The organism is Ferranicluibacter rubi (assembly GCF_011603255.1).
GTDB lineage: Bacteria > Pseudomonadota > Alphaproteobacteria > Rhizobiales > Rhizobiaceae > Ferranicluibacter > Ferranicluibacter rubi.
Genome location: NZ_JAANCM010000007.1, coordinates 114272 through 171942 on the forward strand (window position 1 = coordinate 114272; position 57671 = coordinate 171942).

The window sequence follows — 57671 nt, forward strand, 5'->3', positions numbered from 1 at the left end:
GCGCGGCGACATGACGAGCACCTGCGTGCCGAGAAACAGCGCTTCCTCGATGGAATGGGTGATGAAAAAGATGCGTTTGCCCGTGCGCTTCCACACACCCACCAGCAGTTCCTGCATCTGCTCGCGCGTTAGGCTGTCGAGGGCGCCGAAGGGCTCGTCCATCAGCAGGATCTCCGGCTCTGTGGCGAGCGCCCGGGCGATGCCGACGCGCTGGCGCATGCCGCCCGACAGCTCGTAAGGATAGGCCGCAGCAAAATCGGCAAGGCCGACGAGGCGCAGCAGTTCCTCGACGCGGTCCCGCCGCACGGCACGCCCTATGCCCGCAAATTTCAGGCCGAGGCCGACATTCTCGATGACCGTCTTCCAGGGCAGCAGCGTATCCTTCTGGAAAACGACGCCGCGATCTGCACCGGGGCCCGAGACCGGCCGGCCATTGAGCGTGATCGTGCCCTCCGACAAAGGCAGGAAACCGGCAATGGCATTGAGAATGGTAGACTTGCCGCACCCCGAAGCGCCCAGCGCCACGACAAAGCCGCTGTCGGGAATGTCGAAGGATACCCGGTCCAGCGCCTGGACGGTTCGGCCATCGCGCGTGGCGAAGTAGACGCTGGCCTGATCGACTGAAAGCATAGGATAATCTCATGCATGCGACGCCAGCGCGGGGAGCGCCGGCGTCTGAGGTTTCAAAGACAGGATCAGTTGCTGGCGTTGGCCAGCGCCTCCGGCGTAACGAAGGCCGCATAGCTCGGCAGAACCTGCGAGACCTTGCCCTGGTCTTTCAGGAACTGGGCCGTGTCCTTGAGGATCTTCGCCGCACCCGAGGCCTCGCCGCCGCCGAGCCAGGCAGCCGATGCCTGCACGTCCGGCGTCAGGAGGTTGAGGTTTTTCAGCGCTGCCGCATGCTGCTCCGCCGTGCCGCCGAGGATTTTTGCAAGCGCCTTGGCGTTGTCGCTTTCGGGGCCCCAGGCTGCCTTGTCGGCGGCGAAGGAGGCGTAATATTTGTTGATCACGCCGGCATAGTCGCGCAGGAACTTCGGATTTTCGCTGGCAAAGTCCGAGGCCGCGACCCAGGCGGAGAAGGTCGGTGCGCCGCGTTCGGCCACCTCTTTCGAGGTGATCAGCACCTTGCCGTTCTTCTTCAGCTCGGTCAGCGCCGGATCCCAGACGAAGCCGCCGTCGATATCGCCGCGGGTATAGCTGGCGACGATTTCCGGCTGCGGGATGGCGAAGACCTGAACGTCCTTTTCCGAGAGGCCCAGCGACGCGATGAGGGCGAGCAGCTGATAATGATCCGTGGAGACGGGAGCGGCGGCGAGCTTCTTGCCCTTGAGGTCGTCGAGGCTTTCGATGCCCGAGCCACTGCGTACGACAAGCGCCTCGTCGATGCCGGAGATGGAGGAGAGATAGAAGGCCTTCACATCGAGGCCGCGCGAAGTCGCTGCCGCAAACGGGCTGGAGCCGACATAGCCGATCTGCACATCGCCCGAGGCAATGGCCGCGAAGATCTCGGCGCCGGAGTTGAACTTGCGGAAATCGATCTCGGTGCCGGTAGCCTTGGCGAATTCGCCATTGGCAATCGCAACCGAGGAGGGCAGCGCATCCGTCTGGTAGCCGACGACCACCTTCTTATCCGCCGCTGCTGCAACGGACGCGATTGAGAGACTTGCAAGACCGACGGCCGCGGCCGCGAAGAATGATTTCAATGTCATATGTGCCACCTTCACGCGGAAGACCTCCTCCGCGCCTCGAATTCGGCCTTCAGGATGCGCGAGCGGAGCACGTTTCGACAGCAATAATCTACCAATTTACTTGGGTAACGGGCAAGGACGTGCTCTGTTTGCCGGTACAAACGCAGCCACTGCCCGAAGTGCGCAATGTCGCCGCTTAAGGCGAGCATGTCGCTTCTCCGGGCGCATAGCCGGCCGGCGCGTGGTCTGCTGGTGCGTGTCCATGGAGGTGCCGCGGAGGAGCGGCAGGGCGTGAGGAAGGCTTATGCCACCGCCAGGGAGAGCCAGCTCGCGCGGATGCGATCGACGGTGCGCTTGATCCTAAACGGACGCCTGTTGCCACAGCCGGCAGCACAACACAGATGGAGGAGCCAAGACATGAGCAAGAACAGAGGCGTGGTCTACCTGAAGCCGGGCAAGGTCGAGGTGCGCGACATCGACGATCCGAAGCTCGAGGCGCCCGATGGCCGCCGCATCGAGCATGGGGTGATCCTCAAGGTCATCTCCACCAATATCTGCGGCTCCGACCAGCACATGGTGCGTGGCCGCACCTCCGCTCTTCCGGGCCTCGTGCTCGGCCACGAGATCACCGGCGAGGTGATCGAAAAGGGCGTCGACGTCGAGATGCTGGAAGTCGGCGACATCGTCTCCGTGCCCTTCAACGTCGCCTGCGGCCGCTGCCGCTGCTGCAAGTCGCAGGACACCGGCGTGTGCCTGACGGTCAACCCATCGCGCGCCGGCGGCGCCTATGGCTATGTCGACATGGGCGGCTGGATCGGCGGGCAGGCGCGCTACGTCACCATTCCCTATGCCGACTTCAACCTCTTAAAATTCCCCGACCGCGACCGGGCCATGTCGAAGATCCGCGACCTCACCATGCTCTCCGACATCCTGCCGACAGGCTTTCACGGCGCGGTGAAGGCGGGTGTCGGCGTCGGCTCCACCGTCTATGTCGCAGGTGCCGGCCCAGTGGGGCTAGCCGCCGCTGCCTCCGCCCGTATCCTGGGTGCGGCCGTCGTCATGATCGGTGATTTCAACAAAGAGCGCCTGGCGCATGCCGCAAAGGTCGGCTTCGAGCCGGTAGACCTCTCCAAAAGCGACCGGCTGGGCGATATGATCGCGCAGGTGATCGGCACGGACGAGGTTGACAGCGCCATCGATGCCGTAGGCTTCGAGGCTCGCGGCCATGCCGGCGGCGAGCAGCCGGCCATCGTGCTCAACCAGATGATGGAGATCACCCGCGCCGCCGGCTCGATCGGCATTCCCGGCCTCTACGTCACGGAAGACCCCGGCGCCGTAGACGATGCCGCCCGCCGCGGTAGTCTGTCGCTGCGCTTCGGCCTCGGCTGGGCCAAGGCGCAATCCTTCCACACCGGCCAGACGCCGGTGCTGAAGTACAACCGCCAACTCATGCAAGCGATCCTCCACGACCGCCTCCCCATCGCCGACATCGTTAACGCCAAGATCATTCCGCTGGATGATGCAGTGCAGGGGTATGAGAGCTTCGATCAGGGCGCGGCAATAAAGTACGTGTTGGACCCGCATGGCAAACTAGGTGCGGCGGCGTAGGGGCGCGGGTAGTTGCGAAGCTGTGACAGATCGTCTGTCGATATGGAATTCTTCTGCGGTGCTGTTGCGGCCAAACTGTTCACTTGGTAGGCCGGTCGATAGCTATCCAGCGCTGAAAAGCCATGCAAACATATGTTTGGAAAATCAGTTTACGGTCGGTCCAAGTTCATCTGCAATATCAAGACGTCGGCAATGGAGGGTTACCAGGATGCAAATGTTGGTGGTCACAGCAGTAGTGTGATACAGCGGCGTTGAAAGTATCATCTTCCGACGGGTTCGGTTGGTCGATGTGTAAAAGTCGGACTCGAAAAGGTTTCAACGATATCCGTATCCTGCCAGCCGTCTGGTGAGCATTCGGATGTGAGCGATGGTTATCTAGGCTTCTGCTGAAGCGATAGATGTCTCTAAGTCTTTCGCCAGTCTTCTGCATCGTCCCAGCCACGCGAAAGTCCGTTCAACGACCCAGCGGCGCGGGAGGATTTCAAAGCCTTTGGTTTTGTCGGAGCGCTTGATGATTTCGAGTGACCATTTGCCGATTTCCTGCAGCCGCTTTTTCAGCTTGTCGCCCGCATAGCCGCCGTCGGCAAAGACATGAAGGAGCCATGGCCAACGGTTGCGAATGGACTTTAGGAGATCGGGGCACCGTCACGGTCCTGGATATCGGCACTTTGCACCATGAGGCCGAGTGTATCGACAATGATGTGACGCTTGCGGCCCTTAATTTTCTTGCCCGCATCAAAGCCCCGGATACCACCGCTTTCGGTTGTTTTTACGCTTCGGCTATCGATGGCACCAGCCGTTGGCGAGGCCTCATTCCCCTCCAGTTCCCGCGCCTCCATGACGAGGTGATGGTTGATGCGTGACCAAACGCCCATGGCCCGCCATTCATAGAAATACCGCTGCACCGTGGAACAGGGCGGAAAATCCTTGGGCAGCATCCGCCACTGGCAACCTGTCAAGGCGATATAGAGAAGGGCGTTCACAATCTCCTGTAAATCGGTCTTGCGCGGACGACCCAAACGCCGTGGCGCGGGCATGAACGCCACAACAAAATTCCATTCGCGATCCGTAACGTCGCTTGCATATCGCAGCGTCCGACGGACATAATTCCGCCGGGTGGTTTCAGTCCACGCCATCGTGCCCTCCATCGAATCTTTGCAAATCCGACGGAAGCACAACTGGCTGAAAACACTCAATTCTTTTTGGGGGGCAGCCTCTCAGTAGCATCCGCGACTTGCAGCCCGTTAAAGCGTTATAAAGAAGGGCGTCCAAGACATCCCGCAGATCGGTCTTGCGCAGAGGTAAAGACGACGCCATGGCTTTGGCATGAAAGGAGCAACAGAGACCCATTCGCGATCTGTGACATCGCTTTCACACCGGCTTGTTCAACGGACATACTGCCGCTGGTTGGCTTCAGTACAGGCTCTCGTGCTCTGCATCTAATCTTCATAAATTCCAAGGAACCGCAACTAGATATATCGAATCCCCCTTTCGGAGCAGTATCTTATAAATAAGATCGTGCGTAATATATTTTTTGCACCGACTTTCCGGTAAAAATAGGGCTTAATTCGCTTTTATATTACATTGCGCGAGCGCCTCGGATGTTAACGGGTGTTAATGCTTCGTTACCGCTGTGTCGTTTGATGAGGGAAATCTCCGTCCCAGCGGATTAAAACTGCCTGAGCGCTGTTGCCCTAGAGGAGCTGCTAGGTTACTTGACAGTCGTTTGGTGGCCTAAAAATGAGACGTTGGTTTGGTCCCGAGATTTTTACAACGGCTGTGATGGCGAGTCCTTCGAGGGTTTTATGACTGATAAAGTGCAGAGTGGTGCCAAAGTTGCGTTAATCACAGGCGTAACAGGTCAGGATGGATCCTACTTGGCGGAGCTACTTCTTTCCAAAGGCTACGAGGTTCACGGCATCAAGCGCCGCGCCTCAATGTTCAACACTGCCCGTGTAGATCACATTTACGAAGACCCGCATCTTCAAAACGCGCGTTTTAAGTTGCATTACGGCGATTTGTCGGACACCTCAAATTTAACACGTATTATCCGGGATATTGAGCCAGACGAGGTCTACAACCTTGGTGCTCAGTCTCATGTTGCCGTCAGTTTCGAGGCGCCCGAATACACTGCTGACGTGGATGCTATCGGAACGCTACGACTGTTAGAGGCAATTCGGTTTTTAGGGCTAGAGAAAAAGGCGAGATTTTACCAAGCTTCAACATCAGAGCTTTATGGCCTAGTTCAAGAAACGCCGCAGCGCGAGACAACGCCATTTTATCCCCGCTCGCCCTATGCTGTTGCTAAACTTTACGCTTATTGGATCACTGTGAACTATCGCGAAGCTTACGGTATGTATGCCTGCAATGGAATATTGTTTAATCATGAGTCTCCACGTCGCGGCGAGACGTTTGTGACGCGGAAGATCACCAGAGGACTTTCCAACATCGCGATGGGGCTGGAAACATGCTTGTTTATGGGTAATATCGACAGTCTCCGTGATTGGGGTCACGCAAAAGACTACGTGCGAATGCAGTGGATGATGCTGCAGCAGGACGAGCCGGAAGACTTCGTTATTTCAACTGGATTGCAATACTCAGTTAGAGATTTTATTCACTGGACAGCAAACGAACTCGGTCTCATTTTAGAGTTTTCGGGAGAGGGAATTGAAGAAATTGCTACGGTCGCTTCAGTTCGAGGTGATCTAGCTCCAGCGCTCAAGGTTGGAGACGTAGTTATGAGAATTGATCAGCGATATTTCCGCCCAGCCGAGGTGGAAACACTTCTTGGTAGCTCCGATAAAGCCAAGAAGAAGCTCGGTTGGGTTCCGGAGATTACCGCAGAAGAAATGTGCGCCGAAATGGTAGCGAATGACCATAGAGCAGCGCGACGTCACGCTCTACTGAAAGAACATGGACTCGAACTACCGGTAAGCCTAGAGGGTTGAATATGCTGTATGATTTGAGGGGTAAGAGAGTTTACGTCGCTGGTCATCGTGGCATGGTAGGCTCAGCTATCGTTCGACGTCTAGCATTGGAGAGTTGCCAAGTTCTCACTGCGAGTCGAGCAGAATTAGATCTTACTCGCCAGGCTGATGTTGAAGCGTGGATGAAAAAAAGCCGCCCGGATGTTGTGGTTTTAGCCGCGGCAAAGGTTGGGGGTATTCTTGCCAACGACACCTATCCAGCCGATTTTCTCTACGAGAATTTGATTTTGGAAGCCAACATCATCCACTCCGCTCATCGAGTAGGAGTGGAAAAGCTTCTTTTCCTAGGATCATCGTGCATTTATCCAAAGCACGCTCAGCAGCCAATTAGGGAAGAAGCATTACTAACGGGAACGCTAGAGGAAACTAATGAGTGGTATGCGGTCGCAAAGATCGCGGGGATCAAACTATGCCAAGCTTATCGTCGCCAGCATGGAAACGATTTCATCTCTGCGATGCCTACAAATCTTTATGGTCGTGGCGACAACTTCGATCTAAAATCAAGTCATGTGATGCCAGCGTTGATTCGCAAGTCGCACGAGGCAAAGATTTCCGGCGCCTCTGAAATTATCATGTGGGGAACAGGCACACCTCGCCGCGAATTCCTCCACGTTGATGACTGCGCCAGTGCATGTGTACACTTGATAAAGTTTTATTCCGATGAGCTACACGTCAATGTTGGGTCCGGCAGGGATATAACTGTCTTAGAACTGACTCAGCTTGTGGCCAAAATCGTGGGCTTCAAAGGGTCTATCAACCACGATCTTAGTAAGCCGGACGGAACAGCGCGAAAACTTATGAGTGCTGACAGGCTACGCTCTCTAGGGTGGGCTCCTACTGTATCGCTGGAGAAGGGTATTGCGGATACATACGAGGCTTTTCTAGCTGGGAATTATTTGGAGCGAAACTCAATTCGGCCGTGATTTATGCTCTCCCTAGAGCGTCGGGCGCCTTTTGAGAATCCGGCGGCTCCTTTGGTTTCGATTTCATGATTCAACATGGCAGGAGGACTTGCCATGTCTCGCGCCTATTCATTGGACCTTCGCCAGCGGATTGTTGATGCGATAACGCAGGGCGAAACGCGCCGAGCAGCAGCTGCTGCCTTCAAAGTTTCGCCGGCCACGGCTGTTCGGCTCAAGCAGCGAGCGGATCGAACAGGTTCGGTCGAGCCGTCCCGGCGAGGACGGCCTGGCGGGGGCGGCAAATTGGGTCCTTACCAGGATGCCATTATCGCCGAGGTAGAGGCCCAAGCGGAGTAAGCGCAATTTTCGATGCACCTTGACGGCTGCGGCAGCGCTGAACCGCCATCACACCGATTTTGATATCCAGGTCTATTACGCCGCAGTGGTCGTGGCGTAGTTGAACGGCAGCAGGTCGTCGATTTCGGCCGCTTCGTCCCGCTGCGGCAACTCAGTGAGCACATAGCGCAGCCAGGTGAGTGGGTCGACGCCACATGCGCGGCAAGTCAGCATCAAACTGTAGACCACTGCGCTGGCCTTGGCTCCGTCAGCGGTGTCGCTGAACAACCACGATTTTCTTCCTGTCGCAAAGACCCTGATGTCACGCTCCAGAATGTTGTTATCGATCGGCATCCTGCCGTCGGTGATATAGCGCGTCAGATAATCCCATTGATTGAGGGTGTAGGACACTGCATCGCCGAGCTTTGTATCCGGCACAATCTTCGGCGCGATATTGTCAAGCCATGCCTTTAGAGCGTTCAGGACCGGCAAGCTGTGCTGTTGCCGGAACGGCGAATACAATCGGCCTGCGTTTCATCGGCGTCGGGCTTTTTGTCTGCCTGTTTTTCGATCCGGTAGAGCTGCTCGAAGAACCGGAGTGCCTGTTCCGGCGGTCCGCCTCCATTCTTTCTGGTTTTAAGTGCCTCGACAAAGCGCCGCCGGGAATGCGCCATGCAGCCGACATGGGTGGCATCATCGAAGGCGCGCCAGGCTGTGTAGCCATCCGTCATGAGTATGCCGCGGTATTTGCCAAGGAAGGTCTGTGGGTGAATCTGACCGCGGCCGGGCTGGTAGTCGAGAAGCACGATCGGCTCGTCACTATCCTCGCCGCTGCGATAAGCCCACATATACGATGTGCTGGTGGCTTCCTTATTCTTTTCCTTGAGGACCTGAACGGTCGTCTCATCACCGTGAATGAGAGGCTGCGACCTGAGCCGCAATCTCAGCGCATCATAGATGCGGTGAAGATGCTTCTCGCTCGAGCCGATCACCCAGTGAGCGAGAGCGCCTCGGCTGATCGGAACGCCGGCACGCTCGAATGTCTGAGCCACGCGGTAGAGCGGCGTGCCATCGACGTATTTGTGGACGAGCGCGAAAGCCAGTGTCGAGGCGGTGGCGATGCTGCCCGGCAGGGGCTGCGTCGGCATCGGAGCGATCACGACAGGCGTATTGATCCCGGTGCGGTCGCAATGGCGGCAGGCATACTTGAACCGCACGTTCTGCAAGACTTTTGCCTTGACTTCGATATGGAGCTGCTCGGTGACGGCCTCGCCCATTCGATGCATTTGACTGTCGCAGCAAGGGCAAGCTTTCTGATCGTCGGCAAGGTCATATTCGACACGCTCGCGTGGCAAATCTTCCGGTAGAGGCCTTCTGCCACGCTTCTTTCCCGTGGTGCTTTGGACCACCGGCAAGCCTGTATCCGGGAGATCGGCGACCGCGTCGCCATAATCAGGATCATTCTCGTCCGCGGCCTCTTCGGCCTCGTTGAAGATGCGATCAATGTGCTTTTCGCTGCGGGGGGCAAAACGATGGAGCCTTGCAAGCGCCAGTTCTTCTTCAAGCTTGACGACCCGCTGCGAGAGGGCCTCCTTCTCGGCTTTGAGCGCAGCAATTTCGGCGGCGTTGGCCGCCAACTGCGCCATCAGCTCTGCAACGCTCAGTTCGCCGGTTCGGGTCATCCCAGTTTTGAATCTGAGCCGCGCCGCCGCGTCAATAGCTCAATTCGCCACCTTTAGCCGGCGATCTGATACTGCCACACGGGATGGCGGATCATCGCATCGATATCGATCCCGTCGAGGATCCAGTGCAGTTGCTCGGTCGTCAGTGTGACCACCGTCACCTCTCCGCGCGGCCATCGGAACTTGTCTTCGGTCAACCGCTTCAGGATGAGCACGAAGCCCGAGCGATCGAAGAATAGCAGCTTCACCCGGTCACGCCGGCGGTTGCAGAAGGCAAACACTGCAGGAGCAAACGGGTCCAGCGCCATCGTCTCCTGGACCAGGACCGCAAGGCTATTGATGCCGGCCCGGAAGTCGATCGGTTCGCGATGCAGATAGACTTGAAGATCAGCGCCAAGCTTAAACATGACCCAGAGCTCCGATGATTGCCGTCAATGCGTTGAGATCGCGGCACTCCAGCGTCAATCTCACACCATTCGGCAATGATACACTCACCTTCGCTGGAGAGGCCAGCGGGTCGCTCCTCCCCGTCGTCGGCAATCGCTCTTCGCGATCCGTGGCAGGCATCTCAATGGCGAACTCGCTGCTCGGGGCGGCAATCTGAACCGGAATAAACGCAGATGTCGAAGACGGCGATAATGGATGTGCCGGGGTATGTTTCCTGATCCATTTCCAAACGAGGTTCGCGTTGACCCCGTGTTCTCGCGCAAGTTTCGATACTGATGCGCCGGGTTCAAGGCAGGCCGCAACGAGGCGATCTTTTGAACCTTGATCGAAGCGCCGTCTTCCATTCCGACCAACCAGCCGCACAGCGAGTTTTTGACCTTCACCCATACTTGGTGTCCACCTTTTTTCAGACCGTCCTAAAACGTCGAAGGATCGGGTGATACGCGGACTCGTCTTGGACCGATGAGGAATTCTTGGGAATTTCTCTCATTAACGCGATTGGGGCAGTAGGAGACCAAAATGTAGTATCTTAATGGATTTTCCTGCGCTCAAAACGCAGATTTCCCGATTATGCCTTCATAGCGCCTATCAGATCCGGGATGCTAACAAGGGCGATTGCCCTTCTGATATTATAGGCGACTGCAGTTAGGCTAAACTCTCCCTGAACGTGGTTCAGCCCACGCATCAGGAACGCGCCTTGGTTCATCCATTGCTTAATAGTCCCAAACGGATGCTCAACGCTTTCCTTTCTCTGACTCATAATATTTGGACGTTGGCTCAGCCTTTCCGCCATGCGATCAAGAACAGCTGCATTCTCCAGGCGCATGATCTGTCGAAAGGCAGTTGGCGTGCATCTGTTTTTGATGGCACATGATTGGCAGGCGATGCGGTTTGCAAAATAGGTTCTTGCAAGACCTCGTTTTTTACCACTCCGACGAGGAGACATGACTGCGCCATTGGGGCAGATATAGGCGTTTATATCTGGCTGGTAGGTGAACTTCCCCTTCGAGAAAAACCCATCATCTATTGTCGATCCACGGTTTGGTCTTGGCACATAGGCGGTGACGCCAGCCTTCTCGCAAGCTTCTATGTCTTCGATCTTGTAATAGCCACGATCGGCAACTGCCTCGATCTGCTCGACACCGAGTAGCTGCATGGCCGACTCAACGGTCGGCGCCAGCAAGCCGATATCGAGAACATTGTTGCTGACTTTTTCCTCAGCGATCAGCTTATGCTTCACGTCAACTGCCCGCTGAACGTTGTACCCAACCCCAACTTTCATCATATTCGGCATAGCCCTGCTATCTGGATCCGTCAGCGATATCTGATCCTCACCTGTGCGGTCCAGCTCGGCAAGCAAACTGCTGAACTTCTGCCGCCTCGTCCTGAGCGCCGCAATCTTCTTCTCAGTGTCACTGCTTCTACCGGTCGAACGGATATTACTGGCCGCTTTCTCCTCGTCGGCATCACCGTCATCAAGCGCTTTCACATAGTCGGAAAGTTTTTCGTCGGCGCGACGTACAAGATCCAACAGCTTTGTGCGCGTGAAGTTGCGATGCCTATTATTGACCGCCTTGATGCGCGTACCATCCACGGCAAGCATTTCCCTGCCGAACAAATCGAGCCGACGACAGACGATGGCAAACTCGCGGAAAATTTGCTTGAAGGCTGCGCAATTCACTCGGCGAAAAGATGCGATTGTCCGATAATCAGGTTTCAGATGGCGCAGCAGCCAGATCACCTCGATATTACGGCGGGTTTCTGCTTCCAGCTTTCGGCTCGAACGTACCCGATTCAAATATCCGTAGAGATAAAGTTTAAGCAGATCAGCCGGATCGTAGCCGGGGCGGCCCGTCTCTTTTGCCGTTACGCGGGAAAACCCAGCGGCGACAAGATCAATGCTATCCACAAAGGCCTCAATGAGGCGAACCGGATTGTCCGATCCGACATAGTCATCAACCGCTTCGGGGAGAAGCAGCAGCTGCGAACGGTCTGAGCCAGATAAATGTGCCATGTAAACAACATACTACGGTTCACTTGCCGTTGGAATCCCGAGGAGTTTTTGCACAGTCTGAAAATAGGTGGACACCAAACATGAGTGACGAAGAGCAGAAACTGCGCGTGCGGTTGGTGGGGCGTGATGGACGACGCCGCTATGATCGGGGATCAAAGGAGCGGCTTGTTGCGGCCTGCCTTCAGCCTGGTGTGTCGATATCCGGCCTTGCGCTTATGCATGGGATCAATGCCAACCTACTGCGCAAATGGGTCAAGGATGCCAGGGAGGCTGGCTTGTCGGCGGGATCTGCAAGCTCACCGTTTATCCCGGTCGTCGCAGCAGACTGTAGCCTGCCTGTCGGGATGCGCCCGCTGGATATCACGGTCGCGGATAGCGAAGAACACCCTGCATCACGGGGCAAGGCTAATCTGTCGGGTTCTTCCACAATCAGTGCATGCTTGCCGAATGGAGTGAAGCTCACGCCGCAATCCGGTGATGTGGATTCGTTGACGCCGATCATTGGAGTGCCTTGCCATGTTCAGACTGGGCGCTGATCTGAAGGTCTACATGCACCGTGAGCAGAGTAAGCGCGTAGTGCACCCCACGTATCATTCGGACTGCTGATCGGCGATTTTCTGCATGAGTCATGCGGAGAGTCCTATGAATGATAGTGTGAATCAGCCTCGATCCTTTGAGGTTTTGACGGCAGAACGAGTCCGACGTCGGCGCAAGCCGCGGGATTGGTCGGATGACGAAAAGGCGCGGATCGTCGCCGCGACGCTGCAGCCTGGGGCCAATGTCTCGGCGGTTGCCCGGTCTGAAGGCTTGGATCCCTCGCAGCTTTACGGGTGGCGTCGCAACGCACTGGCATCGGGAGTTGTTGCGCCCCTGACGGAGAGAACGGGCAAGGAGATCAAGTTCGCCCGCGTTGAAACGGTCAGCAGCTCTGCGGTGGAAATCGTCATCGGCGATATCATGGTGCGCCTCAGCGACGATTTTGACCCTGATCACCTGGTGAAGGTTCTGCAGGCGGTTCGCAAGGCATGATCGCGTCGGGTGTGGTGGTTTATGTGTCGTGCCAGCCGATCGACTTCCGCAAGGGAGCCGCCTCCTTGATGGCGCTGGTGAGGGATGGCGGTCTCGATCCTTTCAATGGCGCGCTTTACGTCTTCCGGTCGAAACGGGCCGATCGTATTCGTATAGTCTGGTGGGATGGCAGTGGTGTTTGCCTCTATTCGAAAACCTTGGAAGATCAAGGCTTCTGCTGGCCGGGCATATCGGCGGCACGGATACGTCTGGACCATTCTCAGCTTATGGCATTGCTGGCCGGAATGGATTGGAAAAAGATCCGCCCGACCAAGGTCAGGCGGCCCCTGTTGACGGGCTGACAGCGCCTGCGGCAAGATGAATCATGCCGCTGTAATGGTTGGGAAAACGGCTGTTTTTGTGCTCTAATCCTTCCCATGGATTTGCCCCTTCACGACCTGCCGGACGACGTTGACGCGCTGAAAGCGATGGTTCTTGCGCTGGCCCGCGAACAAGCCGTCAAGGAGGCCCGGCTTGTCGCCGCCGAAGCTGAGATCGCCCGCCTGGAAGCCGTCGAGAAGAGCGCCAACGAGCGGATCACCAATCTCACATCGATCCTGAAGGTTCTGCAGCGCACACAACATGGCACCCGTTCCGAGCGGCTGCGCCTTGGCGTCAATGAGGAACAGGTGTCCTTTGCCTTCGAGGAAGTCGAGACCGGCCTTTCGGCAATCCAGAGCGAGCTTGATCACGCGGCTAAAGACAAGCCGAAACGAGCACCACGTCCGCGCAAGGGTTTTGCCGTTCATCTCGAACGCATCGAGGAGGTGATCGAGCCGGAGATCCCGGCCGGCTGCAAGGGACTGGAAAAGGTCCTGATCGGTGAGGATCGCTCCGAACGGCTGGATGTCGTGCCGCCGAAGTTCCGGGTCATCGTGACGCGCCGCCCCAAATACGCCTTCCGCGGCCACGATGGTGTGCTCCAGGCTTTGGCACCGGCGCACATCATCGAAAGCGGCCTGCCGACGGAGCGACTGCTCGCCTATATCGCCGTCTCCAAATACGCCGACGGCCTTCCGCTTTACCGGCAGGAAGCAATCTATCTACGCGACGGTGTCGAGATCAGCCGATCGGTGATGGCCCAGTGGATGGGGCATCTGGGCTTCGAACTTCAGATTTGCGCCGATTATATCCTCGAGCGCGTCAAGGAGGGAGAAAGGGTCTTCGCCGACGAGACGACCTTGCCCACGCTTGCGCCCGGTTCGGGGAAAACGACGAAAGCATGGCTTTGGGCTTATGCTCGCGATGATAGACCCTATGGCGGAACCAGCCCGCCGATGGTTGCCTATCGTTTTGAGGATAGTAGGGGCGCTGATTGCGTGGCGCGGCATCTCTCCGGGTTCAGCGGCATCCTGCAAGTTGACGGATACTCGGCCTATACCAGTCTGGCCAAGACGCGTGCCAAAGCCGGCAGCAATGAAACGATCCATCTCGCAGGGTGTTGGGCGCATCTTCGCCGCAAGTTTTACGACTTTCACATCAGCGGTGTCTCGAAGGCTGCAACGGATACGATCATCGCGATGACCGAGTTGTGGCAGATCGAGGATGAGGCCCGCGGTCGGGATGCCGACAGCCGCTCCACACTGCGTCAGGAAAAATCTGCAACCATCGTCTCCGGCCTCTTTGATCTTTGGGAAAAGGAACTGGGCAAGGTCTCTGGCAAGTCCAAGACCGCCGAGGCGATCCGCTACGCACTCACCCGGCGCGAGGCGCTGGAACGCTTTCTGACTGACGGGCGGGTCGAGATCGACTCAAATATTGTCGAACGTGCCATCAGGCCGCAAACGATCACGAGAAAAAACAGTCTATTGTGAGCGTCCGGTGAGCCGGTTTTGGTCGTGTGCATAATTGGCGCAAGTTACGTCACAGATGATTCATTTGTGACGTAACAGGGTATGAATGGCCAAGGTTGAGATCCTGACGGGTACGGAGCGACAGCGGCGGTGGTCGACAGAGCAGAAGCTTTCGATATTGCGCGAAGCATTCAGCGCGGATGGCAACGTTTCGGACGTGGCACGTCGGCACGACGTTCTTCCGCAGCAGATTTACGCCTGGCGAAGGAAACTCTTGCCACCCGAACTGAAACCTTCAGAGACCGTATCGTTCGTCCCGGTGTCGCTTGTCGGGGGCTCTGAGAGCTTAAGTGACGGCTCCAAGAGGAGCGGCGCTCGGTCTCGATGGAAAGACGTTGAAATTGTCCTGAGGAATGGCCGCTTGCTGAGAATTGCGGCGGACATGGATCTCGAGCTGCTATCGTCGCTGGTGGCCTGTCTGGAGGCGGCGTGATCGGGCCTTCCGGGAATGTGCGGGTCTATCTGGCCTGCGGAGTGACCGACATGCGGCGTGGCATTGATGGTCTGTCGGCGCTGGTTGAGACGGTCGTGAAGGAGGCACCGGGCTCGGGTGCGATCTTCGGCTTCCGCGGAAAGCGCGCCGATCGGATCAAGCTTCTCTGGTGGGATGGCCAAGGGTTTTGCCTATTTTACAAGGTTCTTGAACGCGGATACTTTCCCTGGCCGACGGCGAAAGAAGGCGTTGCGCACCTGACGCAGGCGCAGCTTTCGATGCTTGTGGAAGGGATCGACTGGCGCCGGCCGGCGTGGACTTCCGCTCCCGGTCGAACGGGATAAAAGCTATATTTTGCAGGGAGATCCGGGGCAAAATACTGGCGATTTTGGCGCAAATCGGCTACATTTGCGGGTATGGAAACAACGCCGCTGGACAGTCAGGACGAGCTATCTGTTTTGCGCGCACTCGTCGCGGAACAGGCGGCGAAACTTGAGAGCCAGCAAGCCGAAGTCAGCAAGCGAGACTCCATTATCGGGCTCCTGCGCGCGCAACTGGAGCTGCTCCGCCATCGGCAGCATGGCGCTTCTTCGGAAAAGATCGACCGGAAGATCGAGCAGTTTGAGCTGATGCTGGAGGAGATCGAGGCCTCCCGTGCCGAGGCTGAGATGCGCTCCGGGAAAGCTCCTCTGCCGGAGTTGGATGACGCGCCGGACAAGCCGAAGCGCAAGCCATTGCCCGATGGTCTTCCAACTGAAGAGCTGGTCTATGCGGCGCCCTGCAATTGCCCGACCTGTGGTGGCACCTCGTTCCTGAAGGCGGCCGACAGGGTGGTCCAGGTGCTGGAGCACGTGCCTGCGTCCATAAAGATTGTCCGCCATGTCGAAAAGCGCATGATCTGCAGGGAGTGCGACACGACGGTAGCGGGTGAGATGCCGACCCTGCCGATCGAGCGCGGCAAGCCCGGACCAGGATTGCTGGCCCATATCATGGTCGCCAAATTCGATGATCACATCCCCCTCTACCGCCTATCCGAGATGTACGACCGGCTGGGCATAGACATCTCCCGCTCCGTCATGGCGGACTGGGTCGGCCGCGTCTCCGTTCTACTGGCTCCTCTTATCTTGCTGATCAGAGCCCATATCGCCGCGCTCGACCGAATACATACGGACGATACCCCGGTCGATGTTCTTGACCCCGGGCGGGGCAAGACAAAAACCGGCAGGGTCTGGGTCTATGTCTTCGATGGAAGCGGTTACCAAGATCCCACTCCCGGCGCGATCGCCTATTACTATAGCCCCGACCGCAAGGGCGTGCATCCGGCTGACCATCTCGCAAACTTCAGCGGTGTGATGCATGCCGATGGCTATGGCGGCTACAAGAAGCTTTACGGCAACCAGATCATCGAGGCCGCCTGCATGGCGCATGTGCGCCGCAAGTTCCATGACGTGATCAAGCTGAAGCCGTCACCGATCGCAGACGAAGCGCTATCGCGCATCGGCGCGCTCTACGATGTCGAGGATCGCATCCGCGGCATGTCGGCTGACGAGCGACGCAAACTGCGCCAACAACATGCCAAGCCCATACTGGGAGAGCTGAAGGTCTGGATCGAAGCGACTCTCCCGACACTGCCACAGAAGCAGAAGCTTGCTGAAGCGATGCGATATGCCCTCTCGCGGTGGGCAGCGTTGAGCGTTTACATCGACGATGGCCGTGTTGAGATCGACAACAACATAGCCGAGCGCGCTATGAGACCGCTTGGCGGACCTGAGTCATTATGCACTCCTTCTCTAACTATCTGTAAACATTGGAAGCGTGTCGGCGTCAGCAAGGCGACACGGGCGACCCTTACGCGCCATCGCAGTTCGGACGGCCGCAGAATTGAGGTCGCAGGCGCGGATTTGATACGGCGCGCCGGGAACCACCTGCTCGGCAGACAACGCCTTCGTCTTGATCAGATGTCGAATCCGATGATTGGTCACGCCCAACACTGCCGCAGCCTCGGTCATGGTCAGCCATTCGCCGTCTTTGTCGGCTGATTTGTAGGCGTGGATGGCGCGTACCCGCCTTACCGAAGCGACACGGTGCGCGGTCCAGGTTTTTCCTTGCCCGGTAGGCATGCCCATTCGATTAAGCGACGCGGCGATATGTTCATCGGACCAGCGGCCAGCCATGCTCCGCATCACCGCCAGAGCATCCTCTGCGGTGGCGCATCCATGTTCGCCACTCTGAGGTTTGCGGACCCTGAGCTCTGAATGCTGACCACCCTTCCAATGGATCGTCAGCACCACGTCACGCACCGCATCGTCGACATCAACGACAATGTCGGCGATGAGCGTGCGCAGCAGTTGTTGGCGCACGCGCATGGTCACATCCGGCGAATCCCAGGCCGACTGCAGATTGTCAGCCAAGTTCGCGAAGGTGGCTGGGTCGACCTCGATGGTCGAAGGACTTTCGGCAGGCTTGCGCCCTTCCAGATCCCGCACACGGCGGAGCGCTGTTTCCCAATTCTTCTCAAGCTGCGCGGCAATGAGGCGGTTGTCGGGATCGCATGCCGCATAACGCCGCTCGGCAAGGCTTGCCTCGTAGCGGGCCTGCCGCAGTTCCAGGTCGTGGATGTGGTGCTGTTCTTCCTGTCGCTCCCGGTGCATCCGCTCCGCTTCAAAAGTCGCCTCGATCGCCAATGGTTCTACCGCGCGCAACAACTCGCGCGCAACCGCCGCATCGACCCGCGGACCGCCGAACGTCATGCATCGAGGCAAGCCCATCATCAGGTTCGGTTTGTCGCAGCGATAGACGGGCCGGCTTTGCGGATTTCCCGTATATGCAACACTCAGCCGCCGTCCACACCGACCGCAGTTCAGGAGGCCCGATAGCAATGCTCTGCCGCCGCGGCCTGATTTGGTCCCGCCCGAGCGACCATAATTGTTCAGCGCCAGTTGTTGTTGGTTACGCTCGTACTCTTCCCAACTGATGTAACCTTCGTGATGATCCCGGATCATCACTTCCCAGGTGCCAACCGGCTTGCCATGCCCGTAGCTGCGCCGTGCCCTCCCATCGATGATGGTAGTCCGCTTCTCGCTCTTTCCATAGACGTAGACGCCGGCATAGAAGGGATTCTTCAGGATGCCGATGACATTCCGATAACGGACTGGGGTCCAAACAAAGCTGGTCATGCGACCTTCGTCCGACGGTCACGGGAAGTGGATATTGTCCCGTGTCATCGACAAGAGCACTTGGCGTGCGCTTCCAAGCTCATGGAAGCGGGCGAAGATCGACCGGATCACCTCCTGCAGCCGCAGATCCGGATCAAGCCCGAGCCCCGCTTCTCGATGCCAAATGTAACCGAATGGAACGGAAAGGCGCAATTCTCCACGGCGCGCCTTCGATCTGGCGGCATCGAGCATTCGGGCTCTTAGCACGCCAAGTTCGAACTCGCTGATACTTCCCTTCATGCCCAACAGGAGCCGATCATTGGGTCTGCACGGATTGTAAACGCCGTCATGGTCAATGACGCGAGCTTCGACCAGGCCGCATAGTTCGAGCAGGTGATGCCAATCGCGGCCGTTGCGGGCGAGCCGAGAGGCATCGAAGCATAAAACGGCACCAACTTGGCCGGCACATAAAAGGGCGACAAGACGGTCGAAGCCGGGACGCGCGACCGTTCCGCTTGCGGAGCGTCCGAGATCATCGTCTATGGTCTCGATGTCGCTGAAGCCGTGTTGTCGCGCAACGTCAACAAGATCATACTGACGTCGCTGGCTTTCCAGATTGTTCATAACCTGCGACTGAGAGGACTGACGCACGTAGACGACGGCCTTGCGCGTGAGCAGGCCTGTCGGAATGAAATCAGTGCTGGTCATCGTTAAACTCCTCGACGACAAGACCGGCGGCCTGCATCAACAGGCAAGCCAGCGTCAATATCGCCTTCTTGCGATCCTTCTCGCTCAGTCCGTCGAGCGTCTGGGTTTTGAACATCAGGTCGAGCTGCCGGCCGGACGCCGGCATGAGCGTATTGCGGGATCTCATGATGGTCCTCCTGAGTGATTCTAAGTCCACTTCGGAAGACTGCAGGCTTGTCGGTCCTGGTGACCAGCCTGTTCAATTCGATCAGCGCCACCAGATCGACGCCTGGCGGTCCCATGATCATGCCGCCGCAGACCACGGGATCGATCATCCACCCGGCAATCGAAACCACGACGCCTTGCGGCCCCAAAACCTTCAGAAATCGACCTGTCGCGCGTTCTTCGACACGCCGAACGATTGCCTTCTGGCCGAAATACGGATGCCAGCGATAATGAACCTCGACTTCATCGCCGACATGGGCAGAATGAACGGGGAATGGGAATCGGAAGAAAAAATTGGCTCTTCGCCGGGTCGGACAAGGGTGGTGAGCGCATCGCCAACATCCTGACCATTATCGAGACTGCCAAACTCCGTGGTCATAATCCGGAGGCCTATCTCACAGACGTCCTGACCAGAATCCAGGGGCACCCCAAGGATCGACTTGCGGAACTGCTACCCTGGCAGTGGGCGCCGGCGAAAGACCTATACGACGCTGCGTGATGGCACGATCGCGGTTCATCTACACGCTTAAAGAAGTTGCCCGCGTGATCGGCGAGAACCTCGAACTGATCGAGGAAATCACCGCCAACTCGGACAACATCGCCGAGGGCGAATTGGTGTATGTCCGTGATGGCAGTGAAGATGGCACAAAAGGCCTGACCGAAAACGGAATTGACGATCTTCAAGCTCTGCTCGCCGACATACGGACCTGGGATGGTGGTATCCGCCAGTTCCTTGTCGATGAACAATGCGATCCCGAGATGATAGAGCGTGTCATGGCTGATGAGGCAAAGCGCATCCCATAGCCGCCCGCTCGACCAGACGAAAATGCGTTCGCCGGACGCTCACAGTCTATTTGCCGGCAGCGAGGGTGGTGGACGCACCTGGGCAACGGTCGCCACCCTCTTGCAGACAGCCAAAATGAATGGCGTCGATCCGCTCTACTGGCTCTCCCAGACCTTGGTCCGCATCGCTCAGGGCTGGCCAGTATCAGAGACCGAGGCGCTCATGCCTTGGAACTTCAAATCAGACGTGATCGGCTGACCGCTTACAAACCTCCTATTTGCGCTACCGATTCAGATTCGTCGGCTTTTGGGAACCCCGAGAGTCAGCATCAATGGAGGTTGGTATTCCACGAAGGTCGCCGTACCGCCGCATGACGCTGGCCGCCCCGGAAGGGGGTGATGACACCACGAAATCCAGCCCGAAATCGGAGGCAGATGCCGCCAACATCCGTCCGGCGGCGCCACAGGTCACCAAGTGAGCTCTGATTTGAGGTTTCCGGTCATCCAGAGAGCAGCGCCGTGCTTGGAAACCATCGAGTCTCATGCAACGTGGCGGACGGAGCCGATGACGGAGACGAGTTCGTCGACGATGCGCTCGACCTGGCCGCGATCGTCGCCTTCCGCCATCACGCGGATCAGCGGCTCGGTGCCGGAGGGGCGGATGAGGAGGCGGCCGTTCTTCGACAGTGCGGCCTCGGCATCGGCGATCGCCTGACGGACGGCATTGTCCTCCAGCGGCTTGCCTGCGGAAATGCGCACGTTCTTCAGGACCTGCGGCACGGGCGTGAACTTGTGGCAGACCTCGCTGACGGGCTTGCCCAGCCGCTTGACGCTGGAGAGCACCTGAAGCGCGGCGACGAGGCCGTCGCCCGTTGTGCCGAAATCCGAGAGCACGATATGACCCGACTGCTCGCCACCGATGTTGAAGCCGTTTTCGCGCATGTGCTCGACGACATAGCGGTCGCCGACCTTGGTGCGCTGGAGCGACAGCTTGCGGCTCTGCAGGTAACGCTCCAAACCGAGATTGGACATGACCGTGGCGACGATGCCGCCGCCGCGCAAGGTGCCTTCCGCCGCCCAGCTGTCGGCAATCACGGCCATCAGCTGGTCGCCGTCGATGATCGTACCCTTTTCATCGACGATCAGCACGCGGTCGGCATCGCCATCCAGCGCAATGCCGATATCGGCGCGGACTTCGTGCACTTTCTTCGAGAGGGCAGCCGGGCTGGTGGAGCCGCAGTCCAGATTGATGTTCGTGCCGTTCGGCTCCGTGCCGATCGACACCACGTCGGCGCCGAGCTCCCAGAGGGCGGCCGGCGCGACCTTGTAGGCGGCGCCATTGGCGCAATCGATGGCGATGCGCAGGCCCTTCAGCGTCACGTCGCGCGGCAGCGTGCGTTTGGCGTGCTCGATATAGCGGTCATGCACGCCGTCGATGCGCTTAGCGCGGCCGATCTCGTTGCTGTGCGCGAGCTGCATCGACAGGTCCTGATCGAGCAGTTCCTCGATCTGGCTCTCGATATCGTCGGAGAGCTTGTAGCCATCGGGACCGAAAAGCTTGATGCCGTTGTCTTCGAACGGATTGTGCGAGGCGGAGATCATTACGCCGATATCCGCGCGCAGCGACCGTGTCAGCATGGCGACGGCGGGCGTGGGAATGGGGCCGAGGACGAAGGCATCGACACCGGCCGCGGTGAAGCCGGCGACCAAGGCGTTTTCCAGCATATAGCCCGACAGGCGGGTATCCTTGCCGATGACGACCCGATGCCGGTGCGCGCCACGGCGAAAGATGGTGCCGACGGCAATGCCGACCCGCATGGCAAGGTCCGGCGTCATCGGGAAAATGTTGGCCTGCCCGCGAATGCCGTCAGTGCCGAAATATCTAGGCTTCATTTCTACTTTCGTCTTCTTACAACTACGGCAACATATTCCTATTAACCGAGATCTTATGGGTAATGATGGTGACAGTTGTCTGTAGATACAAATCTTACGTATTCGAGGATTTCCACGCCCTGCAGGAATCATACAAATGAAACAACGTCACCGCACGAATGATCCAATTTTTGAAGCAAATGGTAAACTTTCTCCTTCTAACCGCGGTCTCTAATAAACCGAAAATAACCATTTAATCTTTCCCATGTCAGAGAGAGCGGCGCCTGCCCGTTATTTGATGTCAAAGAAAGTCTAATTTAATAAACCATATCGCCCTATCCGCCCGACGTCGGTCCGCGAAAGCTGCTAATTTAATTCAGAGCTGACTCAACGAGCGTATCTAGTCGAGCGAGTTCGAAAACTACATCGCCATCATGAACAAAAATAGTACTGCCTGCTTCTACTAAGTTAAGCTGGTTAATAGGGACTGATAAATCGAATCCATACGCCTTACGACTTGAGCCCAGTTGCGCCATATACGCAACAACGTCTTCACGGCCGACGGCAGTGTGGTCTAAGAATATGGCTTTTCCGTCGTGATTAGCGGAGAACTTTACGTTTTCAGTACTAGTCGATAGCCAGCCACTAACAACCAAAGCCTGCTCTTCGACGACCGTTGCGTCGATCGCATACTGACCGTCAAAGGGCCTTGCGCCTCTGTACGTGACGCGCTCGACTGAATTCCCGCTTACGTAAAACGAGTCGGGATGGCGTATTGGCGCGTGCAAATGACTGGTCTGCAATACCATTCTGCCAAGCAATGAGGCTGACACAGAGAATCCTTTGGAGTACGCGAAGGTAAGGCTACTCTTGATAATGGTTGCTTGAGAGTGCCCAGCAAATTCAGAGTTTGCCCGATTACGGGAATGCGAGCCAGCGAGAACTCTATAAAAGTACGTCACGCTAGGTATCATCTCAAACTTTCTCCCCGTAAGGATCAGCCTCATCATGAATTCCCAGTCTTCATAGTGAAATTGTCTATCATTACTATATAACGTAGACAGGAACGTCTCACGGCGGATAACTATCCCGCAATGCGAAACATTCTTGAAAAGAATTAGGTCCTTGATGCCGTCTTTTGGGCACCAGTAGTGGTTTTCCACACCAAAAGTCTTCATCAACCCGGTTGCCGCATCGACATTCGCGTTGTAATCCAAATAACTACGAAGCTTCGGGACGGCGCCTGGTGCGAGTAGATCGTCGCAGTCAAGGAAAATCAAATAGTCACTAGTACTTGCTTTGCCGCCGAGATTCCTAGCGGCACCCGGTCCGCCATTATACTGACTCTTGAGATACTTAAGTTCCACTTTGCTAGGATTATGGACGCTGTCAAGCCACGCTTTAAACTCATCCTCTTCTCGCACGAAGTCTTCACCTGAGCAATCATCGACGACTATTATCTCATCTCCTGACGCTAGCTGCCCAACAACAGATAAGATTGCAAGGCGAAGATGCTTAAAGTCTTTATAGTGAGGTATGACGATGCCACAACTGCCTGCTCGAACTTGGCCAACAGAAAACTCATTAGCTGTCTCATTATTGGCGGCAGCAAGGAATTTAGTGACTTCCGAATTAAACTGCATCGCGACCTTCCTATAAAGATCTTGCGAGTCAGCGCTTTGTGAAACCAATCTTTGCCTATCTGCGACGTGATTAGATTTTTCTATCTCGACGTATGAAACGAACGCCACTAACGCTTCAATATCGTCTATCTCGTAACTTTTGACATTCGCGAAACTTTTAGATATTTCTTCCATGCCGCCGGATTTGGATACTAGTATCGATAGCGGCAGATGCAAAACTTCTATCAACGCATTCGGATAATTTTCAAACAGCGATGGGTAGATGGCTGCATCGCACGCCTTAATAGTTTCAGCCAGGACAACCTGTGGCAACCTTCCCCAAAACTTTGCTTCGATACCCGACGCTGAGAGGATATCAGCAATCACTGCTTGAATCGATGGTACGCCAGGCGCTTCGGTGTCAGCGCCAAAAAAATGTAGCTTGATTATCTTTGGATCAATTCTGCCTTGTTTTACAGCTTCCCCGAGCGTTTTTGCAAGTTTTACAGACCCTTTACGCGTTTCGAGTCGTCCGATGACGCCAATGTTAAGTCTATCTTTTTGAAACGGCCTTCCGTTTGCAATGATCGTCGTAATTCCAGAGGAAGGCTTAATATGGGACTCGGGCCAAGGATGCGGTAATTTTAGTGTCTCCTTGTGACTCAAGTCGACATTGAGTTCACTTTGAGCCGCTCCAATTACATGCTGCAGCATCGCATCGTTGCCAAATAGTATTGTATCTGTCTCTTCAAGAGCTTTTACTTCGTAAGAAACCATCTCTATATGGTAGTCTTGATAATCTAACAGTGACTTTCTATTGTCGCCAAACAACATAAAGTGTGGCGAATGGAGGCGCACGTAACTGGTAAAAGCTATTGTGCCTGCCTTCTTAGCGCGTATGGAAAAGTAGCCTTCGCCACCATAGTCTGGGAACTCGACGCGACTGAATTCTGTCCCACCTGCCTGAAGAGCAATAAGGTATCTCATGATGTTAAAAGAGAATTTATTGTAGTCATCGCCAATGAAGTTGATAGGGTTTTGACCATGTAAGGTCGCTCTACTAAGGACAGCGACCGATACATTATCATATCTAGCAGTGAAATCTTCGAAGAAATCGGCCTCCATACTTGCGGATATGAGTAAAACTTTACTCCGACCTGCGTTTTCTAGCAGCAACCGAGTGTAGGTGCCTATGCCACCATGGACTTTCCCAATTGGCTCGAAGCAAGTTATGACATAGTCATAATTAGCTTTGATGTTAAATTCCTGTATGACAAAGTCGCTTAACGACGAGATTTCGGTTTGCGCGGCTAGCAGACTTTGCATAGCAATCCTCATTTTCTTATGTTGTTCAAGCTGGCTCTTACTTTGCTTAGTCGACCCAAGCTAGCTAACGTATCCGCTCTTTAGATTTAACTAGTTTTAAGAATGCTGGGAATGGATTCGCGAATACTGAAATGCGTTGCCGTGTAGCGTTTGCGCGCGCTTCCAAGACTCCGCCGCAATCAAATTAGCAATAACTAACATTATCTTTGCTCGTCCTATCTCCCTAGGTCGAGGGAGATATCAGGAGATATTGCCCGCAGCAAGCCTACGCGGGTCGCCTAGACGAGATCATTGCTCACGTCGTCCCCAACCATCTTTCAATCAGTATGTACAAGTTTTTGAGGGGCATCAGTTATTCCACGGTTACTGATTTTGCCAAATTGCGGGGTTGATCTACATCGGTGCCCATGAACACGGCGGTGTGGTAGGCCAGAAGCTGGATCGGCAATGAGAAGATCATCGGCGCGATCAGTTCGTCCACGTTCGGCAGCACGATCGTGCTCATGGTCTCCAACTTGGAAGCAGCCGCACCCCGTTCGTCGGTAATGAAGATGATCCGGCCGCCGCGGGCCGCGACCTCCTGCATGTTCGAGATGGTCTTCTCGAAGAACCGGTCGTGCGGCGCGATCACGATGACCGGCATGTTCTCGTCGATCAGCGCGATCGGCCCATGCTTCAGCTCGCCGGCCGCATAGCCCTCGGCATGGATGTAGGAAATCTCCTTCAGCTTCAGCGCGCCTTCCATAGCGAGAGGGAAGCTGGTGCCTCGGCCGAGGTATATCGCATCTTGGCATTTGGCGAGTTCCCGCGCGAGGCTTTCCATCTTCGGCTGGATGGCGTTGAGAACGCTCGCCATGATCCGCGGCATCTCGGCAAGATGCCGTACGAGAACACGCTCTTCCTCAATGGAAATGGTGCCGCGCGCCCGCCCGGCCCCGACGGCAAGCGCCGCGAGCACGGCCAGCTGGCAGGTAAAGGCCTTGGTGGATGCGACGCCGATTTCCGGACCGGCGAGAATCGGGAAGACGGCATCCGACGAGCGGGCAATGGTCGATTCACTCGCGTTGACGACCGCGCCGATCGTCAGGCCGAGATCCTTGCAGTAGCGCAGCGACGCCAGCGTATCCGCCGTCTCACCGGACTGCGAGATGAACAGAGCCGCCGCATCGGGCGACAGGGGAATATCGCGATAGCGGAACTCGGAGGCGACATCGATCTCCACCGGCAGCCGCGCATAGCGCTCGAACCAGTATTTGCCGATCAAACCAGCGAGATAGGCCGTGCCGCAGGCCGAGATGGCAAGGCTCGGTATCCGGGCGAAATCGATGGCCGAGGCGGCAGCGCTGACGCGGTTCTCCGTGAAATCGACATAGTGGCCAAGCGCGTGCGAGATGACCTCCGGCTGCTCGTAGATCTCCTTTTCCATGAAGTGCCGGTGGTTGCCCTTGTCCACCATGTAGGCGGCGGCGATCGACACCTGTCGCGGACGCGTCACAGGGTTGCCGTCATGGTCGAGGATGTCGACGCCATCCGCCGTCAGCACGGCCCAGTCGCCATCGTTGAGATAAGTGATCTCGTTGGTGAAGGGCGCGAGCGCGATCGCATCCGAGCCGAGAAACATCTCTTGCTCGCCATAGCCGACCGCAAGCGGCGGGCCGGAACGGGCTGCGAGAATCGTACCCGGCGTATCGGCAAACAGCACCGCTAGCGCATAGGCACCGGTGACCGACCGCAGCATCGCCTGCATGGCTTCTCTACCGTCCAGCCCGTCCCGCCGAAGCTTGGCGAGCAGCTGCGCGACGACCTCTGTGTCCGTCTGCGTCGAGAAGGTCGCGCCGTCAGCGATCAGGGTATCCTTGATCTCGGAGAAATTCTCGATGATCCCGTTGTGCACGACGGCGACGCCATCGGTGAAATGCGGATGGGCGTTGTTCTCCGTCGGTGCGCCATGCGTCGCCCAGCGCGTGTGTGCGATGCCGATCAGGCCGGGAAGCGGATCGCCGGCGAGCTTCGTTTCGAGATTGAACAACTTGCCTTCGGCGCGCCGACGGTCGAGCTGGCCGTCATGGATCGTCGCCACACCGGCCGAATCATAGCCGCGATATTCGAGCCGCTTGAGGGCATCGACCAGCCTCTCAGAAACGGGCCGTGTCCCGACGATTGCCACTATACCGCACATCTTTGTTCTCTCCCAAAAGAGGATTCATGTTGTAGCAGATCACGCAACTCTACTCATCAAGCGCCCCGCAGATCGACGGAATCGGTCATGTTTGAACGCGTGTCGCTAGTCAACGATTAATATGACCTGTATGTGAATCATTGGACATCTCGAGGTGACAAATTCTTAAGTCGACCTTTGCCTGTTTGTGTCATTCATTTGACACCATGAATTTACTTTGCTAGCGCATGCCCCCAACGAGTGAGTGGTGCCATATCACCAGGGAATACAACTGTGTATACCGATCGGCGACATGCAAACATTACAAGGGTTTAGTTATGCTGTCTGGGAGCGAGGGTGGGGGAGTGCAAATGAACATAACGCGCTGTATTTCCTTACAGGCTGTGGCGTTGATAATTGAGTATGTGTAATTTTACACCCGTAAACTTTGCACAGATATTTCTGTATTTTCCATGTCGTAGAAAATGTCATTGTGACAAACTTACTGCAGTAAGAGATTACGATGAATATCAGGCAATCATACTCTATTAACGTCTTTATTTATTTTATTCTTCTCGCAAAGGTTTACTAGGTAACTATCGAACGGCAGTAATGTCCGCTCCCTTGAGTTAATAGCAGATCATCTGCAATTTAGTGGTAGGTAAATATGGCTAGCATCGCAGTAATCGGAAGTGGTATATCTGGCGCATCGTGTGCCAGGCTGCTTAGAGACAACGGGCACAGTGTCGTCATATACGAGTCGAAGCCGCGGACTGGAGGGCTCGTGGCTTGCACAGAGGAAGAAGGGAACTTGTTTCACAGAGTAGGTGGGCACGTTTTTAATTCACATGATCCGCGTGTCTCGAGATGGTTCTGGTCGCTCTTTGACCGCGAGGCTGAGTTTATATTCGCGCGCCGTAATGCTGCTATTTATATCGGAGAGAGCTTTATTGGATATCCAATCGAAAATCATCTCTACCAACTACCCAAAGACCAAGTATCAAAAATAATACCAGAGCTGCTCGAGGTTGCTCGAGAAAAGAAAAACTTGGGCAATACCCAAAATTTTTACGACTTTTTGCTAAGTACGTTTGGCCAGACACTCTGTGAAGAGTACTTTTTTCCATACAATACGAAAATTTGGAATGCTGATCTTCGAGAGATGCCGATGTCATGGTTGGCAGGTAAGCTGCCGATGCCAGACCTGGCGTCGATCTTGCATGCGAATGTTTTCCGCGCTGACGAGCAAAGTATGGTTCACTCAACGTTCTTCTATCCTAGAACAGGTGGATCTCAATTTATTATCGATAAGATAATTTCCGATATTGAGGTAAAGTTTGAAAAATGCAGCTCTATTGTTCTAGGAGAGCGAACTTTAGTTAACGGCTGTAGATATGACTCAGTCGTATACACCGGCGACATTCGAGATCTAAATTCGATTATTGAATTGACTGAGCTCAAAACCTTAAGTGCATCCCACTTTCCAAGTAACGGCACTACCACAGTGTTATGCTCGTGCGACAGCAATCCTTATTCTTGGGTGTACATTCCATCTATAAAGATACGCAGTCATAGAATGATCATGACTGGGAACTTTTCTCCCAGCAACAACTCTGTCGCACTTGGCAACGGTCGCATTAGCTGCACAGTTGAGTTCGTTGGTAGATGCACTGAGGCCGAGGTGAGCGAGGCGCTATCGATGCTTCCATTCAACCCTAAGGCAATAAGCCTCAACTACGAAAGTAACTCCTACGTAATTCAGGCAAGCAATACGAGATCTGAAATCGACAAGATACGTGAAGGTCTACGGGCTCGTAATGTTTGGCTTTGCGGGCGCTTTGCTGAGTGGGAATACTACAATATGGATGCTGCGATAGCCTCAGCAATGCATGTTGCTGACGAGGTCTGCGCAAGGGTTGGTAATGATTAAAGTTGATGTCGATCGTATATCTTATATTAGCTCCGACGGTGTAGAGCGGTGTATTACTTCTCCGTGGAGTGATTGCGCAAATCCGCTCTATCCTTCCCGTGAGATGGAGGGCAACTGGATCTTTCTCGGTTGTTGCGCAACGGACGATGGCGCTGCAATTGACTTTATATCGCTTCGTGGCCTATCAGAACTCGCCCGATGGCGGATTGACGATGATGGCAATTACGTATCTCAACAACGTTTAAATGCTTCGGCAGCTGGGATCTTCGCTAAACGACCGATGTATTATCATATGGCGGATCCGTCTGAGGTTGCAAAGTTTGCGAGGAGGTTTTCGAATGATTACCAGATATACTGCGCCATAAAGTACATTATGGGCGATCCAGTATATGCCCAATCATATCTCGACACATACGCTCCTGGTGCTTATCATGCCACTAGAGACGATGAAGTTACTGGCGGTATCAAGTTATATGCAAATATTATATTCAATCATAATTACAGTCGCAATATCCCTGCGATAGACAAGTTATACGAGGGTCGCTTCTCAGCCGTAAATTATATATTGCCCAATGCTGCTCCGCAGTCTGAGAGATGCAGTCATTTTCCTGCAGGATCTTTCGCGTACCATACATTGATATATATGGCAGCTATGAAGCTGCTAGGGGATGAGAGGTTTGATGAGTCGGGTTGGTACATGTTCTGCCAAGACGATGTTTACCTAAACAAAAACTTTTCTTGTTCAACTTTTTCAAAATTTGTTAACGGTGCTGAACCATGTGCGGCGTTCTATTGCGATGTCATTTCGACGCGATGGGACTACAATTCTAGTTGGGCATGGAACACTAGGGCTCTTGGTCGCATAAAGGATCCGCGAAGTTTTGAGCTTGGAAATGGTTTTGAAGGTTACAATGCTTTCTTTGATATCGAAGCGCTCTCATCTGCGGTGGGTGATATATTTTTCGTTTCAGGAAAGTATCTTCGCGAGTTCTGCGAGATACTTGGAAACTATATATCAGAGGATGTTTTTCCTGAGATATCGATTCCGTCCTCTTTGAGCTCGCTTTGCTGCGTAACTGGGAGAAGTTTGGCTCGCTTTTCCGGCATGTATCTATGGGGTGATGAGAGAAGTGTATTAAATTCAGAGTATTTGTCTGATTTTGATACTGGCACGTCTTTGTTTATACACCCGGTCAAGCTTGATGTTGCCTCATCGTCGTCTAAGTAGTTTCTCTCAGTCGCACTGGGCAGTAGATTAATAACGATCTGATAGAAATTTTTGCTGCCGCTAATTTGACGGCGGCGAGAACGTCCATAGGGGCTTTTGTCATAACGGGTTACGATGACTTTTGAGCTGTTTCAGTTTACTGAAGAAACGTAACCATCAGATTGTTACCGTGGGGAATGTCTCGACGCGGTAATTACCCAGGGCTTGTTTCCCGCCGATTTCAGGCTGTGACGGTCTGAAGAATCGTCTTGAAGGTGTTGGCGCCGGGGCGCAGGCGCGCGGTATCGACGACGGTGCGGATGTCGGCCTCGCCTTTGGCGGCCCACATGGCGCGATAGCCGTTCGTGACTTTCCGCTGGATGACGGCGGGGCGCAGAGATCGCTCGCAGGCATTGTTCGTCGGCTCGACCATGCCGGGGTGGAGTGCGAAGGTCAGAAGCTGATCGCGGGCTCGCCGGAACTTGTTCTGGATGGTTCGAGCGAAGTCGCAACCTGTCGATGTCGCTAGAATGGCCTCGAGACTTTTCGCAAGGGCTTTGCGCTTGGTGGCGATGGTCGATGTGGCGAGCGTGCCGATATCGTCGGCAAGGGCGAAGGCTCGTTTCAGCCAGAGCCGAAGCCGCGACGGGAGCGCGTCCTCGCCGGCTTGTTCGGCATAGGCGACATCGCGGGCGAGATGGGCCAGGGAGGTCTGATGCGCCGCGCCATGGCCCTGCTGGGCCGAATAGCGATCGGAACACCACACATCTGGGCGATGGCCGTACATCAGGGTCTCGACAACGACGGCGCCGCGTGTCGGAGCGGCTCGATGGACGACGGCCTCGCTACAGCGGAACACCCATTGATAGAAATTGCTCCCCTCGATCCGCACACCGGTTTCATCCGACGCCACAACACTGGCCCGGCGCAGGGAGGCGATGGCAGCATCGCGCTCGGCGACGAATGTCCCTTGCGCCCGGCGCAGCATATTCATCAGGCCGCCCTGGCTGACGGTCAGTCCGAACAGGTCGGCGAGCGCACCTTGAAGCCGCTCGTAGGACAGTGCCTGGAAGGTCTTGAGATAGGTCGCCACAGCATGCAGCCGCGGTCCGAACGGCGTGCCCTTGGCCGCATCCGGAACGGGCGCGGCAACGAGCATGCCACAGGACGGACAGGATACCGCCAGACGCCGGTGCCGCTCGGCGAAGGGCTTGATCTGCGGCAACTCGACGGTCTCATGCTCGCTGACGACCGACACGGGAAGATCGTGTCCCAGAGCCGTTCCGCAGCACGCGCATTGATCGGGACGATGATCGACGACGCGATCGAAATCAGCGGCCATCGCCCGGCTGTGCCCTTCATGGCCAAGCTTGGCTCCGCCGGGCTTGGATCGTTCGCGCTGTTCCTTGCGGTCCGTCGACGGCGGCTTCGAGGACGTGCGCGACGTCTTCTCCGGACGCTGAATCTTCAGCACCAGATCGATCAGCTCCTCCTTCGTCAGACGTTGCAAATCACCGCGTTCCATACCGACAGGGATTCAGTGTTTCCACGCTTTGGCAAGGGGGTGGGTAATTACTCGACGCGTGCTGAGATCTCTTCGCCGAGGACAAGCAATCGAGGAACTCCTGCCATTGCTTGGCTGACCGAAGCGCCTCAGTCAGCATCTGCCTGAGTTCGTTGATGCCATCGTCTGTCAGAGCGGGTGTGCTCTCGTCATCTCCGGTAACGACGCTGATGATGTTGCCATATGCGCCTAACCGGTTCAGTTCTGCGTGGAAACCAACATCGTTGGCCTGACGAAGCTCGCGGTTCTCCCGCTCAAGAGCCTTCATCTTCTCAGCGACATCGCTCGGCAGGCCTGCTCGTTTATCACTGTCGACCTCGGTCTTCTTGACCCACTTGTGCAGGGTGTGAGCTGGCTCGGGAAATTTGAACAGCCAGGATAAGTGGAGTTTCTGCCTGACTTCGGCTTAGATGCCGGGAACAGGAGAGAGCATGACAAGACAACCGCGCCGGAACCATAGCCCGGCTTTCAAGGCAAAGGTGATGCTCGCCGCCATCCGAGGCGAACAAACACTGGTGGAATTGTCCCAGCAGTTTGATGTGCACGCCAACCAAATCAAGCAATGGAAAGACCAACTCCTTGAGGGGGCGACAGGCGTTTTTGGAGATGAAGCCAAGGCGGAACCGGCGGGTCTAACCGTCGACGTCAAAACGCTGCACGCTAAAATCGGGGAGCTGACGCTAGAAAACGATTTTTTAGCCGGAGCGCTCGGCAAAGCGGGCTTGCTGGGCGGAAAAAAATGAGCGACCGCAAGCACGAACTGTCGGTCGCACGCCAGGCGAAGCTTCTCGGCTTCAGCCGTGGCACGGTCTATTATCTACCTCGTCCAGTGCCCGACGGCGATCTTGCCCTGATGCGCCGGATTGACGAGTTGCATCTCGACTACCCCTTTGCCGGAAGTCGGATGTTGCAAGGGCTCTTGAGAGGAGAAGGGCTGGAGACTGGGCGGCTGCACATCGCCACGCTGATGAGCCTATAAAACAGTGTCCGAGGCCCGCGCTGGCATTAGCCGCTATCTGACATTTTACAATAGCCGACGCCCACATTCATCCCTTGACCGGCAGACGCCGGATCAGGCCTACTTCAACGCGCTGGCACCGATGATGGTGGCGGCATAATCGAGGCGGAAATCCACTTAACGAAACGCCCGAAACTGTTCAAACAAACCGAGCCACCTCTGTGGCTGGCGAGCAGCCGATCTTGGTAGCGATAGATGAAACGGCAGCCCACCGCGAAGGGTGCTCGGCCTCGTGATCCAGCACCATACGTATGGCACGGCTACGGACTTCAGGTGAAAACTTGTTCGTTGTCTTGCCCATGATGGCTCCACTTTCTCAGAAATTGGAGCCTCCGGCAAACCCGGTGCGGTTCACATGTCGCTGGTCCGGTTTCCCGGAGGGAAGCCGTGGCAACCCAAGCGGAGCAGGACCCTCTTTTCCAGCGAGCGTCACAGATACCAGCTTCTGGCAATCCGACCTACTCGATGACGCCGCAGTCCATGGTTCTTGCCATGACCGAAAATGGACCCGCGGTGCAGATCTTAGGAATAACGCCAATAGCTAGGACCGGCTCGACCAGCATGAGAACTCCAGCGCCTCTGTCCCCTTGTATTGCCTGCAGGTTTCTCCCGACCAGATTGCTCCCTTCTGGTGCTTTTTCGAGAGGCCAACGACACTCGGGCCCCTCGCCCAGTTAATTATGCCGTCCTCTCGACAAGACATCCTGCCTACCGTCATTGGTCAAGCAGCGCGCAAGACCTGTGCCCGCGTTTACGCGACGTTGCGCTCCGGCAGGCCGTTCGTGGCGAGGATCGGTCCGCTGTCGCTGATGTCGCTGAACAACCGGGCAAGGTCGATGATGACGACAAAGCCGGTTTCGCGGCGGACGACACCGCGGATGTAGTCCGACCGCCAGCGTACGCCGATGTCGGGTGCCTGCTCGATGCTGTCGCGCCGGAAGGGGGTTACCTCGAACACCTTGTCGGCGACCAGCCCCAGCGCGAGGTCCTTCTCGCCCAAGGGAATGTCGAGCACCAGAATGCGGGTGTGGGGCGTGCGCACGGTGGGCGTCATGCCCAGCCGCAGGCGCAGGTCGATGATCGGTACGCCCTGACCGCGCACGTCGCGCAGGCCCATCAGGTAGTCGGGCCCGTGCGGGATCTTGAACGGGTCCTCGTGGTCCAGGATCTCCCGGACCACGGTGACGGGAACGGCAAACAGCTCTTCCCCGAGGCTGAAGGTGACGAACTGGGACTCCGCCGGCATATGGTCCATATCAGGCGCTCTGCTTGAAGTCGGCGTCGTCGGCGTCCGGGCCGCCCATCGACATGTCCAGCGCAAAGCCCTTCACGCGGGCCTGCTGGGCAGAAACGCTCTGGCGGGGGGCGACGGCTGCCGGCTTGCGCGGGGCGGCGGCCGGGCGTGCGGTTGCCGTGTGATGGGCGGTGTGATGCGCGGACCGCTGGGGCGCGGCGGCGACCGGGGCCGGCTTGTGCGAGACGTTGTCCACCCGGAAGAAGGCGATGGAGGCCTGAAGCTCCTCGGCCTGGGCGGCCAATTCTTCGGATGTCGCCGACATCTGCTCGGAAGCACCGGCATTCTGCTGCGTCACCTTGTCGAGCTGCTGGATCGCCTCGTTGATCTGCGAGGCCCCGATGTCCTGCTCGCGGCAGGCAGCCGAGATCTCGGCGATCAGTTCGGCCGTCTTGCGGATGTCGGGCACGAGGCGTCCGAGCATGTCGCCGGCTTCCGTCGCCACCTGCACCGTCTCGCCGGAGAGACCGCTGATTTCGGCAGCGGCCGCCTGGCTGCGTTCGGCCAGCTTGCGCACTTCGGAGGCAACGACCGCAAAGCCCTTGCCGTGTTCGCCGGCACGGGCCGCTTCCACGGCGGCGTTCAGCGCCAGCAGATCGGTCTGGCGGGCGATTTCCTGAACGATGGAGATCTTCTCGGCAATCGTGCGCATGGCGACGACGGCACGGGCAACCGCGGCTCCGCTGGCTTCTGCATCCTTGGACGACTGGCGGGCGATCTTCTCGGTCTGGGCGGCATTGTCGGCGTTCTGCTTGATGTTGGCCGCCATCTCTTCCATCGAAGCGGAGGCTTCCTCGGCGGACGAGGCCTGCTCGGTTGCGCCCTGGCTCAGCTGTTCGGAGCTCGAGGACAGCTCCTGGCTGCCCGAGGAGACGTTGTCGGAGGCCGACAGCGCATCGCCGACCACGCCGCGTAGGCGCTCGACCATGGCGTTGACGTGGGAGAGCATCTCGCCGATCTCGTCCTTCGAGCCGACGACGGCAAGCTGCGTCAGATCGCCTTCCGCTACGCTACGAACGGCCGTGGATGCGCGGGCCAGACCGCGGCTGATAGTGATGGAGATCCAGACGGCAGCACCGATCGCGATCAACGAGGCGACCGCGGCGAGGGCAATCATGACGGTGCGGGTTATGTCATAGAGGGTGTCTGCCGCATGATCGGCATCGGCAAGCTGCGACTTCGACAGGTCGACGAGTTCGGCCACGGAGGCGTCGATCACATTGGCAAGCTCGCGGCCCTCCGTGATCGAGATCCGCAGCGCCTGGTCCGCAGAACCAGATTCCATGAAGGTGTAGATGCGCCGGTTGACATCCTCAGCCTTCGCGGCGAGATCCTTGATCGCCATCCACTTTGGGCGGCCTTCCGCGCTGGCGATCGCCAGTGCCTTGCCGAGCGTCTCGTTCATGCGAACGAAGGCCTGGGTGCTCTTGGTATTGGCTGCGGCAAGTTCGGCCGGCGTGTTGGTGGTCAGCATGTTCTTCTGCTGACGGATGCCCTCAAGCTGCGCGATGTTGAGGCTCTGCGCGAACTCGAGCCGCGTGACCGGGCCGGCGAGAACATCACTCATCGACTGATTGAGATTCGAAAGGCTGTACAGGGCATAGCCTGCGGTACCCACCATCAGAACGATGAGAAAGGTAAAGGCGGTGGCGAGCTTCATTTTCAGCGTGAAGGTCATGGTTTCGATCCGATGCTGCAGATGGACGGAGGAGGAAGAGCGATCTTAGTGGGAGGCAAAGATCGTCTTGAGGTTTGGCACGATGACGAACTCGCCGTTTCGCTTGACGAGGCAGTCGATGAAATCCGCCCGCCAGCGCATGCCGACGCTCGGCGGTGCTTCGCTGGCAGCGCGAGAGAGGGTGGTGACCTCGTAGACCTTGTCGGTGCGGATGCCAACGAGGCAGGGCTCACCGTCGATGTCGAGTTGGACGACGATGATGCGGCTGTCGATGGACGCTGCGCCGGCCTCCATGCCGAAGGCAAGGCGAATGTCGGCCAAGGGAATGACCTTGCCGCGAAAATTGACCACGCCGCCGAGATAGGCTTTGGCGCCGGGCACACGTGTTTCGGGTAGGAGGTCGAGGATTTCCTGCACCGTCATTGCCTCGATAGCGAAGGTCTCGCCATTGAGATTGAAGGTCAGTACGGACATCTCGTCCTGCCCGTTCCACGTGGTTGAAACGTCGCTTCGGGTGACCTGCAGACTCATACGATTGCGCGCAACTGCGCCTCCTGTCGAGCGCATGTACGCGCGCGCGAAGCTGTGATTGGCAATGCCTGATCCGTCATAACCCTGTCCCTAGCGTTGAGCCCGCAAACCCTGAATCCACGCGACGACTGCAGCTCAAAGCAGCCTAAGCGTGGCGAGCGAGCCGACGTTTCCTCATAGATTTGTAGGAAACGCGACACGGATGTCGTTGATGAGAAATGATTGGTCGACCACGGAGATCCGTATCATTCGGATCAGGGTCCGGCGCGTAACCGGGCCAATCTTGACAACTGACGTTTGCATAGAGGTGGTTAATGTTGAATAAATAAATTGCTAAAGTGTGTGAACACAAGCGTTTTCCGGCAAAAGTGGGATTGCCGAAAATGCTTGCGTTTCATGTTTCTTGCAGGCTCGCCGAGCCGTCGCGGACGTGGTTCTCCCGCCCGCTGTCAGCCCTTGATGATCTCCGGCCAGAGAGCCGCCGTTGCGTCCAGCAGGGGGGCCGTGCCGGCAGCAATCCAGGGGATGTCGCTGTCAGCTCTGGTGCCGATGCGGACGTTAAGGCCGGCTTCGCGGGCAAGCACGGCGCCGCCAGCAATGTCCCACATGGTGGTGATTTTCTGCAGGTGACCGTCGAAAATGCCGCGGGCAGCAAAGACCAGCGAGACCGAGGTGGTGTGCAGCGCCTCGACCACCCAGCCCGCTTGCCGAAGACCGGTATGCAGAGCGCCGATCTCGGCAATGTCGTCGTGCGCGCTGTCGCCGAGCGAGACGACGCGGACATCGCCCAGAGGAGCGCTGCGGGCGAGCGTCACGCCGTTGCGCAGGAGGCCGGTGCCCTCAGCCGCGCTATAAACCTCGCCGAAGACGGGAAGGGAGACCACGCCGAGGTCCGGTCGGCCGTTCGTGACATGGCCGAGCGAGATGCCCCAGAGCGGCGAGCCTCGCAGGAAGTTCGAGGTGCCGTCGATCGGATCGATGATCCAGTAGGCCTCGCCGCCGACGCCGCCGAGCTCCTCGCCGACGATCGTCTCGCCTGGGAACGCCGCGTCGATACGCTGGCGGATCAGCGTCTCGATGCTGGTATCGGCTTCGGATACGAAGTCCTGGAAGCCTTTTTCCCGCGTGGCGATCGCGTCGCGCGCGGCAAAGAAGGCGAGCGCTTCGTGCATGGCCTCCTCGACGATGACGGTTGCCTTCGACAGCCGGTCTTGCGTGTTCGTCATGCCGCATCTCCCTCGTTTTGCGTGGCCCAAGCGCGAAATGCCTCGATCTCATCCGTCTGGATCGCGCCGACACCCGCTTGTTTCAGCCGGCTCCAGACCGCATGCGGGTCGTGAAGCGCGCGGCTGTCGTTGTAGTCGAGGCAATGGGAGACATCGAGTGTGTTGATCCAGACGCGGATATTCTGGCGGGTGAGTTCTTCGCGGGCGGCCGCGATGTCGTCGATATCGTCGAACTTGACCTCGATCATCGGCGCGCGGAGGGTAGCGATGCGGCGAAGGTCTTCGGCGAAGCGGTCTTTGCGAACCCGAAACATCGGCATATGCGGGATGCGGCCGAACCAGTCGGCGTCCAGAATTGGAAAACGCGTCGCATTGATGTCGATATCGGTCTTGACGAGAACCTGTGACTCGACGCCGAGCCGTAGAACCGTCTCCATGACGGCCGGCAGGTCGCGCTCGAACTTCGTGTCGATGTTGACGGCGATGCGGCCCCGCGCGGCCTCGAGGATTTCCTCCAGCGTCGGCACGGACTCCTGCGTCGCTGCGGCGCCCTTTCCGCCGGCGCCGACCTTCAGGCGGGCGTTGCGAACGGTGTCGAAGGAAAGTTCCGCGACAATGCCAGTGCCAGTCGTCGTGCGGTCGAGCGTCTTGTCGTGGATGACGACGAGGTGCCCGTCGGCGGTTGCCTGTGTGTCGATCTCGACCATTTCGACGCGGGCCGCGATGGCCGCCTCGATGGAGGCGATCGAATTTTCCGCCGTGGTCTTCCAGAAGCCGCGATGGGCGATGGTGAGGATGGCGGGATTGTCGCGCGAGGCCATGAGGAGGACGTCGGGTGTGTGAAACGGTGCGGCGGCGAGGCGGCTTTGGGAGGTGGGCATGAGGTCTTGCTTTCGGTTCGTGTTGCGGTGTGCGGACATCAGATCTTGCCCATGCCGGCCGCCATCAGGTCGTCGCGCAGCACGCGGCCGGCGATGACGAAGATAACGAGGGCGGGCAGGAGCAGGAGGAAGGAGACGATGGAGGCAAGCGGCAGCTGCATCGAATAGGGATCGAGATACATGTAGAGCTTGATCGGCAGCGTCTCGACCACAGGGGCGCCGACGATGAAGGATTTGTCGAACTCCTCGAAGCTGCCGACGAAGGACATCAAGCCGCCGGCCAGAAGCCCGGGCACGGCGAGCGGCAGTACGATATGCCTTACGATGCCGAACGTGCCGGCGCCGAGCGAGCGGGCGGCATGGAGGAGGTCGTCGGGGATCGTCTCGAGGGCCGCCGTCATCAGCCGGATCATCAGCGGCAGGGTGCCGACGATCTGCACGAGGATAACGCCGGCGACCGAATAGGCAAGGCCGAGCGCCAGAAACACCTGGCCGATGCCCACAGCCACCACGATGCCGGGAATGATGATCGGTGCGAGGATGAAGATCTCCACCGCCCGCTTCAGCCGGAAGGGAAACCGCGCCATGGCCCAGGCCGTGGGCAGGGCAATGAGGGCCGTGGCGAAGGTGACGACAAAGGCGATGACGATGCTGTTGATCGCGGCGCGCAACAGGCCGCTATCGCCGAGCACGCCGGCCCAGCGCTCGGTCGTGTAGCTTTGCGGCAGCACATGCGGCGGCGGCCAGCCATCGGCGATGCTCCAGAGGAACATCAGCCCGAGCGGCAGGGCGATTGCCAGGAACAGGAAGGCATAGAGGCCGACCGCAACGGGAAGCCGGTCTTCGCGCGTGAAGCGCCGTTTGCGGGCGGCGGGCGACAGGGTGTTTTCGGCAAGGGCGCTCATTTCGTATCTCCGCGTCCATGCGCATCGCCGATGCGCGATGTCAGGGTGTAATAGGCGACGAGAACGGCGACGGCGAAGGCGCTCAGCACCATGCCCATGGCGAAGACCTGGGGAAACCGGCCCTGATTGAATTCGTTGACCATCAGCACGGACAGAGGTCTTGCCGTCGGCGGCCCGACGATATCGGGAATGGCATAGGAGCCCATGGAGCCGATGAAGGTCAGGAGCACGGCCGCCGTGATGCCGGGCATGGCGAGCGGCACCTCCACAAGGAAGAAGGTGGCAAGCCGCGACGCTCCGAGCGTGCGGCCCGCAAAGCGGATATCCTCCGGGATCGCGGCAAAGGCGCTGGTGATGATCAGCGTCATGAACGGGATCTGCTTCCAGACGCTGGCAAGAATGACGCCGACGCCCCAGTCGTCGCGCACGAGTTTCGGCAGCCCGAGCCCCAGAGGCGCCACCGCCCGGTCGATGAAACCGCCGCGCTCGAAGAGGACGATGATCATCAGGCCGACGATGATGCCGGGAACCGCGAGCGGCAGCTTGTAGAGACCGCTGAAGAGCTTGCGCCCGACGAAGTGCCGACGGATGGCGAGCGACAGCGGCACGGAGACCAGAAGCGACACGACGACCGGCGCAACCCCGTAATAGATGGAGGTGCCGAGCCCACGCAGCATGGAGGGACGCGTGAAGATGCGCACGTACCAAGCAAGCGTGAAGCTGCCATCCTCCAAGCGCAGGCTGCCGATGAGGGCGGAGGCCAGCGGGCCGCCGAAGAACAGGAGAAGATAGCCGACACCCGGCGCCAGCAGCAGCGGCAGGAGCAGGCGATGATCGCGAAGCAGCGCCGGCATCACGCGGCTTCTCGGGCGGGCACGCGGTCCTCGATCACCCGGTCCTCGAGCACGGGCAGGCGATCCGGGAACGTCAGCTCCACAGTGCGGCCGGGCTCGATCAGCGCATCGCCGCCTGCCTGGCTGACCTTCAAGAGGGTCTCGCCGACGGCGACCGTATAGAGCGCGCTTGCGCCCATGAAGGACACGCCGGCAACCGTCGCCGGTGCGCTCGAGACGTGATCGCAGGCGCGGATGCCGATGCTTTCCGGTCGCACGGACACCTGGGCCGGACCCATGGCCTCCGTGGCGAGATCAACCGGCTGGCCCCAGGGGAGTTGCCCCTGCCGGCCGGAGGCGGTGACGGCGAGCAGATTGGTCTGGCCGAGGAAGCCGGCTGTGAAGGCTTGTTTCGGCGAGCGGTAAAGCTCCAACGGCGTGCCGATCTCGACCACGCGACCGGCATTCATCACCACGATCCGGTCCGACATGGCCATCGCCTCGGCCTGGTCGTGGGTGACATAGAGGCTGGTCGCGCCGATACGCCGGTGCAGCGCGACGAGTTCGTGGCGCAGCGTATCGCGCAGCTTCGCATCGAGATTGGAGAGCGGCTCGTCGAAGAGCAGCAGGTTCGGCTGCATGACGATGGCGCGGGCGAGCGCCACGCGCTGCTGCTGCCCACCGGACAGCTGGCGCGGCATGCGGGCCGTCAGACCCGTGAGGGTGCAGATGTCGAGTGCATGGGCGATCCGCCTCTGCTGCTCGACCTTCGGCACGTTCTTCATCCGCAGGCCGAAGCGCAGGTTCTGCTCGACCGTCATGTGTGGAAACAGGGCGTAAGACTGGAACACCATGGCGATGTCGCGCCGTTCGGGCGGCAGCATGTCAATACGCTGGCCGGCGAGGCGGATCTCGCCGCCGCTCTGCTGGCTGATGCCCATGACGATCCGCAGAAGCGAGGATTTTCCGCAGCCGGACGGGCCGAGAATGGTGACGAACTCGCCCTTTTTGACGCAGAGCGAGACAGGATGAAGGGCGCGGCTCGCACCGTAATCCTTGGTGATATCGGTGATTGCAAGCATGGTCATGGCCGTTTCCCGATGGATCGGAGGGGGTATGTCTTTGCGTCGGTCCCGACCTCAAGGCGGCGGAAGAGCCGCCTTGAGGTCGGGTGAGCCGGCTACTGGTTGAGCACCTTCTCGTCCAGCGCCTCGGAAAGCGCTGTCGCCATGTCCCAGAAAGCGGTGACGCTGAGGCGCGGATAGACGCTTAATGGCAGCATGTGGGCCTGCGTTTCCGCCGGCACCTGATCGCTGGTCACATCCGTGCGCGGCGAGCGCGAGGCTTTGCTCTCGAGTTTCCAGAGCTGGAATTCCTTGCTCATGGCCATATCGATTAGGAGCAGGGCGGCGGCCACGTGCCGGGCATTGGCCGGCACGAACATGGCATCGCCCGAGCCGATCTGACCCGTTTCAAGCAGCGTCAGGCGGATCGTCTCCGGCACCTGCTTGGTGGCGAGGAAGGTCATCACTTGGTCTTCCCAGACGGTACCTATGGACAGCTGGCGATTGTTGATGAGGTTGAGCGTATCGGCATTGCCGTTGGTGAGTTCGGCGACCGCCAGCAGGCGGCGATAGTAATCCCAGACCGGATCGAGGCATTCCGAGCCCATGGCCCATTCCTCGGCTTCGTCCAACGTCTGGTTCGCGTCGGTCAGCTGCGCCTTGCAGTCGCCCGTCAGCAGATCGAGCGCCAGCGAATAGAGGAACCCACTGCCGGAGCCGCCCTTGGCGGGCGAGGTGACGCCGAGGCGCTTGGGATTCTTTTCCGCCCAGGCGAGCAGATCGGTGAAGCTTCTCGGAACCTCCGCGGCCGTCACGACCGCGCTGTCATATCCGATGGCTGTCTGATTGAGGTGGACGAGCGGAAAGCTGCCGCCATGCGGCTTGCCGAAGATGGTCTCGCTCAGCACCGGATCGTAGTGATCCATATTGGGCAGGATCTTGGTCAGCGCGATCTTGCCGACGACCCCCTTTGACGACAGCAGCGGATAGCCGCCACCGCCAGCGAAGTAGACATCGACGGGTGAATCCTGTCCGGCGGCCTGCACGGCGATCAGCTGCTGGTTTGCCTGGTCGCCCTTGACGTCGGAATAGCTGACCTTGATGCCGTATTTTGCCTCGAAGCGACGGATCAGCTCCTTCCAGGTGTCGCCGAAGCTGCCGGCGAAATTGTACATCGTCACAGTACCTTCCGCTTTGGCAGCGGGCACGACGATCTCGTAGAAATTGTCGCGCGTGACCGACGAAAGATCGAAGGTCAGGTTCTTCATGTTGGTCTCGGCCGCAAGACACGGGGCGGCGGTGGCCGTCAGCGCGAGAACGGCGGCGGCAAGAATGGTCCTGAACATAGGGGCTCCTCGGGATCCGATGGGATGTGGGAATGAGAGACATGCCCTTTGGCGACATGCGCGTTTCCGATGGAGACCTATTACTACACCTAGAGTGTAATATTTATGACGGTTTTGTAAAATGTGGGATCGTCGGCCCGACATCGTTGCCGGGCAGGGTCGCGCGCGATATTCCAAACACCATGACGTCAGAGCGAACACGGCCGGGAGAACGAGACATGGCAGCGGAACGGGGCGCCCTGTCGCGGGTGCCGCTTGCCAGCGACAACGAGCGCATGATCCTCGATATCATCCGCCGTCATGGCGCGATGGCGCGCTCGACGATCACCAGCCACACCAACCTCACGCAGCAATCGGTCCACCGGCTGGTCGAGGGGCTGGTTTCTCGCGGGCTGCTGCGCACCGGCGCGCCGATCGGCGGCATGCGCGGTCAGCCGAGCCCGACCATCGAGCTTGCGCGCGACGGGGCCAGCGCGGTCGGCCTGTCCGTCAACACGGACTCGGTCATCCTCAGCATCACCGACCTTGCCTGCAGCATCATCGTGGAAGAGCGCCTGGACCTTCAGCCGTGCGACCGGGAGAAGACGCTGCGCGCCATTGCCGTGAGGCTCGATGCGTTGTTGGCAGAGCATCATATCCGCAAGAACACGATCGCGGGCCTCGGCTTCTCGATGTCGGGCTTCTTCGTGTCGGAGGATCGCGCCTTCAACGCGCCGGAGCCGCTCTCCGACTGGTCTCTCCGGGATCTCCGACCAGAGCTGGAGCATACCTTCGGTTTGCCCGTCTGGCTGGAGAACAATGCGACGACGGGCGCGATCGGCGAGAGCATGTGCGGCGTCGGCCTCTGGTGCCGGACCTTTGCGTTTCTCTCGTTCAATTACGGCTTCGGCGGCGGGTTGATCCTCGACGGCAAGCCGTTCCACGGCTTCCACGGCAATGCCGGCGAGTTCAGCGGCATCTTTATGCCAGGCGAATCCGAACGGCGACCCGCTCTGCAATATCTTCTGGCACGGCTGCAGGAAAAGGGCATCGGCATCGACAGCGTCGATACGCTGCGACGGGATTTCGACCCCGCATGGCCGGGCGTCGAGGACTGGTTGGCGGAGACTTTGCCGCAGGTCGACCGGCTGGTCGCAACGCTCGTCGCCGTTCTCGACCCGCAGGCTATCGTCTTTGGCGGGCAGTTGCCGACGGAGCTTGGGCGCATGATGATCGAGCGCGCCCACCTTCCCTCGCAGCGGGTGCACCGTTATGACGTTGGGCCGAAGGAAGCGCGGCTCGTGCTCAGCGAGACGCTCGGAGACGCCGCCGCCATCGGTGCGGCGCTCCTTCCTTTGAAGGAACGGTATTTTACCTGACGTCTCCTGTCCCTGCAGAGCCCGCCGAATTTCAAGCAAGATAAAGTGGTGTTCCACAACGCGTGAATTTTTTGGCGTCGAAATTTGTCGCTTCAGCGCTAATCTTTGGATAGTTGTCCGCCAATCTCTTTATCGGACAAACCAAACTGAAAATTTAAATAACCGACCTATCTTTTCCAATGTTTCAAGCATTGGGTTCGCCGCCCCAGCTTCGATTTCCGCAACATGTCGTCGCGTTAGTGCAAGCATATTCGTGAACTCCTCCTGGGTCATGCCGGAACCCTCTCGGATTTCTGCCACCGCATTCGGCAGCCTCAAATCGCCGGTTCGAGCACGCTCCGCCAGTGTTTGACGGTTTTCGAGAATCTCATCTTTCGTGGGTTTCTTCCACCGAGCCATTTAGCTGTCCTTCGGCATCACTAGCACGTCGCCAAAACGCTATCCGCGATTTCCATCCAGCGGCCCATTGCACGTTCAAGGATTTTTGGCGACGCACCCCTATCGTTTGCCATGGCCGGCGCGTGCCGCAGATGTTCTGCGAATTCGCAAAGCGAGGCCGCGAGCGCTTTCTGCTCAGCAGGATCAGGCATCACCTCGCGGCAAATACGATTGCTATCGGGAAGGTGATCGCGACCACCATCACGCATGATGGCCCATCGGGTGGAGCGTACGATACCCTCTTTGGCGAGCCGCATTGATGCGAAATCAAAGAGCGGAGACAGCCGGATCGTGCCGTTCTGGTGCTTGCTAAGTGCGGAATTCCGGCCGTGATTATCCGGATTGCCGAGCGCCAGATTGGCGATGTCGTGCTTCAGATGTTCGACAATGCCCGTGAAGGGATCCGCTGAATATTGGCGCAGAACGTCGATACCGGCCTCGTGCGTGTCAACATGGCCGAAATCGGCAACGCCGATCGCTGACACCAGGCTTTCCTGGCCCAGCCTGACGGTTCCACCGCCTTGTCTCTTTATCCGGTCGAAACGGGGAATGATCAGAACGCCCTCGGCATAGATCGAGGGTTCGCTGACCTTCGGACCGATCTCTAGAGCGATCCGCGAATGGAGGGCTTCGCCTTCGAGGATCGGGCGGTCCACGGGCTCGTTACTGCTAAGTAACTTGCCGATGGACGTGACACACGGACTCATCATCGCTCACAAGGCTGTCGGGATAATACAGCCCGTCATTTGCCTGTGTCATCGAGACCTTCGGCCATTTGCCTTGCAGGCCGCTTGAGCCGGAGGCAAGCCTTGCGAAACGATCGGCGACTTCCATGAAGCGAGCAGATCGCTTAAGGATCTCCGCCTCCGTCACCCCCTGGCGCTCAACACTGCGCGGCCGTTCCTATTCAGGTTCCGCCTCTTCTTTGATGCGGATATTGCCTACAGGCGGAAGATGCCCAAAATATAGCGATTCTTACGCCTGTATTTAATATCATATACTCGTCAGCTTTGGCTCTGCACTCCTTGGCGTTGGAGTGATGATTTCCCGGCTGATTGATTCACTCTACTGAATGTCATCCCGGCAAGAAGAGGACTGAATGCATGTCGAGAGTGTTTCGCGCAATGACGACACGAGAGTGGCTTGCTGTCGCCTTCATGATCGCGTTCCCGCTCTTGGTGGTAGCTCGACATCTGACCATCGATCAGCCGAACGAGTTCGACTACTTTTTTCTCGTAGTCACGGCAATCGTTGCCCTGATCCTTGATGCGGTGATCGTCGCTCTCATCGCTTGGAATGTTTCTCGCAGGATCAGGGCAGGGCGGCACTGAAGGTCGAAAGAATCGCCAAACAGGACAGTGGTTTACAAGGACGTCAGATAAAAACGATAGCACAGATTGTTTCATTCACAGGATGCATAGCGGTTGCCCTGCTTTTGACGGTAGGGACAGGGAATAGTCAGGACGCGCCCTCTGTTGATATGCAAACCCTGCTTCTGAACGCTCAATCACCGAGTTCTTTTTTTAATCCTGTGATCGCAGGGATTGGAAGAGGTGTTTCGGCAGCGAGCGAATTTTCGAAAGAGCAGGGCAATAGCCCGATTTTTTGCCCCCCTACAAAGCGGCTGCGAACCGGCGAGTACATGTCAATTGTGTCGGACTACGGTAGCCCAAGACCCAACGCGGTTAAAACTGCCTTCGACCGAAATCGCGCGAACGATGGTCTTAGCGCTTCGATCTAAATTTCCCTGCGCAGATTGACGGCGAAAGAACGGTGAGACGTCTGACGGTGACGCGCAACACCGTGAGAATGCCGACATACGTTCCAAGCCAGACCGCAAGGAAAAGAGCGGCATTCCGACGTAAAGGACGATGGTGTTGAGGACGTACATTTCTCTATTGACGATAGCTAATGAAGCCAGCATTGCCATTACAACGACCCACGCTGCGAAAGCGCCGCAGATGGCAGCAACGTTCAATCTGCCGATGGCATCGAGAACGTTCCATCCAATGGCCTTGTAGTTCATCGTCGGACCCGCCGTTCAGCCGGTTGCAAATGTAACGGCAGAGTGTGCCCTTGTCACGGTCCTGCTACCCTGAACCGGCCTCCGATTGTTTTTCACGACCATTCCGACCACGCCGGTTGACTCCGCAGCGCAACGAGAACAAAGTAGGAACGAATTCCGTCGTTCCCGAAAACATTCCTACCGTGGGTCCATCATGAGCAACGCCGCGCACCAGCCTTACGAGCCTCTTGCCATTTCCGCTGACGTCCTTGCGAGGCACATCGTCCAAGAGCACGATGGTGACGCATTCGAGGCGGTGAAGACGCTCGTGCTTGAGTTAGATTTCGCTCGCGAACAGCTTCACATTGCGTCGAGCCTCTTGAGCACCGGTATTGGCAGAGGATGGCGACCATCCTTCACCCGCTTGCCGGACATTCCAGAGGCGTGACGTGTCGTGAAGCACCGCAAGGGTATCAATCTGATCGTTGATGCGCCCTTCGCCCCGGCACAATCCCGCTTCGCTGCGTACGACCTACACCGTTCGCTAAGCAGCCTTGCCGAATTCGAGGTGATCGGCGGTCAATGCCCATCGTGCAATCGTACCCGCTGGCTCGACCATAGATCGCTGTTGGGAGGGCAGGGCGACATAACGCTGTCAGTCTTTCAAGAGCGGCTTCGGTGCAGCCAGTGTGCCGGGAAGGTCTGTAAGGCTGTCATCGGAGTTCTTGGACGAAATTGACCGCGTCAATGCCGGTCGTTCAAGTGTGGAAGCAACCTTTCCGCGGAGCGTCCCGTCGTTGAACCCGGCAGATGCCTGATCAGCGTACCGAGCTCTACGGGGTCACCAACTGACAAGGCGCGATGGTCATGGACCGTTTTGCCAGCCGCAAACTCGGCCGATGCGACAGTGACGAAATAGTCGAGATCGTAATCGACGATGGACGTACCCTGGAAGTTTGCCTTATCGTCCTCGAGCTCTGGTTTGGCGACATGGTGCCATTCGCCATCAAAATGGGTTTGGAGCGTTAAGCGCATGAAACGACCCCCTTCAATGGTACAAACAACTCGATTCAGGCGTTAATCAACCCATTAAAAGGGGGAATAACTATCGCGGAGCTGCGAGCTATCGAAGCGGTCATCAAAGCGTCTCATGGGCTGACCATCTTCCGGCCAAGCAACGCACAACCGTCGGCGAACAACATGAGGGACGAGCTCAGCGCAGGTGTCAACCAAGTATCGGAGTCGCCCCTCCCATTCAAACACAACGAGCAAGACAGCTCCGAGTGATCCCACGAGGATCATCCCGAGATCGTCATGCTCTGAAAGGTTGCTGATCCTCATCGAACCAGAATTCCGGTGAAACACATCAAGGGAAAACCAATGGAAAATCAACGTCCTTGGGCTCAAATGGTGGGCGCCGCAGGGAATGTCACGCCTTCGCGCAGTAGGCGCGCCATCCCCCAAAGGCGCTGATATCCGCAGCGCCGGCCGCGATCGCGACCGGCTCGCAAAGAAAGCCCTTGGCCGACGTGCCATCGGAAAGGGCAATCGTGCCGATGCCGAGCGGCGCGGGAATGGCGGCGACGAAGCTGCCGAAGGCCGAGGACGTTAGACGCCAGATCTCGACCTCGATCTGCGTTCCCTCTCCATCCGCAACCCGGATCATGCCCGGCTTCGGCGGCACCGTGCCGGCAAGGGCGTATAGCCGATAGTCCGAGGAGGTCTGGGCGGTGCGGGAGAATTGCGCTTTCAGATCGATGAGTTGTTGGTTGAGCGGCATGCCGGAGAGATGCGCTCCGACCACGACGAGGTCGATCAGGCCTTCCGCGGACGTGTCCGGTTCAGGCGCGACGTTTGCAGGTTGCTGCCAGCCGGTGGCGCCGAGCGTCAGGCCGCTTGCGGCGTGGAGCGTTTGCCCGAGCGTTGCGACGAGGCCGTCCTTACCGGCGGGGGCAAGCAGGGTGACGCTGGCGGGCAGGCCGTCCTGCCGGGTGCCGGTGGGCACCGCCATGCCACACATGTCGAGCAGGTTGACGAAGTTCGTATAGGTTCCGAGCCGTGAATTCTCCCGGATCGGCTCGGCTTCGAGCTCGCCGACCGTGTAATGGCGCGGGGCCGTCGGCACGCAGAAGAGATCCACCGAGGCGATGATAGGCGCGAGCCTCTTCTTCAGCGCCTGAAGCGCATAGAGCCCGTTGAAGGCATCGGCCGCCGACAGTGCCTTGGCGCCGCCGTAGATCTTGCGCGTGACGGCGTGAAACGCATCTTCCCGCGTGTCGAAGAAGTCCTTCACCGCGGCATAGCGTTCAGCCACCCAGGCGCCTTCGTAGAGCAGGTTGGCCACGTCGTAAAAGGGGCCGAAGGGGATTTCGACCAGGCGGTGGCCGAGCTCTCGCAGCGTAGACAGCGCCTGTCCATAGGCCGCCTCCATCGCGGCATCGCCGAAGAATTGGAGGTCGGCGCTTGCTGGAACGCCGATGGTCAGCACGGGCGGGGCCACACGAGAACCCTTCGGCAAAGCGCGGGAATAGGCGTCCGCAGGGTCCGGCCGGGCCGCGACGGAGAATACGGTCCAGGCATCTTCGACCGTCAGCGCGAAGATGGAGACGCAATCGAGCGTGCGGCAGGCGGGAATGACGCCCGTGGTGGAGAGCGCACCGAGACTCGGCTTCAGCCCGACGATATTGTTGAGCCCGGCGGGAATGCGGCCGGAGCCCGCCGTGTCTGTGCCGAGCGCGAAGGAGACGATGCCTTGCGCCGTGGCAACCGCCGAACCTGAGGATGAGCCACCGGGCACCAGCGCCGGATCGATGGCGTTTTTCGGGATCGGATAGGGCGAGCGCACGCCGACGAGGCCGGTGGCGAACTGGTCGAGATTGGTCTTGCCGATGACGAGCGCGCCGGCCTCTCTCAAGAGGCGGACGACCTCCGCGTCTTTCTCCGGCATGTACGCATAATCCGGGCACGCAGCTGTCGTCGGCATGCCCGCAACGTCGATATTGTCTTTCACCGCGAAGGGAATGCCGAACAGCGGCATTGCGGGATCGTAGACGCCGAGGCGCTCTGCCTCTGCCAACACATCCTGCCGGTTGGCAAGGTGCAGGAATATGCCGGGGTCATCCACGTCTGCAATGCGGGCGAACACGCGCTCCACGATCGTGCTGACGCTGCCGCCATTGCGATAGAAATCCGACAGAGAGGCGATGTCGAAGGCCGGGAGATCGGGGGAGGCAAGAAGATCGGAGGAGGGACGTCCGGTCATGCCATGTCCTCCTCAAGGATCGTCACGGGCCGGTCCCACTGAATCAGCACCACGCATCCGGGCTTGCTCCAGACGGAATGCTCGGTTCCCATGGCGTTCACAATATAGCTGCCTTCCGCGTAATCGCCGGTCTCGTCCGACTGCACGCCGTCGAGAACGAGGATGGTTTCGAGCCCCTCATGCCGGTGGTGCGGCACGGATGCGCCTGGCTCGTATTTCAACAGCGCCACGCCCGGCTGATCGCCTTCGAACCGCTTGATCCAGTGGATCGTCACACCTTTCCGGAAGGCCTCGAACGGCAGGTCTTTCCAACCGCCCGACATCGAGAAGTCGCGTGTGGTTTCAGGCATGGGGCAGTCCTTTCAAAATATTGTCGATATGCGCCGTCCAGCCGACGATGGCGCCCTGGGCGCGAATCATGGCGATGGCGGCGGCCTTGAAGTCGGGAAAATAGCTCTCGGTCGCCTCCTCGCAGAGCAGGCATTCATAGCCGCGATCATTGGCCTCCCGCATGGTCGTCTGCACGCAGACCTCGGTGGTGACGCCGGCAAAAACGAGCTGGGTGATGCCCTTCTGTTTCAGGATCTCACCGAGCGGGGTCGCGTAGAAAGCGCCCTTTCCGGGCTTCTCGATCACAATCTCGCCGTCGATCGGCGCAAGCTCCGCCAGAATGTCCGTGCCCGGTTCGCCCACGATCAGCACGCGCCCCATCGGGCCTTCGTCGCCGATGCGCAGCGCCGGGTTGCCGCGGTCGCGCTTGGCGGGCGGCAGGTCGGAGAGGTCCGGCCGGTGGCACTCCATCGTGTGGATGACGGGGAGGCCTGCGGCACGAAAACCCTCGAGCAGCCTCTTCACATCCGGCACGATCCGGCCGATGCGGGAGACGTCGTTGCCAAGGCTCGCGCCGAAGCCGCCGGGCTCCGCGAAATCGCGCTGCATGTCGATGACGACGAGCGCCATCTCGCCAAAGCGCGCCGGGAAGTCGAACGGTTCTGCCGTGATATCCGCCATCAGTGATGCCCTGCCATATGCGCCCCGATGATGCCGATATCGGCGCCGCGCGCCGCCGTCTCGTAGACCAGCCGCCCTTCCGAGATGACGAGGATGCGGTCGGAGAGTTCGAGAAGCTCGTCCAGATCTTCCGACAACAGCAGCACTGCCGTGCCGGCATTGCGCGCCTTCATGATGCGGGCCCGGATTTCGGCGACCGCCGAGAAATCGAGCCCGAAACAGGGGTTGGAGACGATCAGCAGATCGACATCGCCGATGAGTTCCCGGGCGAGCACGGCACGCTGCACATTACCGCCCGAAAGGGCGGCGATGGGAGACGAGGCAGACGCCGTCTTTACCTTAAAGTCGGCAATGAGCGCGGTCGCGCGTGCCTTCATGCCCGCCTTGGAGAGCCAGATCGCTTGACCACCGTCCGGCTTCAGGTCGAAGGTGCGGAAGGACAGGTTCTCGCTCACCGTCATCCGCGGCGCGCAGGCGTTCTGCAACGGTTCTTCCGGGATGAAGCGGACGTTGTTTTTGCGCGTTTCCGCCCGGGTCGCGCCATAGGCCGCGCCATGGACCTCGATGGTGCCGGAGACGGGTGGGCGCTGACCGGCCAGGATCTCGGTCACCTCCTTCTGCCCGTTGCCGGAAATGCCGGCGATGCCGACGATCTCGCCGGCCCGCACCGTGAGGTCGTCGATCTCGATGGTCTTCAGCCCGGAGCGATCCGGCGCCTTGATGCTGGAGAGACGGAGCACCGTCTCCGCCGTGTCGCCGACGGGTGCGCGGCTGTCGAGTTCGGCGAGCTTCACATCGCCGATCATCAGGGCTGCCATGGCGGCGGTGGAGAGATCGCCGATCGCGCCGGTACCGACCAGCTTGCCGCGGCGCAGGATGGAGACCGCATCGGCAAACTTGGTGATCTCGTGAAACTTGTGGGAGATCATCAGCACGGTCAACCCGCCGCTGTCCGTGAGCCCACGCACAAGCCCCAGCATCTCGTCCGCCTCCGCCGGCGTCAGCACGGACGTCGGTTCGTCGAGGATCAGGAAGGAGCGGCCGAGATAAAGCTGCTTGACGATCTCGAGCTTCTGCTTCTCGCCGGCGGCCAGCTCGCGCACCGGCCGGTCGAGTGGGATCCGGAACGGCATGCGTTCCATGAAGCGCGCGAGGTCCTTGCGCTCCTGTCCCCAGTTGATCACGGCCGGCACGTCCGAGCGGCTGATGACGAGGTTTTCGGCGCCGGTCAGCGAGGGGACGAGGGTGAAATGCTGGTAGACCATGCCGAGCCCGAAGGTAGCGGCATCCCGCGGCGAGGCGACGGAGACCTCGCGGCCATCGACCACCAGCGCGCCCGACGTCGCGTGGTAGAAGCCCATGATGCATTTCACCAGCGTCGATTTGCCCGCACCGTTTTCGCCGAGCAGTGCATGGAAGGATCCGGCGGGTACCCGGATCGACACGTCGTCCAGCGCCGTGAAGCTGCCGAAGCGCATGGTCATGCCGATGGTCTCGATGCCGGCCGCCGTTCCGGACGGCAGAACGGGGGTATCGCGAATGACAGGCATGTCAGCTCTCCTTTTTCCCGATGGTCTCGCGTTCCACGATGATGGCGACAGGCCCGCCGCCCGGTGGGCCCTGATGCTCGGCGCCACCCGACACGTAGAGGTCTGTCATGCCGAAGACGCCGGCGAGCACGCCACCGACGAAGGCGCGGGCGTGACGGGTGCCGGCAATGTCGGAATCGTCCAACATTGTGTGACGCCGTCCGCGCACCATGCCGGAAGGGTCGGGCTCCGCCTTGGCGAGAACGGCCGCCAGCCGCGCCGTCTCGGGCAGCCGGGCCTGTGCCGCTCTTACCGGGGCCGTGTCGATGGCGTTCGCCATCACGGCGTGATCGATGGCGAACGGACCTCGCCAGGTCTTGCTCATACCGAGCACGATGATCTCGTGATCGGTCAGCTCGACGCCGGCCGACGTGGAGGCGCAGCGGGAAAAGAGGTCGAGGCGCGCGCCGACGACCTCGTCGGTGATGTCGCGCGCGTCGATTTCGTCGAGCGCCACGGCGACGCCGAGGGCGGAGGCGCCGCGCGACAGCCCCATGGATTTCAGCGTGTCCCGGGTGGCCACCGTCTCACCCGCAGCATCCGCCTCGCCGATCCGGGCAAGCGTCAGCAGCGGGCATTTGATCTGGACGAAATGCACATCCTTGTGGTCGTCGATCCCGGCGTCCGCCATGGCGGCGCGGACGCCTTGCGCGACGAGAAGCACCTGCTCCCGCCGGCCGAGATGGTGGAAGGGGAGATGCGGCGTGCGCGCTGCGCCGATGGCGAGGGACGGCTCATCCTTCGTATCCGTGGCGTCGGTCACGGCTTCGCGGGCGAAAACCGTCCAGTGCGGCGACAGCGCGCCCTCCGTGCCGCCGGACATGACGAGGCAGGGAGCCTCGACGCCGAGCCTTGCAAAAAAGGCCTCGAAGCTCGCCGTGGCATAGCCGCGGGTGAAATCGTTGACGCAGCCATTGCCCTCCGTCTTGCCGAGGATGGCGACGACCGTTTCCGGCTTCAGGCCGGCCACAAACAGCGCTTCCACGCCCGACACATCGGCCGGACCGCTTGCGGCCACGCGCCAGACGGAGGCTTGCAGCACGTCGCGTTTTGAGGAGGCCATCAGGGCAGGGCCTCGATCAGCGCCTGGGAGTTTGCGACCGCGCCGAAGACGCCGCCCTGCATCTTGACCATCTTGATGGCGGCGAGATGGTTGCCGTGGTCAGTCGCACCGCAGCAGTCTTCCAGCAGCAGGCATTCGAAGCCGCGATCATTCGCCTCCCGCATGGTGGTGGAGACGCAGACATCGGTGGTGATGCCGGTGAGGATAAGGTTCTCGATCCGCTTCTGGTTGAGGATCAGCTCGAGATCGGTCGCGCAGAAGGAGCCTTTGCCAGGCTTGTCGATGATGGTCTCGCCCTTGATCGGATAAAGCTCCGGGATGATGTCCCAGCCGGGCTCGCCGCGCGTGAGGATCCGGCCGCAGGGGCCGGGATCGCCGATGCCGGCACCGATGCGCTGCGACCGCCAGCGCTTGTTGGCCGGAAGGTCGGCGAGATCGGGGCGATGGCCCTCGCGGGTGTGGATGATGTGGTAGCCCTTGGCGCGCATGGCGGCGAGCACCGCGCCGATCGGCTTGATCGGCGCCTGCACGAGCGAGAGATCGTAGCCCATATGATCGACATAGCCGCCCTTGCCGCAGAAATCGGTCTGCATGTCGATGATGATGAGGGCGGTGTTGTCAGGCCGCAGCTTGCCGTTATAGGGCCAGGGATAGGGGTCGGCGGTGATGTAGTGTCCTGCGGTTTCGGTCATCGCATCCATGATCTTCTCTCCTATTCCGCAGCCAGTTTGGCACTCTCGCCGTATTTCCGGGTGGGTTTTTCAAAGCCGCAGGGCGTGCCGTCAGTCACCTTGACATCGTCTTCCCAGGGCAGCCGGTAGGTGCCGGCGATAAGGTCGTGCATATAGCTGTAGGGTGCATCGCCGGCCCCGCCGGCGACCGCGACATAGCCGCGATGGCCGAGCTGGTAGATGTTGTTTTCCACGCCCCAGCCAAGCCGCGCCTCGCGCACCAGATCCGGCCGCACCTCCGCCGTGATGATCTCGTTGACCCGCCCCGACGTGCCGTGCGCGATGATCGTGCCGTCGAAATTGCAGATCATGCCTTCGCCCATGCTGTCGAACGTGCCGTCCGAGCCGCACATGCAGACGCTGGCGGTGACCATGAGGTTGCAGAAGGCGTTCGACTGGTTGGTGAAGCGCCAGGATTCGCGGATCGGCGCGGTATAGCCGGCCGTGCGGATCATGATCTCGGCGCCCTTGTAGGCGCATTCGCGCGCCATCTCCGGGAACATGCCGTCATGGCAGATGATGAGCGCGAGCTTGGCACCCTTCGGCCCGTCGATAACGGGAATGCCGAGATCGCCCGGCTCCCAAGGCTCGACGGGCACCCACGGGTGCATCTTGCGGTAATAGAGCTTCAGTTCGCCCTGATCGTCGATGACGATGCCGGAATTATACGGCATACCACCCGGATTCCGCTCCATGATCGAGAAGCAGCCCCAGATCGCGTTCTCCCTGCAGGCCATCTTGAAGGCATCGACCTCGGGTCCGTCGAGGTCGCACATAATCTCGGGGTTGATGTCCATGGAGAGGCCGTGCAGGGCATATTCCGGGAAGACCACGAGGTCCATGCCGGGCTGGTTGCGCCGCGCCTTGGCCACGAGATCGACGACCAGCTGCGTCTGCCGGGCCAAGTCCGCCTTCGTCACGGTCAGAGGCAGTTGCAGCTGCACGAGACCGATGCCGACGCCGTGTTGCGATATGTTGAGACCACCCAGACCGTTCATGCGCGAATTCCTTTATTTCGTCAGGGAGAGCTCGCCCGGTGCGCCGGACAGCGCGCGATTGGGCGAGGATGTGGCAATGAGGATGGCGAGCGTCAGCACGTAGGGCGCCGCATAGAAGAGATAGTAGCCTTGTGTCACGCCCACCGACTGGAGCGCCGGCCCGAGTGCGCCTGTGCCGCCGAAGAGGAGAGCAGCGAGGAAGCAGTTGATCGGGTTCCAGCGGGCAAAGATGACGAGCGCAACCGCCATGAGGCCCTGGCCCGACGAGATGCCCTCGTTCCACGAGCCGGGGTAATAGAGCGAGAGATAGGCCCCGCCGACAGCGGCAAGTGCGCCGCCGAGTGCTGTTGCGAGAAGTCGAACGCGGTCCGGATTGACGCCCATCGCGCGGGCGGCATCGGTGGAGTCTCCGACGACACGCAGGATGAGGCCCGGGCGCGTGTTCCTAAACGCCCAGGCGAGAAAAAGCGCGAGCAGAAAGCCGATGAAGAACAGCACGTTGATGTTCAATGCCGCCTGCACCTGTGGATAGGACGACCAGTTGCCGAGCGGAATGGACGGCAGCTTCGGTGCGGATGGCTGGATGAAGGGCTTGCCGAGGAAGAAGGCAAAGCCCAGCCCGAACTGCATCATGGCGATGCCGATGGCGATGTCGTTGACCCGGGGAAAGCGGCAGATGAAGCCGTGGATGAGCCCAAAGACGGAGCCCGCGGCCATGGCCGCAAGCACGCCGAGCCAAGGTGAGCCGGTCAGCACCGCCACGGCATAGGCGGTCATCGCGCCGAAGACGAGCGTGCCTTCCAGCCCGAGATTGATGCGCCCCGAACGCTCGGTGATGGCCTCGCCCAGGGACACGAAGATGAAGGGCGTGGAGACGCGGATGGCGCCGGCGATGATGGCGAGGGGCACGCCCCAGAGACCGATATCCGTCTCGCTCATGCGCGGCTTCCTTTCCAAAGATCAGGATTGAAGACCTTGAAGCGGCCGTAGAAGGTCTCGCAGAAGAGGATGACGATGAAGAGCGTGCCCTGCAGGGCGACGACCGTGGCATCGGGTAGCCCCATTCGCCGCTGGATCAGGCCGCCGGAGGCCTCCAGCCCACCGAGCAGGATGGCGATGGGGATGATGGCCAGCGGATTGTGCCGGGCGAGGAAGGCGACGAGAATGCCGGTATAGCCATAGCCGGCGGCCAGCGACGCATTGGCGCTGCCCTGCACGGCGGCGACCTCGAGCATGCCGGCGAGCCCCGCAAAGCTGCCGGCGATGGCCGTGAAACCGACGATCAGCCGGCCGACCGGCAATCCCTGGATCTGTGCCGCCCGGACATTGCCCCCGGCCATGCGCGCGGCAAAGCCGAAGCGTGTCGCCTCGATCAGGACATAGGAGAGGACACAGGCAAGAATGGCGATGACGAGTCCCCAATGGACATCCATGCCCGGAATAGCGCCGATCCTATAGTCGGCGGGCAGGGCGAAGGTGGACGGCTTGTTGAGGCTCGCGGGATCTCGCAGCGGCCCCTCCACGAGCTGGTTCATCAGTGCGATCGCAATGTAGGAAAGCAGCAGCGACGAAATCGTCTCGTTGACCCCGCGATAATGGCGGAGGAACCCGACGGCACCGATCCACACGCCCCCGACGACCATTGCGGCGAGCGCCATCCCGATGAGGGTGGGATAGGGCGGCAGAATGCCGGTCAGCGGCGTGGCGATCGCCGCCGCAGCAACGCCGCCGAGCACCAGCGCGCCCTCGCCGCCGATGATGACGAGGCCAAGCCGTGCCGGCAGCGCCACGCAAAGGGCCGTGAGGAGGAGGGGAGCCGCCCGCGACAGGCTGTTCTGGATGGAGAACCAGCTGCCGAAGCCACCGGTATACATGATCTGGAAGAGGGCGACCGGCGACTTGCCGATCGCGAGGATGAAGAGCGAGAACAGCGCCAGACCGGTGACGATCGCCGCAAGGCCGATGACGACGGGCTCCGCCCACCGCGCCAGCCATTCGAGAGCTGGGCGGAGAGACGCGGCACCGCCGGGTTCCAGCGACAGCGCAGGATTGTTCACTTCGACGGACATGACGCGTCTCCCCTCATGGAACGGTTAGCCGAATACCGGGGGTTCAGGAGGTGGAGCCGACCACGCCCTCGACGAGATAGGCCATGCTTTCCAGATCGATCGCGTCCTCGGCATAGGCCTTGTCGGCGGGGATCACGGCATTGCCCTTGTTGTCCTTTAGCGGACCCTTGAACACGGAGAGCTTGCCGGTCATGGCCTCGGCATGCGCCGCCTCGAACGCCTTGCGCCCTGCTTCCGGCACACCGGGCCCGAGCGGGCTCATCTTGACGAAGCCGTCCTTCAGGCCGCCACGCACGAAGTTTCCGAGCTTCTCGCCGGCTTGGGCCTTGGTGATGAAATCGGTGTAGACCTTGCCCCAGGCCCATTCGGCGCCGGTCAGGTACTTCTCGGGCGCAAGCGGGCTCTGGTTGGCATGGTAGCCGCAGACGAAAGCGCCGCGACCGGCGGCCGTCTCGACCACCACCTTCGGGCTGTCGACATGGCAGGTGATGACATCGACGCCCTGATCGACCAGGGCATTGGTGGCCTCGGCTTCCTTGATGGCAAGCGACCATTCGCCGGTGAAGATGACCTGGCAGGTGATCGCGGGATCGACGGAACGGGCGCCGAGCAGGAACGCGTTGACGTTCTGCAGGACCTGCGGGATCGGCTTGGCCGCCACGAAGCCGATCTTCTTGCTCTTGGAGGCGTGGCCGGCGGCGATGCCGTTCAGATACTGGCCCTGATGGATGTAGCCGAAGTACGACCCGGTATTGGCGGGGTGCTTGCCCTCCTGCCACAGGCCGCCGCAATGGCGGAACTGGGTGTCGGGATATTTGGCGGCC

At 58.9% G+C, this 57671-nt stretch carries 50 protein-coding genes and 10 pseudogenes (2 of these 60 running past the window's edge); 22 read left to right on the forward strand and 38 right to left on the reverse strand.

All coding sequences use genetic code 11. The annotated features are described in order from the left end of the window. Positions 1–630: the 5' portion of a taurine ABC transporter ATP-binding protein gene (locus G8E10_RS14900; RefSeq protein ID WP_167129908.1), read on the reverse strand. The gene continues 162 nt to the left of window position 1, outside the view; 630 of the gene's 792 nt are visible here — the first part of the coding sequence; the start codon lies at positions 628–630; its stop codon lies beyond the left edge, outside the window. A 65-nt stretch (positions 631–695) separates the two neighbouring features. Continuing rightward, a complete protein-coding gene (tauA, locus tag G8E10_RS14905) occupies positions 696–1709 on the reverse strand; it encodes a taurine ABC transporter substrate-binding protein (RefSeq protein ID WP_167129909.1) in 1014 nt (337 codons plus the stop codon). 396 nt (positions 1710–2105) lie between these two features. Between tauA and fdhA the strand changes: the two genes are divergently transcribed. Next, positions 2106–3296: a formaldehyde dehydrogenase, glutathione-independent gene (gene fdhA / locus G8E10_RS14910; protein WP_167129910.1), complete on the forward strand. Its 1191-nt coding sequence runs from the start codon at positions 2106–2108 to the stop codon at positions 3294–3296. A gap of 375 nt (positions 3297–3671) precedes the next feature. On the opposite strand, the gene G8E10_RS14915 is transcribed toward fdhA, so the two are convergent. After that, positions 3672–4432, reverse strand: a protein-coding gene (locus tag G8E10_RS14915) for an IS5 family transposase (protein WP_281517597.1) whose coding sequence is annotated in 2 segments (ribosomal slippage) — positions 3672–3931 and positions 3931–4432 — 762 coding nt in all. Because the reading frame shifts where the segments join, the coding sequence is not laid out codon by codon here. A gap of 67 nt (positions 4433–4499) precedes the next feature. Then, positions 4500–4735: pseudogene (locus G8E10_RS26010) on the reverse strand (IS5/IS1182 family transposase); the annotation flags it as partial. A gap of 366 nt (positions 4736–5101) precedes the next feature. Between G8E10_RS26010 and gmd the strand changes: the two are divergent. The 3 genes from gmd to G8E10_RS26320 all read left to right on the forward strand — a co-directional run bounded on the left by gmd (position 5102) and on the right by G8E10_RS26320 (position 7542). Further along, the gene (gene gmd, locus G8E10_RS14925; protein WP_167129971.1) at positions 5102–6244 is read left to right on the forward strand and encodes a GDP-mannose 4,6-dehydratase; all 1143 of its coding nucleotides are present in this window, start codon (positions 5102–5104) and stop codon (positions 6242–6244) included. A gap of 2 nt (positions 6245–6246) precedes the next feature. Then, positions 6247–7206, forward strand: a complete 960-nt coding sequence (gene fcl, locus G8E10_RS14930) for a GDP-L-fucose synthase (RefSeq protein ID WP_167129911.1) — start codon at positions 6247–6249, stop codon at positions 7204–7206. 93 nt (positions 7207–7299) lie between these two features. Beyond that, positions 7300–7542, forward strand: coding sequence for a helix-turn-helix domain-containing protein (locus tag G8E10_RS26320; protein ID WP_167129912.1), 243 nt, complete (start codon positions 7300–7302; stop codon positions 7540–7542). 75 nt (positions 7543–7617) lie between these two features. Here G8E10_RS26320 and tnpC (G8E10_RS14940) read toward each other — a convergent pair. From tnpC (G8E10_RS14940) to G8E10_RS14955, 4 genes and pseudogenes are all read right to left on the reverse strand, one after another. Further along, positions 7618–9203: pseudogene (tnpC, locus tag G8E10_RS14940) on the reverse strand (IS66 family transposase). Positions 9204–9256: 53 nt separating this feature from the next. Further along, entirely contained in the window at positions 9257–9610 is a 354-nt protein-coding gene (gene tnpB, locus G8E10_RS14945; protein ID WP_167129913.1) for an IS66 family insertion sequence element accessory protein TnpB, read from the reverse strand. After that, positions 9603–10037 (reverse strand): IS66-like element accessory protein TnpA, encoded by a 435-nt coding sequence (gene tnpA / locus G8E10_RS14950; RefSeq protein WP_167129914.1) that lies wholly within the window; start codon positions 10035–10037, stop codon positions 9603–9605. The genes tnpB (G8E10_RS14945) and tnpA (G8E10_RS14950) overlap by 8 nt, the downstream gene beginning before the upstream one ends. Before the next feature lie 181 nt (positions 10038–10218). Beyond that, entirely contained in the window at positions 10219–11664 is a 1446-nt protein-coding gene (locus G8E10_RS14955) for an IS1182 family transposase (protein ID WP_167129915.1), read from the reverse strand. A gap of 80 nt (positions 11665–11744) precedes the next feature. Here G8E10_RS14955 and tnpA (G8E10_RS14960) point away from each other — a divergent pair, with 80 nt between their 5' ends. The 7 genes and pseudogenes from tnpA (G8E10_RS14960) to tnpC (G8E10_RS14990) form a co-directional block, all read left to right on the forward strand. After that, positions 11745–12200: an IS66-like element accessory protein TnpA gene (gene tnpA, locus G8E10_RS14960; RefSeq protein WP_167129916.1), complete on the forward strand. Its 456-nt coding sequence runs from the start codon at positions 11745–11747 to the stop codon at positions 12198–12200. A gap of 106 nt (positions 12201–12306) precedes the next feature. After that, positions 12307–12693 carry a transposase gene (locus tag G8E10_RS14965; RefSeq protein ID WP_167129917.1) on the forward strand — a complete coding sequence of 129 codons (387 nt, stop codon included), beginning with the start codon at positions 12307–12309 and terminating at the stop codon, positions 12691–12693. Continuing rightward, the gene (tnpB, locus tag G8E10_RS14970; RefSeq protein ID WP_110808505.1) at positions 12690–13034 is read left to right on the forward strand and encodes an IS66 family insertion sequence element accessory protein TnpB; all 345 of its coding nucleotides are present in this window, start codon (positions 12690–12692) and stop codon (positions 13032–13034) included. The genes G8E10_RS14965 and tnpB (G8E10_RS14970) overlap by 4 nt, the downstream gene beginning before the upstream one ends. 75 nt (positions 13035–13109) lie before the next feature. Next, positions 13110–14540 (forward strand): annotated as a pseudogene (tnpC, locus tag G8E10_RS14975) (IS66 family transposase); the annotation flags it as partial. Between the two features lie 91 nt (positions 14541–14631). Then, positions 14632–15018 (forward strand): IS66-like element accessory protein TnpA, encoded by a 387-nt coding sequence (gene tnpA, locus G8E10_RS14980; RefSeq protein WP_110731357.1) that lies wholly within the window; start codon positions 14632–14634, stop codon positions 15016–15018. Next, entirely contained in the window at positions 15015–15362 is a 348-nt protein-coding gene (gene tnpB, locus G8E10_RS14985; protein WP_207904077.1) for an IS66 family insertion sequence element accessory protein TnpB, read from the forward strand. Before tnpA (G8E10_RS14980) ends, tnpB (G8E10_RS14985) begins: the two co-directional genes overlap by 4 nt. Positions 15363–15434: 72 nt before the next feature. Continuing rightward, a pseudogene (gene tnpC, locus G8E10_RS14990) lies at positions 15435–16781 on the forward strand (IS66 family transposase); the annotation flags it as partial. A gap of 27 nt (positions 16782–16808) precedes the next feature. Here tnpC (G8E10_RS14990) and G8E10_RS14995 read toward each other — a convergent pair. Beyond that, a pseudogene (locus tag G8E10_RS14995) lies at positions 16809–18881 on the reverse strand (recombinase family protein). Continuing rightward, the gene (locus G8E10_RS15000) at positions 18868–19047 is read right to left on the reverse strand and encodes a hypothetical protein (protein WP_110803328.1); all 180 of its coding nucleotides are present in this window, start codon (positions 19045–19047) and stop codon (positions 18868–18870) included. Before G8E10_RS15000 ends, G8E10_RS14995 begins: the two are co-directional and overlap by 14 nt. Between G8E10_RS15000 and G8E10_RS15005 the strand changes: the two genes are divergently transcribed. The 4 genes and pseudogenes from G8E10_RS15005 to G8E10_RS15020 form a co-directional block, all read left to right on the forward strand. Further along, on the forward strand, positions 19025–19432 hold the full coding sequence (locus G8E10_RS15005; RefSeq protein ID WP_167129864.1) for a hypothetical protein: 408 nt from the start codon (positions 19025–19027) through the stop codon (positions 19430–19432). The genes G8E10_RS15000 and G8E10_RS15005 overlap by 23 nt on opposite strands. Then, positions 19354–19584, forward strand: a pseudogene (locus tag G8E10_RS15010) (transposase domain-containing protein); the annotation flags it as partial. The gene G8E10_RS15005 and the pseudogene G8E10_RS15010, both read left to right, overlap by 79 nt. Then, complete coding sequence (locus tag G8E10_RS15015) at positions 19584–19889, forward strand: hypothetical protein (RefSeq protein WP_132665877.1); 306 nt, start codon at positions 19584–19586, stop codon at positions 19887–19889. The pseudogene G8E10_RS15010 and the gene G8E10_RS15015, both read left to right, overlap by 1 nt. Positions 19890–19929: 40 nt before the next feature. Continuing rightward, a pseudogene (locus G8E10_RS15020) lies at positions 19930–20127 on the forward strand (transposase domain-containing protein); the annotation flags it as partial. A 281-nt stretch (positions 20128–20408) separates the two neighbouring features. Here G8E10_RS15020 and glmM read toward each other — a convergent pair. The 3 genes from glmM to glmS all read right to left on the reverse strand — a co-directional run bounded on the left by glmM (position 20409) and on the right by glmS (position 26867). Next, a complete protein-coding gene (glmM, locus tag G8E10_RS15025; RefSeq protein ID WP_167129918.1) occupies positions 20409–21761 on the reverse strand; it encodes a phosphoglucosamine mutase in 1353 nt (450 codons plus the stop codon). A gap of 350 nt (positions 21762–22111) precedes the next feature. Then, the gene (locus tag G8E10_RS15030) at positions 22112–24688 is read right to left on the reverse strand and encodes a glycosyltransferase (RefSeq protein ID WP_167129919.1); all 2577 of its coding nucleotides are present in this window, start codon (positions 24686–24688) and stop codon (positions 22112–22114) included. Between the two features lie 352 nt (positions 24689–25040). Next, positions 25041–26867 (reverse strand): glutamine--fructose-6-phosphate transaminase (isomerizing), encoded by a 1827-nt coding sequence (gene glmS / locus G8E10_RS15035; protein ID WP_167129920.1) that lies wholly within the window; start codon positions 26865–26867, stop codon positions 25041–25043. Positions 26868–27513: 646 nt separating this feature from the next. Here glmS and G8E10_RS15040 point away from each other — a divergent pair. Next, complete coding sequence (locus tag G8E10_RS15040) at positions 27514–28776, forward strand: protoporphyrinogen/coproporphyrinogen oxidase (RefSeq protein WP_167129921.1); 1263 nt, start codon at positions 27514–27516, stop codon at positions 28774–28776. Continuing rightward, complete coding sequence (locus tag G8E10_RS15045) at positions 28769–30004, forward strand: hypothetical protein (protein ID WP_167129922.1); 1236 nt, start codon at positions 28769–28771, stop codon at positions 30002–30004. Before G8E10_RS15040 ends, G8E10_RS15045 begins: the two co-directional genes overlap by 8 nt. Before the next feature lie 220 nt (positions 30005–30224). On the opposite strand, the gene tnpC (G8E10_RS15050) is transcribed toward G8E10_RS15045, so the two are convergent. Next, positions 30225–31508, reverse strand: a complete 1284-nt coding sequence (gene tnpC / locus G8E10_RS15050; protein WP_167129923.1) for an IS66 family transposase — start codon at positions 31506–31508, stop codon at positions 30225–30227. Positions 31509–31764: 256 nt separating this feature from the next. Continuing rightward, positions 31765–31899 (reverse strand): annotated as a pseudogene (locus G8E10_RS26015) (IS3 family transposase); the annotation flags it as partial. Positions 31900–31978: 79 nt separating this feature from the next. Between G8E10_RS26015 and G8E10_RS15060 the strand changes: the two are divergent. Both G8E10_RS15060 and G8E10_RS26325 read left to right on the forward strand, forming a co-directional pair. Then, positions 31979–32517, forward strand: a pseudogene (locus G8E10_RS15060) (transposase family protein); the annotation flags it as partial. 13 nt (positions 32518–32530) lie between these two features. Next, the gene (locus G8E10_RS26325; RefSeq protein ID WP_425530846.1) at positions 32531–32665 is read left to right on the forward strand and encodes an integrase core domain-containing protein; all 135 of its coding nucleotides are present in this window, start codon (positions 32531–32533) and stop codon (positions 32663–32665) included. Positions 32666–32725: 60 nt separating this feature from the next. Here G8E10_RS26325 and G8E10_RS15065 read toward each other — a convergent pair. The 10 genes and pseudogenes from G8E10_RS15065 to G8E10_RS15110 form a co-directional block, all read right to left on the reverse strand. Further along, positions 32726–32866, reverse strand: a pseudogene (locus G8E10_RS15065) (transposase); the annotation flags it as partial. Positions 32867–33316: 450 nt separating this feature from the next. Continuing rightward, positions 33317–33820, reverse strand: coding sequence for a chemotaxis protein CheW (locus G8E10_RS15070; protein WP_167129924.1), 504 nt, complete (start codon positions 33818–33820; stop codon positions 33317–33319). 1 nt (position 33821) lies between these two features. After that, positions 33822–35537: a methyl-accepting chemotaxis protein gene (locus G8E10_RS15075; protein ID WP_167129925.1), complete on the reverse strand. Its 1716-nt coding sequence runs from the start codon at positions 35535–35537 to the stop codon at positions 33822–33824. Between the two features lie 45 nt (positions 35538–35582). Next, complete coding sequence (locus tag G8E10_RS15080) at positions 35583–36068, reverse strand: chemotaxis protein CheW (protein WP_132449492.1); 486 nt, start codon at positions 36066–36068, stop codon at positions 35583–35585. A 449-nt stretch (positions 36069–36517) separates the two neighbouring features. Further along, on the reverse strand, positions 36518–37294 hold the full coding sequence (locus G8E10_RS15085; protein ID WP_167129926.1) for an inositol monophosphatase family protein: 777 nt from the start codon (positions 37292–37294) through the stop codon (positions 36518–36520). After that, entirely contained in the window at positions 37291–38175 is an 885-nt protein-coding gene (locus G8E10_RS15090; RefSeq protein WP_281517598.1) for a glycerophosphodiester phosphodiesterase family protein, read from the reverse strand. Before G8E10_RS15090 ends, G8E10_RS15085 begins: the two co-directional genes overlap by 4 nt. A 38-nt stretch (positions 38176–38213) precedes the next feature. Further along, positions 38214–39080 carry an ABC transporter permease gene (locus G8E10_RS15095; RefSeq protein ID WP_167129927.1) on the reverse strand — a complete coding sequence of 289 codons (867 nt, stop codon included), beginning with the start codon at positions 39078–39080 and terminating at the stop codon, positions 38214–38216. After that, positions 39077–39934 carry an ABC transporter permease gene (locus G8E10_RS15100; RefSeq protein WP_167129928.1) on the reverse strand — a complete coding sequence of 286 codons (858 nt, stop codon included), beginning with the start codon at positions 39932–39934 and terminating at the stop codon, positions 39077–39079. The genes G8E10_RS15095 and G8E10_RS15100 overlap by 4 nt, the downstream gene beginning before the upstream one ends. Then, a complete protein-coding gene (locus tag G8E10_RS15105; protein ID WP_167129929.1) occupies positions 39934–41001 on the reverse strand; it encodes an ABC transporter ATP-binding protein in 1068 nt (355 codons plus the stop codon). Before G8E10_RS15105 ends, G8E10_RS15100 begins: the two co-directional genes overlap by 1 nt. Positions 41002–41093: 92 nt before the next feature. Beyond that, positions 41094–42323: an extracellular solute-binding protein gene (locus tag G8E10_RS15110; RefSeq protein ID WP_167129930.1), complete on the reverse strand. Its 1230-nt coding sequence runs from the start codon at positions 42321–42323 to the stop codon at positions 41094–41096. 218 nt (positions 42324–42541) lie between these two features. Here G8E10_RS15110 and G8E10_RS15115 point away from each other — a divergent pair, with 218 nt between their 5' ends. Then, positions 42542–43681, forward strand: coding sequence for an ROK family transcriptional regulator (locus G8E10_RS15115; RefSeq protein WP_167129931.1), 1140 nt, complete (start codon positions 42542–42544; stop codon positions 43679–43681). A 129-nt stretch (positions 43682–43810) separates the two neighbouring features. Here G8E10_RS15115 and G8E10_RS15120 read toward each other — a convergent pair whose 3' ends face one another. Both G8E10_RS15120 and G8E10_RS15125 read right to left on the reverse strand, forming a co-directional pair. Beyond that, complete coding sequence (locus G8E10_RS15120; RefSeq protein WP_167129932.1) at positions 43811–44080, reverse strand: helix-turn-helix transcriptional regulator; 270 nt, start codon at positions 44078–44080, stop codon at positions 43811–43813. Between the two features lie 20 nt (positions 44081–44100). Then, entirely contained in the window at positions 44101–44775 is a 675-nt protein-coding gene (locus G8E10_RS15125; protein ID WP_343289806.1) for a HipA domain-containing protein, read from the reverse strand. Between the two features lie 447 nt (positions 44776–45222). Between G8E10_RS15125 and G8E10_RS15130 the strand changes: the two genes are divergently transcribed. Together G8E10_RS15130 and G8E10_RS15135 are read left to right on the forward strand one after the other, a co-directional pair. Beyond that, positions 45223–45450 carry a hypothetical protein gene (locus G8E10_RS15130; protein WP_167129933.1) on the forward strand — a complete coding sequence of 76 codons (228 nt, stop codon included), beginning with the start codon at positions 45223–45225 and terminating at the stop codon, positions 45448–45450. An 888-nt stretch (positions 45451–46338) separates the two neighbouring features. Then, the gene (locus G8E10_RS15135) at positions 46339–46572 is read left to right on the forward strand and encodes a hypothetical protein (protein ID WP_167129934.1); all 234 of its coding nucleotides are present in this window, start codon (positions 46339–46341) and stop codon (positions 46570–46572) included. 296 nt (positions 46573–46868) lie between these two features. On the opposite strand, the gene G8E10_RS15140 is transcribed toward G8E10_RS15135, so the two are convergent. The 11 genes from G8E10_RS15140 to G8E10_RS15190 form a co-directional block, all read right to left on the reverse strand. Beyond that, positions 46869–47159, reverse strand: a complete 291-nt coding sequence (locus G8E10_RS15140) for a hypothetical protein (protein WP_281517600.1) — start codon at positions 47157–47159, stop codon at positions 46869–46871. Positions 47160–47553: 394 nt separating this feature from the next. Continuing rightward, positions 47554–49386, reverse strand: a complete 1833-nt coding sequence (gene atzF / locus G8E10_RS15145) for an allophanate hydrolase (protein WP_167129935.1) — start codon at positions 49384–49386, stop codon at positions 47554–47556. Continuing rightward, a complete protein-coding gene (locus G8E10_RS15150) occupies positions 49383–49736 on the reverse strand; it encodes a cupin domain-containing protein (protein WP_110730774.1) in 354 nt (117 codons plus the stop codon). Before G8E10_RS15150 ends, atzF begins: the two co-directional genes overlap by 4 nt. After that, complete coding sequence (locus G8E10_RS15155) at positions 49729–50397, reverse strand: cysteine hydrolase family protein (protein WP_167129936.1); 669 nt, start codon at positions 50395–50397, stop codon at positions 49729–49731. Before G8E10_RS15155 ends, G8E10_RS15150 begins: the two co-directional genes overlap by 8 nt. Further along, positions 50397–51947: an ABC transporter ATP-binding protein gene (locus G8E10_RS15160; RefSeq protein WP_167129937.1), complete on the reverse strand. Its 1551-nt coding sequence runs from the start codon at positions 51945–51947 to the stop codon at positions 50397–50399. Before G8E10_RS15160 ends, G8E10_RS15155 begins: the two co-directional genes overlap by 1 nt. Position 51948: 1 nt before the next feature. Continuing rightward, positions 51949–53049, reverse strand: a complete 1101-nt coding sequence (atzD, locus tag G8E10_RS15165; RefSeq protein ID WP_167129938.1) for a cyanuric acid amidohydrolase — start codon at positions 53047–53049, stop codon at positions 51949–51951. Then, a complete protein-coding gene (biuH, locus tag G8E10_RS15170; RefSeq protein ID WP_167129939.1) occupies positions 53049–53750 on the reverse strand; it encodes a biuret amidohydrolase in 702 nt (233 codons plus the stop codon). The genes atzD and biuH overlap by 1 nt, the downstream gene beginning before the upstream one ends. 11 nt (positions 53751–53761) lie before the next feature. Continuing rightward, entirely contained in the window at positions 53762–54778 is a 1017-nt protein-coding gene (locus tag G8E10_RS15175; RefSeq protein WP_110808079.1) for a formamidase, read from the reverse strand. 12 nt (positions 54779–54790) lie between these two features. Next, a complete protein-coding gene (locus tag G8E10_RS15180) occupies positions 54791–55717 on the reverse strand; it encodes an ABC transporter permease (RefSeq protein WP_110808080.1) in 927 nt (308 codons plus the stop codon). Beyond that, positions 55714–56847, reverse strand: a complete 1134-nt coding sequence (locus tag G8E10_RS15185; RefSeq protein ID WP_110808081.1) for an ABC transporter permease — start codon at positions 56845–56847, stop codon at positions 55714–55716. Before G8E10_RS15185 ends, G8E10_RS15180 begins: the two co-directional genes overlap by 4 nt. A gap of 43 nt (positions 56848–56890) precedes the next feature. Then, on the reverse strand, positions 56891–57671 hold the 3' portion of the coding sequence (locus G8E10_RS15190) for a BMP family ABC transporter substrate-binding protein (RefSeq protein ID WP_110808082.1). It continues 347 nt past the right edge of the window; only the last 781 of its 1128 coding nucleotides appear in the window; its start codon lies off the right edge, out of view — the gene reads right to left on this strand; it ends in the stop codon at positions 56891–56893.

Coding starts and splice junctions, on each gene's coding strand:
- tauA (WP_167129909.1), bottom strand. CDS start 1,709: ATGACATTGAAATCATTCTTCGCGGCCGCGGCCGTCGGTCTTGCAAGT.
- fdhA (WP_167129910.1), top strand. CDS start 2,106: ATGAGCAAGAACAGAGGCGTGGTCTACCTGAAGCCGGGCAAGGTCGAG.
- gmd (WP_167129971.1), top strand. CDS start 5,102: ATGACTGATAAAGTGCAGAGTGGTGCCAAAGTTGCGTTAATCACAGGC.
- fcl (WP_167129911.1), top strand. CDS start 6,247: ATGCTGTATGATTTGAGGGGTAAGAGAGTTTACGTCGCTGGTCATCGT.
- G8E10_RS26320 (WP_167129912.1), top strand. CDS start 7,300: ATGTCTCGCGCCTATTCATTGGACCTTCGCCAGCGGATTGTTGATGCG.
- tnpB (WP_167129913.1), bottom strand. CDS start 9,610: ATGTTTAAGCTTGGCGCTGATCTTCAAGTCTATCTGCATCGCGAACCG.
- tnpA (WP_167129914.1), bottom strand. CDS start 10,037: ATGGGTGAAGGTCAAAAACTCGCTGTGCGGCTGGTTGGTCGGAATGGA.
- G8E10_RS14955 (WP_167129915.1), bottom strand. CDS start 11,664: ATGGCACATTTATCTGGCTCAGACCGTTCGCAGCTGCTGCTTCTCCCC.
- tnpA (WP_167129916.1), top strand. CDS start 11,745: ATGAGTGACGAAGAGCAGAAACTGCGCGTGCGGTTGGTGGGGCGTGAT.
- G8E10_RS14965 (WP_167129917.1), top strand. CDS start 12,307: ATGAATGATAGTGTGAATCAGCCTCGATCCTTTGAGGTTTTGACGGCA.
- tnpB (WP_110808505.1), top strand. CDS start 12,690: ATGATCGCGTCGGGTGTGGTGGTTTATGTGTCGTGCCAGCCGATCGAC.
- tnpA (WP_110731357.1), top strand. CDS start 14,632: ATGGCCAAGGTTGAGATCCTGACGGGTACGGAGCGACAGCGGCGGTGG.
- G8E10_RS15005 (WP_167129864.1), top strand. CDS start 19,025: ATGAGCGTATTGCGGGATCTCATGATGGTCCTCCTGAGTGATTCTAAG.
- G8E10_RS15000 (WP_110803328.1), bottom strand. CDS start 19,047: ATGAGATCCCGCAATACGCTCATGCCGGCGTCCGGCCGGCAGCTCGAC.
- G8E10_RS15015 (WP_132665877.1), top strand. CDS start 19,584: ATGGCACGATCGCGGTTCATCTACACGCTTAAAGAAGTTGCCCGCGTG.
- glmM (WP_167129918.1), bottom strand. CDS start 21,761: ATGAAGCCTAGATATTTCGGCACTGACGGCATTCGCGGGCAGGCCAAC.
- G8E10_RS15030 (WP_167129919.1), bottom strand. CDS start 24,688: ATGCAAAGTCTGCTAGCCGCGCAAACCGAAATCTCGTCGTTAAGCGAC.
- glmS (WP_167129920.1), bottom strand. CDS start 26,867: ATGTGCGGTATAGTGGCAATCGTCGGGACACGGCCCGTTTCTGAGAGG.
- G8E10_RS15040 (WP_167129921.1), top strand. CDS start 27,514: ATGGCTAGCATCGCAGTAATCGGAAGTGGTATATCTGGCGCATCGTGT.
- G8E10_RS15045 (WP_167129922.1), top strand. CDS start 28,769: ATGATTAAAGTTGATGTCGATCGTATATCTTATATTAGCTCCGACGGT.
- tnpC (WP_167129923.1), bottom strand. CDS start 31,508: ATGGAACGCGGTGATTTGCAACGTCTGACGAAGGAGGAGCTGATCGAT.
- G8E10_RS15070 (WP_167129924.1), bottom strand. CDS start 33,820: ATGGACCATATGCCGGCGGAGTCCCAGTTCGTCACCTTCAGCCTCGGG.
- G8E10_RS15075 (WP_167129925.1), bottom strand. CDS start 35,537: ATGACCTTCACGCTGAAAATGAAGCTCGCCACCGCCTTTACCTTTCTC.
- G8E10_RS15080 (WP_132449492.1), bottom strand. CDS start 36,068: ATGAGTCTGCAGGTCACCCGAAGCGACGTTTCAACCACGTGGAACGGG.
- G8E10_RS15085 (WP_167129926.1), bottom strand. CDS start 37,294: ATGACGAACACGCAAGACCGGCTGTCGAAGGCAACCGTCATCGTCGAG.
- G8E10_RS15090 (WP_281517598.1), bottom strand. CDS start 38,175: ATGCCCACCTCCCAAAGCCGCCTCGCCGCCGCACCGTTTCACACACCC.
- G8E10_RS15095 (WP_167129927.1), bottom strand. CDS start 39,080: ATGAGCGCCCTTGCCGAAAACACCCTGTCGCCCGCCGCCCGCAAACGG.
- G8E10_RS15100 (WP_167129928.1), bottom strand. CDS start 39,934: ATGCCGGCGCTGCTTCGCGATCATCGCCTGCTCCTGCCGCTGCTGCTG.
- G8E10_RS15105 (WP_167129929.1), bottom strand. CDS start 41,001: ATGACCATGCTTGCAATCACCGATATCACCAAGGATTACGGTGCGAGC.
- G8E10_RS15110 (WP_167129930.1), bottom strand. CDS start 42,323: ATGTTCAGGACCATTCTTGCCGCCGCCGTTCTCGCGCTGACGGCCACC.
- G8E10_RS15115 (WP_167129931.1), top strand. CDS start 42,542: ATGGCAGCGGAACGGGGCGCCCTGTCGCGGGTGCCGCTTGCCAGCGAC.
- G8E10_RS15120 (WP_167129932.1), bottom strand. CDS start 44,080: ATGGCTCGGTGGAAGAAACCCACGAAAGATGAGATTCTCGAAAACCGT.
- G8E10_RS15130 (WP_167129933.1), top strand. CDS start 45,223: ATGTCGAGAGTGTTTCGCGCAATGACGACACGAGAGTGGCTTGCTGTC.
- G8E10_RS15135 (WP_167129934.1), top strand. CDS start 46,339: ATGAGCAACGCCGCGCACCAGCCTTACGAGCCTCTTGCCATTTCCGCT.
- G8E10_RS15140 (WP_281517600.1), bottom strand. CDS start 47,159: ATGCGCTTAACGCTCCAAACCCATTTTGATGGCGAATGGCACCATGTC.
- atzF (WP_167129935.1), bottom strand. CDS start 49,386: ATGACCGGACGTCCCTCCTCCGATCTTCTTGCCTCCCCCGATCTCCCG.
- G8E10_RS15150 (WP_110730774.1), bottom strand. CDS start 49,736: ATGCCTGAAACCACACGCGACTTCTCGATGTCGGGCGGTTGGAAAGAC.
- G8E10_RS15155 (WP_167129936.1), bottom strand. CDS start 50,397: ATGGCGGATATCACGGCAGAACCGTTCGACTTCCCGGCGCGCTTTGGC.
- G8E10_RS15160 (WP_167129937.1), bottom strand. CDS start 51,947: ATGCCTGTCATTCGCGATACCCCCGTTCTGCCGTCCGGAACGGCGGCC.
- atzD (WP_167129938.1), bottom strand. CDS start 53,049: ATGGCCTCCTCAAAACGCGACGTGCTGCAAGCCTCCGTCTGGCGCGTG.
- biuH (WP_167129939.1), bottom strand. CDS start 53,750: ATGGATGCGATGACCGAAACCGCAGGACACTACATCACCGCCGACCCC.
- G8E10_RS15175 (WP_110808079.1), bottom strand. CDS start 54,778: ATGAACGGTCTGGGTGGTCTCAACATATCGCAACACGGCGTCGGCATC.
- G8E10_RS15180 (WP_110808080.1), bottom strand. CDS start 55,717: ATGAGCGAGACGGATATCGGTCTCTGGGGCGTGCCCCTCGCCATCATC.
- G8E10_RS15185 (WP_110808081.1), bottom strand. CDS start 56,847: ATGTCCGTCGAAGTGAACAATCCTGCGCTGTCGCTGGAACCCGGCGGT.